General features: G+C 39.8%; 42 protein-coding genes, 1 tRNA gene, 3 pseudogenes and 1 other annotated feature (1 of these 47 running past the window's edge). Of the genes and pseudogenes, 33 read left to right on the top strand and 13 right to left on the bottom strand.

Annotated elements, in window-relative coordinates; all coding sequences use genetic code 11:
* Positions 1–126: 126 nt before the first annotated feature.
* The 3 genes and pseudogenes from FTU58_RS08980 to galE form a co-directional block, all read left to right on the top strand.
* Positions 127–831 (top strand): annotated as a pseudogene (locus tag FTU58_RS08980) (UDP binding domain-containing protein); the annotation flags it as partial.
* Positions 831–2552, top strand: a complete 1722-nt coding sequence (gene pgi, locus FTU58_RS08985) for a glucose-6-phosphate isomerase (protein WP_373886007.1) — start codon at positions 831–833, stop codon at positions 2550–2552. The pseudogene FTU58_RS08980 and the gene pgi, both read left to right, overlap by 1 nt.
* Positions 2545–3567 carry a UDP-glucose 4-epimerase GalE gene (gene galE, locus FTU58_RS08990; protein ID WP_180062347.1) on the top strand — a complete coding sequence of 341 codons (1023 nt, stop codon included), beginning with the start codon at positions 2545–2547 and terminating at the stop codon, positions 3565–3567. Before pgi ends, galE begins: the two co-directional genes overlap by 8 nt.
* 90 nt (positions 3568–3657) lie before the next feature.
* Here galE and FTU58_RS08995 read toward each other — a convergent pair whose 3' ends face one another.
* Positions 3658–5028 (bottom strand): phosphomannomutase CpsG, encoded by a 1371-nt coding sequence (locus FTU58_RS08995; protein WP_180062348.1) that lies wholly within the window; start codon positions 5026–5028, stop codon positions 3658–3660.
* A 214-nt stretch (positions 5029–5242) separates the two neighbouring features.
* On the opposite strand from FTU58_RS08995, the gene FTU58_RS09000 reads away from it, so the two are divergent.
* Complete coding sequence (locus tag FTU58_RS09000) at positions 5243–6481, top strand: hypothetical protein (RefSeq protein ID WP_180062349.1); 1239 nt, start codon at positions 5243–5245, stop codon at positions 6479–6481.
* A gap of 347 nt (positions 6482–6828) precedes the next feature.
* The gene (locus FTU58_RS09005; RefSeq protein WP_180038326.1) at positions 6829–10176 is read left to right on the top strand and encodes a DEAD/DEAH box helicase; all 3348 of its coding nucleotides are present in this window, start codon (positions 6829–6831) and stop codon (positions 10174–10176) included.
* A gap of 17 nt (positions 10177–10193) precedes the next feature.
* On the opposite strand, the gene FTU58_RS09010 is transcribed toward FTU58_RS09005, so the two are convergent.
* The 3 genes and pseudogenes from FTU58_RS09010 to FTU58_RS09020 form a co-directional block, all read right to left on the bottom strand.
* A complete protein-coding gene (locus FTU58_RS09010; protein WP_004970273.1) occupies positions 10194–11483 on the bottom strand; it encodes a type II toxin-antitoxin system HipA family toxin in 1290 nt (429 codons plus the stop codon).
* On the bottom strand, positions 11480–11797 hold the full coding sequence (locus FTU58_RS09015) for a helix-turn-helix domain-containing protein (protein ID WP_004883943.1): 318 nt from the start codon (positions 11795–11797) through the stop codon (positions 11480–11482). The genes FTU58_RS09010 and FTU58_RS09015 overlap by 4 nt, the downstream gene beginning before the upstream one ends.
* 286 nt (positions 11798–12083) lie before the next feature.
* Positions 12084–12692 (bottom strand): annotated as a pseudogene (locus FTU58_RS09020) (type II toxin-antitoxin system HipA family toxin); the annotation flags it as partial.
* Positions 12693–12861: 169 nt separating this feature from the next.
* Between FTU58_RS09020 and FTU58_RS09025 the strand changes: the two are divergent.
* The 11 genes from FTU58_RS09025 (at position 12862) to FTU58_RS09075 (ending at position 29941) form a co-directional block, all read left to right on the top strand.
* Positions 12862–13992 (top strand): phytanoyl-CoA dioxygenase family protein, encoded by a 1131-nt coding sequence (locus tag FTU58_RS09025; RefSeq protein WP_180062351.1) that lies wholly within the window; start codon positions 12862–12864, stop codon positions 13990–13992.
* A 209-nt stretch (positions 13993–14201) separates the two neighbouring features.
* Positions 14202–15029, top strand: a complete 828-nt coding sequence (locus FTU58_RS09030) for an ABC transporter permease (RefSeq protein ID WP_180062352.1) — start codon at positions 14202–14204, stop codon at positions 15027–15029.
* Positions 15026–15688 (top strand): ABC transporter ATP-binding protein, encoded by a 663-nt coding sequence (locus FTU58_RS09035; RefSeq protein WP_180062353.1) that lies wholly within the window; start codon positions 15026–15028, stop codon positions 15686–15688. The genes FTU58_RS09030 and FTU58_RS09035 overlap by 4 nt, the downstream gene beginning before the upstream one ends.
* On the top strand, positions 15678–16775 hold the full coding sequence (locus tag FTU58_RS09040) for a capsule biosynthesis protein (protein WP_180062354.1): 1098 nt from the start codon (positions 15678–15680) through the stop codon (positions 16773–16775). Before FTU58_RS09035 ends, FTU58_RS09040 begins: the two co-directional genes overlap by 11 nt.
* Before the next feature lie 3 nt (positions 16776–16778).
* Positions 16779–18455, top strand: coding sequence for a polysaccharide biosynthesis/export family protein (locus FTU58_RS09045; RefSeq protein ID WP_180062355.1), 1677 nt, complete (start codon positions 16779–16781; stop codon positions 18453–18455).
* 29 nt (positions 18456–18484) lie between these two features.
* Entirely contained in the window at positions 18485–19630 is a 1146-nt protein-coding gene (gene wecB, locus FTU58_RS09050; RefSeq protein WP_180062356.1) for a non-hydrolyzing UDP-N-acetylglucosamine 2-epimerase, read from the top strand.
* Between the two features lie 19 nt (positions 19631–19649).
* Positions 19650–20888, top strand: a complete 1239-nt coding sequence (wecC, locus tag FTU58_RS09055) for a UDP-N-acetyl-D-mannosamine dehydrogenase (protein ID WP_180062357.1) — start codon at positions 19650–19652, stop codon at positions 20886–20888.
* Positions 20889–20966: 78 nt separating this feature from the next.
* A complete protein-coding gene (locus FTU58_RS09060) occupies positions 20967–25211 on the top strand; it encodes a glycosyltransferase (protein WP_180062358.1) in 4245 nt (1414 codons plus the stop codon).
* Positions 25212–25290: 79 nt separating this feature from the next.
* Complete coding sequence (locus tag FTU58_RS09065; protein ID WP_180062359.1) at positions 25291–27252, top strand: heparinase II/III family protein; 1962 nt, start codon at positions 25291–25293, stop codon at positions 27250–27252.
* Positions 27253–27314: 62 nt separating this feature from the next.
* Complete coding sequence (locus tag FTU58_RS09070; RefSeq protein WP_180062360.1) at positions 27315–28172, top strand: glycosyltransferase; 858 nt, start codon at positions 27315–27317, stop codon at positions 28170–28172.
* A 164-nt stretch (positions 28173–28336) separates the two neighbouring features.
* Complete coding sequence (locus tag FTU58_RS09075; protein ID WP_180062361.1) at positions 28337–29941, top strand: hypothetical protein; 1605 nt, start codon at positions 28337–28339, stop codon at positions 29939–29941.
* Positions 29942–29962: 21 nt separating this feature from the next.
* Here the strand turns inward: FTU58_RS09075 and FTU58_RS09080 are convergent, their stop codons facing one another.
* Both FTU58_RS09080 and FTU58_RS09085 read right to left on the bottom strand, forming a co-directional pair.
* Entirely contained in the window at positions 29963–30913 is a 951-nt protein-coding gene (locus tag FTU58_RS09080) for a galactosyltransferase-related protein (RefSeq protein WP_373886008.1), read from the bottom strand.
* An 8-nt stretch (positions 30914–30921) separates the two neighbouring features.
* Positions 30922–31920: a glycosyltransferase gene (locus FTU58_RS09085; protein WP_180062362.1), complete on the bottom strand. Its 999-nt coding sequence runs from the start codon at positions 31918–31920 to the stop codon at positions 30922–30924.
* Between the two features lie 95 nt (positions 31921–32015).
* Between FTU58_RS09085 and FTU58_RS09090 the strand changes: the two genes are divergently transcribed.
* The 3 genes and pseudogenes from FTU58_RS09090 (at position 32016) to FTU58_RS09100 (ending at position 36720) form a co-directional block, all read left to right on the top strand.
* Complete coding sequence (locus FTU58_RS09090) at positions 32016–34025, top strand: capsular polysaccharide biosynthesis protein (protein WP_180062363.1); 2010 nt, start codon at positions 32016–32018, stop codon at positions 34023–34025.
* Positions 34010–35269 (top strand): capsule biosynthesis protein, encoded by a 1260-nt coding sequence (locus FTU58_RS09095; protein ID WP_180062364.1) that lies wholly within the window; start codon positions 34010–34012, stop codon positions 35267–35269. The genes FTU58_RS09090 and FTU58_RS09095 overlap by 16 nt, the downstream gene beginning before the upstream one ends.
* 216 nt (positions 35270–35485) lie before the next feature.
* Positions 35486–36720: pseudogene (locus tag FTU58_RS09100) on the top strand (IS3 family transposase).
* Positions 35758–35874 (top strand) — a sequence feature (AL1L pseudoknot). Its footprint overlaps the pseudogene before it by 117 nt.
* 341 nt (positions 36721–37061) lie before the next feature.
* Here the strand turns inward: FTU58_RS09100 and FTU58_RS09105 are convergent.
* Positions 37062–37137, bottom strand: a tRNA-Gly gene (locus FTU58_RS09105).
* A gap of 233 nt (positions 37138–37370) precedes the next feature.
* Here FTU58_RS09105 and FTU58_RS09110 point away from each other — a divergent pair.
* The 5 genes from FTU58_RS09110 to FTU58_RS09130 all read left to right on the top strand — a co-directional run bounded on the left by FTU58_RS09110 (position 37371) and on the right by FTU58_RS09130 (position 40357).
* A complete protein-coding gene (locus FTU58_RS09110; protein WP_179996443.1) occupies positions 37371–37682 on the top strand; it encodes a BolA family transcriptional regulator in 312 nt (103 codons plus the stop codon).
* Between the two features lie 13 nt (positions 37683–37695).
* Positions 37696–38088: a SirB2 family protein gene (locus FTU58_RS09115; RefSeq protein ID WP_004970245.1), complete on the top strand. Its 393-nt coding sequence runs from the start codon at positions 37696–37698 to the stop codon at positions 38086–38088.
* A 189-nt stretch (positions 38089–38277) separates the two neighbouring features.
* A complete protein-coding gene (locus FTU58_RS09120) occupies positions 38278–39114 on the top strand; it encodes a ParA family protein (protein ID WP_180062365.1) in 837 nt (278 codons plus the stop codon).
* A gap of 15 nt (positions 39115–39129) precedes the next feature.
* Positions 39130–39525 carry a hypothetical protein gene (locus FTU58_RS09125; RefSeq protein WP_180062366.1) on the top strand — a complete coding sequence of 132 codons (396 nt, stop codon included), beginning with the start codon at positions 39130–39132 and terminating at the stop codon, positions 39523–39525.
* A gap of 241 nt (positions 39526–39766) precedes the next feature.
* A complete protein-coding gene (locus FTU58_RS09130; protein ID WP_131261281.1) occupies positions 39767–40357 on the top strand; it encodes a LysE family translocator in 591 nt (196 codons plus the stop codon).
* Positions 40358–40453: 96 nt separating this feature from the next.
* Here FTU58_RS09130 and FTU58_RS09135 read toward each other — a convergent pair whose 3' ends face one another.
* Positions 40454–41089 (bottom strand): DedA family protein, encoded by a 636-nt coding sequence (locus tag FTU58_RS09135; RefSeq protein WP_180062367.1) that lies wholly within the window; start codon positions 41087–41089, stop codon positions 40454–40456.
* 231 nt (positions 41090–41320) lie between these two features.
* On the opposite strand from FTU58_RS09135, the gene FTU58_RS09140 reads away from it, so the two are divergent.
* The 4 genes from FTU58_RS09140 (at position 41321) to guaA (ending at position 44396) form a co-directional block, all read left to right on the top strand.
* Positions 41321–41605 carry a DoxX family protein gene (locus FTU58_RS09140; protein WP_180062368.1) on the top strand — a complete coding sequence of 95 codons (285 nt, stop codon included), beginning with the start codon at positions 41321–41323 and terminating at the stop codon, positions 41603–41605.
* Positions 41606–41672: 67 nt separating this feature from the next.
* Positions 41673–42419: an IS5-like element ISAba31 family transposase gene (locus tag FTU58_RS09145; RefSeq protein WP_180061032.1), complete on the top strand. Its 747-nt coding sequence runs from the start codon at positions 41673–41675 to the stop codon at positions 42417–42419.
* Positions 42420–42438: 19 nt separating this feature from the next.
* Positions 42439–42603, top strand: a complete 165-nt coding sequence (locus FTU58_RS09150) for a hypothetical protein (RefSeq protein WP_373886009.1) — start codon at positions 42439–42441, stop codon at positions 42601–42603.
* Positions 42604–42827: 224 nt separating this feature from the next.
* Complete coding sequence (gene guaA / locus FTU58_RS09155) at positions 42828–44396, top strand: glutamine-hydrolyzing GMP synthase (protein ID WP_180062369.1); 1569 nt, start codon at positions 42828–42830, stop codon at positions 44394–44396.
* Between the two features lie 232 nt (positions 44397–44628).
* Here guaA and FTU58_RS09160 read toward each other — a convergent pair whose 3' ends face one another.
* Positions 44629–45921, bottom strand: coding sequence for a GGDEF domain-containing protein (locus FTU58_RS09160; RefSeq protein ID WP_180062370.1), 1293 nt, complete (start codon positions 45919–45921; stop codon positions 44629–44631).
* Between the two features lie 246 nt (positions 45922–46167).
* Between FTU58_RS09160 and FTU58_RS09165 the strand changes: the two genes are divergently transcribed.
* The 3 genes from FTU58_RS09165 to FTU58_RS09175 all read left to right on the top strand — a co-directional run bounded on the left by FTU58_RS09165 (position 46168) and on the right by FTU58_RS09175 (position 48323).
* Positions 46168–47115 (top strand): pirin family protein, encoded by a 948-nt coding sequence (locus FTU58_RS09165; RefSeq protein WP_180062371.1) that lies wholly within the window; start codon positions 46168–46170, stop codon positions 47113–47115.
* Positions 47116–47147: 32 nt separating this feature from the next.
* Complete coding sequence (locus FTU58_RS09170) at positions 47148–47546, top strand: OsmC family protein (protein ID WP_004970227.1); 399 nt, start codon at positions 47148–47150, stop codon at positions 47544–47546.
* A gap of 123 nt (positions 47547–47669) precedes the next feature.
* Entirely contained in the window at positions 47670–48323 is a 654-nt protein-coding gene (locus tag FTU58_RS09175; RefSeq protein ID WP_004970224.1) for a glutathione S-transferase family protein, read from the top strand.
* A gap of 95 nt (positions 48324–48418) precedes the next feature.
* Here the strand turns inward: FTU58_RS09175 and FTU58_RS09180 are convergent, their stop codons facing one another.
* Both FTU58_RS09180 and argS read right to left on the bottom strand, forming a co-directional pair.
* Complete coding sequence (locus tag FTU58_RS09180; protein WP_004970222.1) at positions 48419–49027, bottom strand: SPOR domain-containing protein; 609 nt, start codon at positions 49025–49027, stop codon at positions 48419–48421.
* A 34-nt stretch (positions 49028–49061) separates the two neighbouring features.
* Entirely contained in the window at positions 49062–50852 is a 1791-nt protein-coding gene (argS, locus tag FTU58_RS09185) for an arginine--tRNA ligase (RefSeq protein WP_104852866.1), read from the bottom strand.
* A gap of 195 nt (positions 50853–51047) precedes the next feature.
* On the opposite strand from argS, the gene FTU58_RS09190 reads away from it, so the two are divergent.
* Both FTU58_RS09190 and FTU58_RS09195 read left to right on the top strand, forming a co-directional pair.
* Positions 51048–51329, top strand: a complete 282-nt coding sequence (locus FTU58_RS09190) for a DUF2798 domain-containing protein (protein ID WP_004970219.1) — start codon at positions 51048–51050, stop codon at positions 51327–51329.
* Between the two features lie 170 nt (positions 51330–51499).
* The gene (locus FTU58_RS09195) at positions 51500–53200 is read left to right on the top strand and encodes an NAD-dependent malic enzyme (protein ID WP_004970216.1); all 1701 of its coding nucleotides are present in this window, start codon (positions 51500–51502) and stop codon (positions 53198–53200) included.
* A 125-nt stretch (positions 53201–53325) separates the two neighbouring features.
* Here FTU58_RS09195 and FTU58_RS09200 read toward each other — a convergent pair whose 3' ends face one another.
* Together FTU58_RS09200 and FTU58_RS09205 are read right to left on the bottom strand one after the other, a co-directional pair.
* Entirely contained in the window at positions 53326–54093 is a 768-nt protein-coding gene (locus FTU58_RS09200) for a hypothetical protein (RefSeq protein ID WP_096902222.1), read from the bottom strand.
* Between the two features lie 536 nt (positions 54094–54629).
* Positions 54630–57671, bottom strand: the 3' portion of a protein-coding gene (locus FTU58_RS09205) for a PAS domain-containing hybrid sensor histidine kinase/response regulator (protein ID WP_180062372.1). Its footprint extends 450 nt past the window's final position; only the last 3042 of its 3492 coding nucleotides appear in the window; its start codon lies beyond the right edge, outside the window; it ends in the stop codon at positions 54630–54632.

The following is a 57671-nucleotide window of genomic DNA, read 5'->3' on the forward strand; positions in this document are numbered from 1 at the left end:
GAGATTCATGCACGTGTAGCAGTCCTCAACAGATTTACGGAATTAGGTCGACCAGTTACCCAAGTTACGCCTTAAATTTGGCTCAATTAGGGGCGCTTTGCATTTCAAATCTTTGTGCAACAAAGCCCAGAATTTACCAAACTGAGTATTTCCGGCATGTTGGCGACTCGTATCAGTTATATCAATGACTTGGCGGTGGTGGCAGAAAAACTGGGGATTGATATTGAGCATGTGCGGCAGGGTATGGCGGCAGATAGCCGTATTGGTGCGTCCTATATGTACCCTGGTGCGGGTTTTGGTGGTGAAAACTTTAGTCATGATATTCAGACTCTGGCCAGTACCGTATCGACCACAGGGGTGAAAAGTCAGCTGTTGGCGCAGGTCTGGGACATCAACGAACAGCAAAAAGAACTCTTGTTTAGAAAGCTGTGGAATTATTATCAGGGCGATTTACGCGGCAAAACTGTGGCAATTTGGGGCGCAGCCTTTAAAGAAAACACGGTACGGATACAGCATTCTCCGATTCATGTAATGTTGCCTGCGTTGTGGGCGCAGGGTGTGACGGTCAAATTGCACGACCCACAAGCCTTGCCTGAAATTGTGGCACAGTATGGTCAGCGCGATGATCTGATTTTATGTACAGACCAATATCAAGCCGTCGAAGGTGCATCGGCATTATGTGTGCTGACCGCGTGGAAACAATATTGGAGTTTGGATTATCCGACTTTGTTGCAGCAGATGCAGCATCCGCTGATTTTGGATGGTCGCAATATTTATGATCCTGAATTTGTGAAGGCACAAGGTTTTGCTTATATGGGAGTCGGTCGCTAATGATTCGTAGCACAATGCCACAGACGCAAAGCTCGATTTCCCCAAATGACGATGTCTTGCCGCAGTTACAACAATTGCAGCATCAGTTTCAGCAGCTGCATTTAAATCAGCTGTTTGCTCAAGATCCACAGCGTTTTCAGCGTTTCTCGGTGGCTTTGGACAGTGTGCTGTTTGACTATAGCAAGCATCGGATTGATGCCAAGGTGTTGCAGACCCTGGTTCAGTTTGCACAGCAGAGTCAGCTTGCTGAGTGGATTGGACGTTTATTTTCAACAGCAACAGGCTCAGAGAAAATCAACTATACCGAACAGCGCGATGCGATGCATTGGGCCTTGCGTTTGCCTGCGCCTAGCACAGCAGCAAGCGCTTCCGAACAGAGCGATGCCTACGCTGCATTGACTGAGCAAGTCCATACCCAGCTTGAGCGTATGTATGCCTTGGTGGAAAAAATTCATGCAGGCCAATACCGTGGTGCCACTGGTGAAGTGATTCAGGATGTGGTCAATATTGGTGTCGGTGGCTCAGATTTAGGCCCATTGATGGTGACCCAAGCCTTATCTGATTTTAAAGTGGCAACTGAAAAACCACTGAATGTACATTTTGTGTCCACCATGGATGGCAGCCAGCTATCTGAATTGCTGCATCGTCTGCGTCCTGAAACTACTTTATTTATTATTTCGTCCAAGTCTTTTGGCACCATTGATACCTTATCCAATGCGCAAACGGTGAAACAATGGCTAGAAAAGGCCTTGGGTACACATGCGCAAATTCTGAAACATCACTTTATTGGGGTATCCACCAAAGCAGATAAAATGACCGCTTGGGGCATTTGTCCTGAAAATCAGCTCTTGCTTTGGGATTGGGTCGGTGGTCGCTATTCGCTATGGTCGTGTATTGGCTTACCGATTGCCCTGACCATTGGCGTTGCGGGTTTTCAGCGGTTTTTAGCAGGTGCACATGCGGTTGATCAGCATTTTCAAACGGCTGCATTTGATCAGAACATCCCAGTGCTGATGGGCTTGCTGGGGGTATGGAATAATAATTTCCTGAATATTCAGACTCATGCGGTCTTGCCTTATGATGGACGTTTAAAATACTTCGCTTCGTATTTACAGCAATTAGAAATGGAATCGAATGGCAAGTCGATTCAGCGTAATGGCGAGGCGGTTAGCTTGGATACTTGCCCGATTGTTTGGGGTGAGGTTGGGCCGAATGCACAGCATGCGTTCTATCAATTGTTGCATCAAGGGACGCATGCGGTCAGCTGTGATTTTATTGCCCCTGTGCAGCGTTATAATGCCAATCAATTTACCTATGCTGAAAATGCCGAGGCTTTGGTAGAGCAGCATCATTTAGCCTTGTCCAACTGTTTGGCGCAGTCGCGGCTTTTGGCCTTTGGCAATCAGGCTTTAGATCAGCAGGAATTAGATGGCTTAGCGGCATATAAGCAGTACAGTGGTAATCAGCCAAGTAGCAGTATTTTATTGCAAGAACTCAATCCGTATAGCTTGGGCATGTTGATTGCTCTATATGAACATAAAGTCTTTGTGCAATCGGTGCTGTGGAATATCAATCCTTTTGACCAATGGGGCGTAGAAAAAGGTAAGGAAATTGCCAATCAGCTTTTGCCTATTTTAAATGGGCAGCAACAGGATTTATCGGCACTCGATGCATCGACTCAAGGTTTATTAAAAATTTTATTAGGAAAAATAGATGGCTAATGTATTAGTAACAGGCGGTGCTGGCTATATTGGTTCACATACCTGTGTTGAGTTGCTGAATGCAGGGCACAGCGTGGTGGTGCTAGATAATTTGTCCAATAGCTCGGCAGAGTCATTGGCGCGGGTGCAGCAACTGACGGGCAAAACCTTACAGTTTATTCAGGGTGATATTCGTGATGCTGCTGCTTTGGATGCTGTGTTTGCTGCACATCAAATTGATGCAGTGATTCATTTTGCAGGACTTAAAGCAGTGGGAGAAAGCCAACAAATTCCACTGAGCTATTTTGACAATAATATTGCGGGTTCAATTAGCTTGATGCAGGCGATGCAACGCGCGCATGTGTTTAAACTGGTGTTTAGTTCATCGGCTACAGTATATGATGAAGCCAATATTTCGCCCTTGCATGAAGAGATGCCAACGGGCATGCCAAGCAATAACTATGGCTATACCAAACTGATTGTGGAACAGCTCTTACAAAAAGCAGCCGCAGCAGATCCTCGTTGGTCGATTGCCTTATTGCGTTATTTTAATCCTGTGGGGGCACATAAAAGTGGCTGCATAGGTGAAGACCCACAAGGTATTCCAAATAATTTAATGCCTTATGTCACCCAAGTGGCGGTGGGACGTCGTGAAAAACTGTCAATTTTTGGGCAGGATTATGCCACACCCGATGGTACTGGTGTGCGCGATTATATTCATGTGGTCGATTTGGCCAGCGCGCATTTATGTGCTTTGAATAACCGTTTGACTGCCCAGGGTTGCCGTGCTTGGAATATTGGTACGGGTAATGGAATTTCGGTGCTGCAAGTGAAGAATACTTTTGAACAGGTCAATGGTGTGCAGATTCCATTTGAGTTTGCACCACGTCGTGAAGGCGATGTGGCGACCTCTTTTGCAGATAATAGCCGCGCCTTGCAAGAACTGGGCTGGACACCACAATATGGTCTAGAAGATATGTTGGCTGATAGTTGGAACTGGCAAAAGCAGAATCCGAATGGTTATCGTCAAGATTAATCATCCTATAGACTCAGCCACAAAGTTTAGGGCATAAAAAATGGGAGTCAGTTTTGACTCCCATTGTTTATATTATTTTGATTTTTCAGATTAGGCTTGAATCAATTGTGTCAACTCATCCACATAGTCCTGCATTGGGCATGGGTTTTGATCACGACGGCTTTCAATATTTAAGCGCAATAAAGGTTCGGTATTTGACGCACGCACATTAAAACGCCATGTACCAAAGTCAAGACTCACACCATCTGTTTGGTCAATTGCTGGGTTTTGGCTAGCATAATGCTCAAAGATTTTTTGGATCGTGACTTGAGTATCGGCCACTTTAAAGTTAATTTCCCCCGAACATGGGAACTTAGCAATCATTTCTTCGACCAGACTCGATAGCGATTGTCCTGTTTCAGACAACACAGAAAGCACCAATAACCAAGGAATCATGCCGCTGTCACAATAGGCAAAATCACGAAAATAGTGGTGTGCGCTCATTTCACCGCCGTAAACAGCATTGTGCTCACGCATCACATCTTTAATAAAGGCATGCCCAGATTTAGATTGAATCGCTTCACCTTGATATTGTGCGACCACATCGAAGGTATTCCAGACCAAGCGCGGGTCATGCACAATTTTTTCGCCTGCTTGTTTGAGCAAAAACGCCTGTGCCAATAAGCCGACAATATAATAGCCTTCAATAAACTGGCCTTTTTCATCGAATAAGAAACAGCGATCAAAGTCACCATCCCACGCAATGCCCATGTCGGCTTGATACTCTAATACGGCATTGCGGGTACTGTCACGGTTTTCCACTAAAATTGGGTTGGGGATACCATTGGGGAAGGTGCCATCGGCATCATTGTGAATTTTGACCAACTCTACAGGGATATTCAGGGCTTTGAATTTTTGCTCAATCGCATCGACCACATGTCCTGCAGCGCCATTGCCTGCATTCATGACCAGTTTCATTGGGCGAATTTTGCTAGGCTCGATATAAGTCATTAAATGGTCAATAAATTGAGGCAAAATATTGTAGCTTTGAGTGCTGCCTTTGTGCTCAACTGGGGTAAATTCGCCCGATTCTGCCAAAGCCTGAATGTCTTTTAGGCCAGTATCGGCACTAATCGGACGTGCATTTTCACGTACCAGTTTCATGCCGTTGTAGTCCATGGGGTTATGGCTGGCAGTTACTTCAATGCCACCTTGCACGTCTAAATGAAAGGCTGCGAAATAGACTTCTTCTGTGCCTGTCATGCCCAAATCGAGCACATTGACCCCTGCATCATTTAAACCACGAATGGTGGCTTGCTTTAAGCCTTCGCTGCTAAGGCGAATATCGCAGCCAATTACAACGGTTTTAGGTTGGTAAATTTGTCCGTAAGCACGACCAATTTTATAGGCAATCTCTTCATTGAGTTCTGTGCCCAATTTTCCGCGAATGTCATAGGCTTTAAAACAGGTGAGTGCGCTCATGTATTGTCCTAAATATTTGGAAAAATCGTATTGCTGCCTATGATAATCGAACTGTGTGTAATGTGCTGTATAGAATGGAAGATCAATTGCTTGAAGATGTTTCAGGTCAAAGACTATGGATGAGAAAAGATGTGGTGATGGGCAAGGGTGTTTTTTCTTGAGTAAGAAGTTGGTTAAAATACGGCTCAGACTTATGTGTTCGATATGATTGAAGATGGAATTACAGAAAAGTACTTTAGAGCCAGAGCAGAAACTTTCTGCGCCACAGAAAAAATTTCAGAAACTATGCCAAAAAATTGAGCAGGAACAGCTACGTTTGAATGAATGGCAGACCGCACAAGCCGATATTCAGGCACGTGCCAGCCGTGAAATTTTACCGACTTATGCGCAATTGCGTGAAGTTATATTTCAGCAAATTCAACAATTGCTTCAGCAAAAACAGCAAAAAATGACGGCAGCCCAGCAAACTAAGCTGGATCAAAAAATTGAGCAACTCAGTTTACAACTTTTGGATTCGCAGCAGATGTCTACCGAACAAGTTCAGTTTTTAACAGAATTGCTGAACAGTTATGGGCATCATATTGAATTGCTAGACACAGATGATGTGGATTTAAGATCTGAAGCTAAAACAGCAACAGAGTCAGAAGACGAAAATGTTGAACAATGTGAACAAAATAGTTTTGAATATGATGAGTCTGAACAAGAGCGCTTGGCACAGCTCAAGCTAGAAAGTTTGAAGCATTTTCTTTGTGAAGAATATGACCTAGATTTAGATTTTTTTGATTTTCAGCATGATCCATTAGATTTAGATGACTTTATAAAAAAATTTGAACAAAAAATGCAAGAACAAGAGGAGCTGGATTTTTTAAGTCAGTTGAGTAGTGCGCAAAAAGCTTTTGCCGAACAGCAAATTGCCCGTGAAAAAGCCAAAGCAGCAAAAAAACAGCAACAGCGTGAAGAAGCCAAGAAACTAGCAAATCAGTCCATTAAAGCGATTTACTTAAAAATTACAGCGTGGATTCACCCAGATCGTGAGCAAGATGAGCAGAAAAAACAAGAAAAAACCGTATTGATGCAGCAAGCCAATCAGGCTTATGAAGCCAATGATTTATTGACATTGTTAAATTTGCAAATTCAGTTGGGTCAGCAGCATAATTTGTCTTTCGCCAATCAACAATTAAAAGCGTATAACCTGCTTTTAGAAGAACAGTTAGAAACTTTGCAAATGCAAGTAGATGACATTATTTACTCTTTTAATTGGAGTCAGTTTTTATATTCTAACCGTAAAATTAAAGTGCAGGATTTGTATCGAAAATATGAGCAAGACTATCGACATGTTCAACAAAAATTAGCTCGAGCGCAAGAGATACTGGAAAAATATCAAGACCTTAAACAATTAAAGCAATTGATGCGCAGTCAATATGTGTGGGAAATGCATGCTGTGATGATGTAGACATATTGAGGTTTGGGTCTGGAATAAGGTGAAGCTTGGGCTTGCAATAGCGATATTAGCAGTGATGACAAAGATTCATTGATTAGCAAGTCTTTGTAATATATTTTGACGTGTAGCAGTGCTGAATAGATTGACAGAATTAGGTAAACTAAATTCCTAAGTTTTCACTTAAATTTGAATGGCTTAGAGAGGTTTGGCTTTGAATGTTTATGCAAAAAGTAGTCTTTATTTACAATATTCCTTTTGAGTGAATCCAAGTTATGCTCAGGTTGGGCCGTTCGGCTACTATTCTGAATTGACACCTTTGTCCGTTATAATTGTATAAACATTTTTAGTGTCTGGTAATTATGTCCTCATTGATCAATTTTCTATCTCGCTTTAGTACAGCAACTCTTCAGCGCAGTCTTAGCTATGCTAAACGCATTGATAGGGAAACGATTGAGTTCTTTGAGGAAAAAGACGGGGTTACGATGTATGCCCAAATTGAAGGGACAGATTATTACGATACTGCAATTACCTATAATCCCCAAAAAGACCGTTTAATCGATGACGACTGCACTTGTCCGGTTGGATATAACTGTAAACATGCTGCTGCTTTAGCGCGGTTATTCTTTCAGGAATATCGCCAGGAATTTCAGCAGCGTTATGCTGACTCTCAATCCCCGCAGGGAATCGCAAAACGCCTACGGGGGGATGATCAGGCACAGCGCTGGTTGAATGATTTTAAACGGTATTTACAACAGACTGAACCAGAGCAATCTGTCAAAACAAACAATTATTTAATTTACCTGTTAGATCAGTCTGTCAGCTTAAAGAAATTGACAGTTGATGTTCAGAAGGCCAGACGCAATAAAAACGGCTCAATTGCGGGGGAAAGTTATTATACCCAATATGAAAATATCACCAGAAAGCATCTGACTTTACCTGAACAAAAACGACAATTATTTAACCAGATTTATTATTATGCCAAAATAAACAGTGACGAACGTTTTTATCAAAGCAATCTTGATATCTCCGGAATTTTATTGGAGCATTTCAAATCTTTTATTCAAAGTGGCGATGTGTACTGGCAAAAAAAGAGCCATACTGCACTTCAATGGTCAGAACAAGGCTATCACATCGAACTGATCTGGCAACAAGGTGTAAACAAACAGACAGAGCATTTAAATATTGAATTGGTCAATGGTGATATTCGACTCGATTTAAAATCAAATCCACATATCCAAATTCTCGCTAGCCAGCCACCGTGTTATGTGGATATTCAACAGAACACGGTGGGCCAGTTATATGGTGAATATACGGCAAATCTTCTGTACCATTTTTTACAGATGCCTGATCTTCCATCTATGCTCTTGCCAGAGTTTGAGAAACTGACTCATCAATATTCAGACGTGAAAAATCTGCCTCAGCCCGAGTCTATTCAGCATATTGATGTCCTTGAGGGTAGTCCCCAGCCAATTTTACGCTTCGGTGTTTTAGATAAATTTGATTGGAAATGGGAAGAATCTGTTTGTGCTGAAATTGAATTCTCCTATGCAGGCGGGCGAATTAAAGCAGGTACATCAGGTGACAGTTTCATTGGTGAGCAGCATGACAAAATGGTGCGACAGCTTCGGGACTTAGTTCAGGAACAACAGTCAATCCAGCGTTTACAGCTATTGGTCGAATCACTGAAGTGGGTGAAAGATCTTAGTTATGACCAGCAATTAAAACTGGATAAACAACGTCTCGATTCTATGGTTTTTGCTTTCTATGGAGACTGGATCAAACAGCTGATGCCCATCAATCAAATTGAGTTGATGGGCTGGCAGATAGAGCATCTGGAAAACAGCCCCTTTAACCTGCAATATGTTGAAAATTTAAATATTTCTATCACTGAATCTGAAGGCCAGCAGGACTGGTTCAATATCGGGGCGACGGTTCAAGACAGTGCAGGCAATTCTTATAATTTACTTGATGCGCTCGTAGCTTTGGTGCGAGTAAATCCTGATTTACTTGATCCGCGGACTTTTATTCATCTGCATGACAGTCAAATTTTCACCGTGAAAACTGCAGTTGATCAACCTGATTTGGCGCTATCCGCTAGGGATATTAAGCCGGTATTATTGCATCTGCAGAGCATTTTACAGCAAGAAGAGCGCAGTATTGATCGCTATGATGCGAGTCAATTATTAGAATTGCAGCATAATCTTGGGATGACATGGCAGGTCAGTGATCGCCTGCAGAAATTTGTACATAAATTCAAACAAGGCTATCAGCAACAACTGCCGACACCACAAGGTTTTCAGGGGGAGTTGCGTCTATACCAGCAGCAGGGCTTAGGCTGGTTACAGTTTTTAAGGGAAACCCAGCATGGCGGGATTCTGGCAGATGATATGGGCTTGGGGAAAACAGCACAAACTTTAGCCCATTTACTCATGGAAAAGCAGGCTGGATATTTGCAGGATAGTCCCGCCTTAATTGTTGCACCCACATCGCTGATGCATAACTGGTTCAAAGAAGCGGAGAAATTTACCCCAGAGCTCAAGGTATTGCTGCTACAGGGGCCCGATCGCCATCAGTATTTTGAGCAGATTCCGCACTATGATATTGTGTTAACCACCTATCCGCTTCTGGCGAGAGATGAAGAGCAACTAAAGCAATATGAATATCATCAACTCATTTTGGATGAGGCGCAGAATATCAAAAATCCGCGCGCCAAAGCTGCACAGGTAGTACGGCAATTAACAGCGCGACATCGTCTATGTCTAACCGGTACACCTATGGAAAATCATTTGGGTGAGCTGTGGGCACTATTTTATTTCCTGATGCCAGGATTTTTATATTCACAAGAAATTTTTAATAAAAAGTACCGTCATCCGATTGAAAAGCGCGGTGATGAGCAGTTAAGACAAAAGTTGGTCAACCGGATTAAGCCCTTCATTTTACGTCGCTTGAAAACTGACGTAGCCAAAGAGTTGCCAGAAAAAACCACGATTGAAGTCAATATTGATATGAATGACCAGCAATCCAAGTTATATGAGGCTGTTCGTGCCACGATGCAGGCAAGCATTCAGAAAATTGTGGCAGAAAAAGGCTTTAAACGTAGTCAAATTCAAATTTTAGATGCCTTACTGAAGCTACGTCAGGTGTGCTGCCATCCTAGCTTACTAAAGCTGGATTCAGTGAAAATTGGGCAGGCGCATTCTGCCAAACTTGAACAGTTGATGGATATGGTCGTTCCAATGGTGGAAGAGGGGCGAAAAATTCTTATCTTCTCTCAGTTTACCTCAATGTTGGAACTGATTGAACAACAGTTCCATCACGCAGAAATTGGCTATGTGAAGCTGACTGGAAAGACCAAAAAGCGAGATGAAGTCATTACAGCGTTTCAGTCTGGACAAGTGCCGGTATTTTTAATCAGTCTGAAAGCAGGAGGGGTCGGTTTGAATCTAACTGCCGCAGATACGGTCATTCACTATGATCCATGGTGGAACCCTGCTGCTGAAGATCAAGCTTCAGATCGTGCATGGCGGATTGGACAGGACAAGCCGGTATTTGTCTATAAGCTGATTACTAATAAAAGCATAGAAGAAAAAATTCTTGCCTTACAGCAAAATAAAGCAGAACTGGCACACTCTATTCTAAGTACAGATCATGAAGGCGAAGCGAAACTGACGGAAAATGACGTGATGAACTTGTTTGAGAAATTTTAGTTTGGTTTCAGATTACCCTAATCATCTGTAAGTATCTGAAAGTCCGGATGCAATTTTTTCCAATGTTCTCTTAATTTTTCTTTATGAACAGAAATCATAGGTAAGTCTAGTAATAGAACTGGCCATACCGACCGTGCTTTGTCCATGATCGCGTGAAGTTGTTTTTCAATAACACGCCATGGAACACCGACTTTTTCAGCCCATTGTTCAAAGTGTTTCATCTCAGCTAAATACCAATCTTTATTTTTGGCAAGATTTAAGGCGAAATGACGCTCATTTTCAATATATACACTTGTCATCAATATATCGTATGCAGGGGATAATCTTGGCGTTGTTTTATCGTGATAAATCATACTCCAGTTCTTTAAGTGTGCATCTCCATTGGCGAGTAAAATATTGACGAGTAAACGGCTGGCAAATTGCTGAATATCAAAAATTTTGTTATCTGAATAGTGATAAATGATCTTACCGATCTGCTCATAATTTGTGGTGCTGTATTTCTGGTGTGGATATGAACCAAAGATCTGAGCAAAATCTTCAATATGAATAAGCTCTGTAGTATTAGCAGTACTCTGCCTATCGAATCTCTTAATTGCAAAAGCATATTGCTCTTGGGGTAGATTTAATGGTGGAAGGTCTTGTAAGAGTGCCATATCTACCAAACGAATCTCTGGGATATCTATTCCGACCATTTTGGCAAGGATCATCATAGAGTATTCATTCAGCGGAACAAAAGCATGTCTGGTAGAAGGAGTTTTGACAATCCAATCACCGAGTAGGCTAGATTCCGTTGCCTGTGCTAATGTAAAACGCCCATCTTTGGCTTTCATGGAAAACTTCATTTGGACGCCAGCCAAGGAAAACTTATTATTTGTCCGAATCTCTTGTTTTAATATCTGATCTGGATTCGAGATCTGAAGCTTAAATTTTATTCCATCTGGGATTTCTTCTGGATCTACTGGGGTTGCAATCAGTGCCCCAGGTAAGTCATGACCTAAAGCTGCCAATAACTGAAATTCATTGTCTATATGTATTTTGAGGCTTTGTGCTATGAGTTCGCGTAATGCACCTTCTGGTAGCAGATTTGATAGCAAGGGGTGTAAGCGCTGATGTGTAACATAGGTCTTTTCTAAAATCTTATCCGCTTGAGGATATAAAGGGGAAGTAAGCAAGCTCAAGGTCGGACGTTGCTGATCCAAGTGAAAAGAATCTGTGAAAACCAGAATATTTTTTCCGCTCTGAAATCCTGCCAAGTATCCAACGACAACATGATGTAATGTTAATTTCAGGACTGCAACAGTATTCATGGTTCCTCTCCTCCGAGAAGACCTTTCCATGGGTTAGACATTAAGTCATCTTGATCTTCAATAGTGACTTTAATTTCATCATTCAATAATTGTCTAATCAAATGAACCTTATCATCTGGGATGAGCATCAGTTGAGCATTTAGTCCTGCCGCAATAATTTCTAAGGTATCTAATCGAGGATTGCCTTGACTTTCCAGTTTTTGGTACTGCTGTCTTGAAATGCCTGTACGTGATTGCATATCAACTTGCTTTAAACCCAATAGGGTTCGTCTTTTTTTGACTTGCTGTAGTAAAGACTTATTTAGTGTAGACATATTTATTGCTTTTTGGTGGTATAAGAAGCATATTAGTTGCTTTTTTATTAAGAAGCAATGACAGAAATTATTAACAGGCTCCGCGGCATCAATATTTAGGATCTAGGCAAGCTGATCTTGTTTAACATAAGCCACTTAGTAGTAGCTAATACTATCTTTTGTTTTGGAGTTTTTTTTATCTTGTATGATTGATACTCTGGAGCATCATCTACACGGTTTTTTGTTCACAGTTTTGAAAGAGCACTTTTGAACCGTACTGGGTTTGTCAGAGACTTTTTTATTTAAGTTAGGTCACCTGACCTAACGTGTTAATCTTATCATAGTACATTGCTTCAAACTCAAAAGGCGAAACATAACCCCCACCTGGCCCTTCAAAGAAAGTAACATCATAGGCAGGGGAAAGTTTCCATTGCCCATTTTGGGACATCAGAAATGAAAAGTTTTTGCAATGATCATCTCGATTATTGAAGACTACATTGAAAACAGCTCGCTTGAATGCAATTGCTTTTTCGCGAACATCATTGGTGCAAAAGTGTGCAGCGCGAAGAAAGTTACTGTAGTCTAAACTCCCTGGTGATTTAAAATCAGCTCCGGTGAAGGCCGCTAAACTTTGCATAGGGATACACATGCCATCGTGGCGGTCAAATCTCTTTGATGCAAATGCGGTTAATCCATTCGGAAGAGTAAAATATTGAGTATCAGGGGTGTCAATATCACAATGACGCAAACATTCTGCATAAACAGCTTCAATTGCACAAACTTCAGGATGCTCTTGCTGAGCGGGAAATTTGATCAGCCAAGCTTCATGTTGATGTGAGCTAACTGTTGAGAATTCGTTGGGGTCAGGATCACGATAGATGAGCGCTTTTGGCCTTGCACCTTGTGGAGATCCACCCGGAGCGGGAAAGGAAACTCGAATTTCACACACCGAACTTGATAAAAGACGGTTTTATAGGATGGTTGGCTAAGCTAGAAAATGATTGGATAGAAGTTTTACCGAGCGAGTTTGTTTTTGGTTATAATTTTTTCAAATATTGATCCAATACAGAACAGGGTTACTTCAATTGAACTTCTTTAAAAAAAATGTCTTTGAAAATATTAAAAAACTGGATCAGCAAAAACAAATAGCTGCAGCTCAGGAGTTGGGCAAGATATTGGTTCAATCTCCAGGAAAATTTATATGCGACAGTATGGCCTTGATGACACAGTCCAAATCCTTCGAATCTAATTCTATATTAGGGAATTCCAAATTAAATCAACTTGGTTTACACCGTTTCCGGGTTCAGTTTGCCGCAAAAATGGCAGTACAACGTAGATTGAAGTTATCAAAGTTCATTCAGCCGGAAGATGTCGAAAGTTTTCAAAAAAATGGCTTTATATTCAGGGAAAACTTTTTGGCTGCAGATGAGTTTGCTCAATTAAAACAAGAATTATTGACGACTCCGCTGGAAACCCGGGAAACCTTGCAAGGGGATACGGTCACTCGCCGTATGGCATTAGATGGAAAAACCTTGAAGCATATGCCCGTGACCAAACAATTCCTACATTCAGATGAATGGCGAAACCTGCTGAATTACGTTGCCAGTTTTAAAGTTCAGCCCATCTCTTATCTACAAGTCATATTTTCACATGTCAGAAAGGCCAAAGCAGATCCTCAAACGAATTTACATAGTGATACTTTTCACTCCAGTGCAAAAGCTTGGTTATTTTTAGAAGATGTTGCTGAAGACGAGGGGCCTTTCGTCTATGTACCAGGGTCGCATCATTTAAGTCCTGAACGATTGGCTTGGGAACAGCAGAAGTCTGAGACGATGACGGCAAAAACTGATGCAATGACTCGTAGGGGCTCTTTCCGAGTGTCAGAAGAAGAAGTACTCCAATTGGGCTATGCCAAAGCAAAATCTTTCTCTGTCAAAGCTAATACTTTAGTTATTGCAGATACTTATGGTTTTCATGCCAGAGGAAAAAGTCTCAGACCCTCGATGAGAATCGAACTATGGGCTTATGCACGTCGAAATCCATTTGTGCCCTGGTTAGGGGGCGATCCTCTTTCCTTGCCCTTTTTAAGATCAAATTTAGTGCCCTTATATTGGTCAGGTTTGGACTTTCTGGAAAAAAAATATCAACGAAATAATCCTTGGAAGAAAGTGGGTAAAAAAAGCGCGACCGATCCTGCGGTTTTGACCAGTAAATAAAAAAATTCTTGAGTCAGTTTGCTGAATATATATCTTTAATGAAATGCAAAACTCTGTATATCATAAAGGTATTCATTTCAGCATCTGTAGATTATGCCGGATACCACTTAAGTTGCCTCAGACAGATTTACAGGAGTTTAGCTTTCTTCTCTTTATTGATCGCTGTATGATATCGAAAATTTTATACAGTAAATTTATAAGTCATCGCAATGGAACCACAACATCAGATGCCATTAAGAAAACTCCCACGACTGAAAGCGCGTGGTGGTTTGCAGGTTATGTATGCATCGATACGCGCATTAATACTTCGGGAGTTGCAAACCCGTTTTGGTCAGTATCGTTTAGGTTATCTCTGGGTGTTTCTTGAACCACTTTTGACTATTGGGATTCTTGTTTTATTATTTGGTACAATTCGAGAGCGTGCTGCCCCCGGGGTTGATTTCTTAGTTTTTTTAATTAATGGAATTATCCCTTTTTTTATGTTCCGTACTGGTGTAACTCTTGGTATGAGTGCTGTTGAATCCAATAAAGGCTTATTTAGTTATCGCGCAGTTAAACCTATTGATGCATTGATTGCCCGCAATATTCTTGAGTTTTTATTAAAATTTACCGCTTATATTGCCTTTAGTGCTTCATTTATTTGGTTTGGCATTGAGATCAGTTTTGAGGCGATTCCTCAGTTACTCAGTTATTGGTTGCTCTTATTTATTTTTATGTTTGCTGTTAGCTTGGTGTTTTTAGTTATTGTAGACTTTTCTAAAGAAGTAGGGAGATTTTTATCCCCAGTATTTTTAGTCCTTTACTTGCTTTCAGGGATTCTATATTCCATCCATATTATTCCAGTGGAATATCGCGAATATTTACTTTATAACCCACTGATTCATATCTTTGAGTTAATGCGTCATGCTGTTGCACCGAATTATGCCTTGGTCTCGGGAATTAGTTTGAGTTATTTTTTAATATGGATGATCATTACCTTGTTTATTGGTTTGTTGTTGTATAAACGCTTTGAACGCCGTATGGTGAAAACCAAATGATTGAATTAAAAAATCTCACTAAGTCGTATCCCACACCAAAAGGCAAACACTATGTGTTTAAAGACTTAAATGCAGTCTTGCCAGAAAATAAAAGTGTCGCATTATTAGGTAAAAATGGTGCAGGAAAAAGTACCTTACTGCGTGTGATTGGTGGGATTGATTATGCCGATGAAGGACAGGTTATTACTGATAAATCAATTTCTTGGCCGGTTGCACTTGCAGGTGGATTTCAAGGCAGTTTAACCGCACGCCAAAACATTCGCTTTGTGGCAAGGTTGTATGTGAGCTCAGAAGAAGAAGTTGAATGCGTCGTACGTTTCGTTGAAGAGTTTGCTGAAATTGGTAAATACTTTGATATGCCCATGAAAAGTTACTCGAGTGGTATGCGTAGCCGTATTGGTTTTGGCTTAAGCATGGCTTTTAATTTTGACTATTATTTACTGGATGAAGCGGGTGCGGTAGGGGATGCTTCTTTTCGGAAAAAAAGCCAGGCTCTACTTGATGAACTCAAAGAAAACTCGAATATCATTATGGTTTCCCATAATTTAAAAGATTTGACTCGTAATTGTGATGTTGCTTTTTTAGTCAGAGATGGCAAAGCAGAATATTTTGAAGATGTAAAAGAAGCGGTAGAGGTCTATAAAGCGTATGCAAGCTAAAATCAATAAGCGACTTTGGGTCGTCTACTTCTGCTGTGTTCTGCTACCAGTATTTATTATTGTGATGTACTTACTAATCTTTGCAAAAGAGCGTTATCAGTCTTCATCGGTGATTTTAGTCAAACAGGTTGCGGATACCCAAGTCGCAGATGCCTCTGGTTTAGGTGCACTCTTTGGGGTGTCGAATACTAGTCGCGAAGATTCTCAGATTTTAAAAGAATATATAGCCTCACGAGACATGATCGAAGGCTTGGATAAGCAGCTCAACCTGCGTAAAGAATTTTCCTCTGTACATGATCCTGTCTTTGCGCTCTCAAAAGATGCATCGATTGAAGAGCTTGTAGAATACTTTAATAAAATGATTAAAGTGGAATTAGATGAGCAAACCATGATGCTGTATGTCCGTGCACAAGGTTTTTCACCTGAATTTTCTCTGAAATTGAATAATGAATTGCTTAAACAAAGTGATGCATTTATTAACCAGATTTCTCAAACGATTGCACAAGAACAACAAGTCTTTGCTGAAAAACAATATCAAGAAGCAACTATACAGTTAGATGAAGCTCGTCAAGCTGTCCTGCAATATCAAAATGAAAATGAAATTTTTGATCCAGAGTTACAGGCAAAAGCCGTTGCAACCTTAATTTCTGGTTTGCAAAGCAGTTTGGCACAGCTTAAAACGGAAGAAAGAACATTGCTCAGTTATTTAACTCCTGAAGCACCTCAAGTGGTTGCGCTGCGCAGTCAAATTGAATCTGTACAAAAGCAGATTGATAGTGAAAGTGACAAACTGACTTCTCCAAATAACTTAAAACTGAATAAAAATGTGGCAGATTTTGAAGCGTTAAAACAGCAAGTGCTATTTGCAACGGATTTATACAAAATTTCCTTAGCATCTCTAGAAAAAGCACGCTTAGAGGCATCACGTAAACTTAAAAAACTGGTGGTGATTGCAGGACCGCGTTTGGCAGAGGACTCGCTTTATCCTCGTAAGGTATATATCAGTATTACGTCATTTATCTTATTGAATATTATTTTTGGTATTGGTTTGCTGATCCATTCCATTATCCGTGAGCACAGAGAATAAATTATGAAAAAAATTGCGTTGTTATCAGTTTTATCATTGGCCTGTGCGACGGCAAGTCATGCATTTGATCAAGGTTTATTGCCTGCAGAAGTGTCAAATGCTATGAGTGCTAATTTTGGACAGACACCGAATATTACACCTCTTTCCACTCAATCTGTGGTCGAGTTATCGCCTAGTACTTCGATGAAGTACCAAAGTGCCAATAAAATGTTTGGTTCGCAGCTGTTTAAGGGTGCTTTTGCCTCAACTGCAGGATCAACCTTCAATAGTAGTTATCAAATAAATCCGGGCGATAATATTAATTTACGCCTATGGGGTGCCTATCAGTTTAACGGCACTCAAACCGTCGATCCACAAGGCAATATTTTTATTCCGAATGTTGGACCGGTCAAAGTAGCAGGTGTTCGGAATGGCAGTCTACAGTCGGTGGTTGAAGCGCAGGTACGACGTATTTATGTCTCCAATGTGGGCGTGTATGCAGCCCTTGAGCAAGCTCAACCGGTAAAAGTGATGGTTACAGGCTTTGTCAATCAGCCTGGTAATTATGGTGGCGTAGCAAATGATAGCGTCATTGCTTACTTGGACCGTGCGGGTGGGGTGGATCCAGAGCGTGGCAGTTATATTGATATTAAAGTCATGCGAAATGGCCAAACAATTCAGCAGGTCGACTTATATGAATTCCTGTTACAAGGTCAAATTCGCCCTTTCTCTTTTCGAGATGGGGATGTGATTGTTGTAGGACAGCGCACCCATACCTTTAATGTTTCTGGTGAAGTCTATAACCAGCATGATTTTGAGTTTAATTCACCTGCGGTTAGCTTGGCACAGGCATTGGCATTTGCCAAGCTTAAGCCAGGGGCAACCAATGTCAGTATTCAGCGTCGGCAAGGTGCAGAGTATAGAAGTGAATATTACTCACTGAACCAAGCGCATAATGTGATGGTGGAAGATGGAGATCTTGTCACCGTTACAGCTGACCGCTATGCAGGTACCATTCAAGTGCGTGTTGATGGTGCACATAATGGTGCCCACGCTATTGTACTGCCTTATGGCGCCAAACTGAGTGATGTATTAACGCAGCTACAACCGAATGCTTTAGCGGAAGTGGAATCTTTGCAATTATTCCGTCCTTCTGTGGCCAAGCGGCAAAAAGAGATGTTGAATATTGCCTTGGATAAGCTGGAAGAAACCACATTTAATGCACGTTCAAGCACGCAGGAAGAAGCAGCTTTGCGTTTACGTGATGCAGAGTTGGTAAAGCAGTTTATTGTGAAAGCGCGTCAGGTAGAGCCTAAAGGGCAAGTGGTACTCAACCCAGATACTTTTGCCGATGTGATATTGGAACAGGGTGATATTCTATATATTCCTGAAAAAACATCTGTGGTCATGGTACATGGTGAAGTGGCGTTTCCAAATGGCATTGAATATAAAAATGGCTTAAGTGCTAAAGAATATATTGAGCAGGTCGGCGGCTTTAGCCAGAAATCAAATAAGTCCAAAGTGATTGTGATTCGACAAAATGGTAAAGCTGAACTGGTACGTAAAGGTGAAAAAATTAAACAAGGTGATGAGATTTTAGTCTTGCCTAAAGCGCAGACTAAGGGCATTGAGTTAACACGTGGTATTACGCAAGTTTTATATCAAATCGCGGTAGCTGCGAAAGTTGCACTAGATTTATAAGTCTTTAAATAGGGTAAGTTGGAAGTGTTATGTTAAAAATCCTTTTAGTTTTCGGTACTAGACCGGAAGCCATTAAAATGGCACCTTTAGTCAAGCGGTTACAGAAGGAAGAAAAAATAATTACAAAAGTCTGTGTAACTGCCCAGCACCGTGAAATGTTGGATTCTGTTTTAGAGTTGTTTGAGATTAAGCCTGACTATGATTTAAATATCATGAAGCCTGGCCAAAGCCTGACTCAAATGACATCAAATATGTTATTAGGACTAGAACCTGTATTTGATGACTTTAAACCAGGTTTGATTTTAGTACATGGCGATACAAGTACAACCTTATGTGCTTCTTTGGCAGCATACTACCAGCGTATAGCTGTAGGACATGTCGAGGCTGGATTAAGAACCTATCAGTTATATTCTCCCTGGCCTGAAGAGGGTAACCGTCAGTTAACGGGAGTGATTGCAGACATGCATTTTGCCCCGACTTCAACTGCAGCCCAGTATTTAACACAGGAATGTGTTCAAAAGGAAAATATCTTTATTACAGGTAATACTGTTATTGATGCGCTACATATCATTAAAGCGAAAGTTGCAGAAGACATTACCATTAATGCCACTATGCAAGAAAAATTTAAAGATTTAGATTTTTCAAAAAAACGTGTATTAATTACTGGCCATAGACGAGAAAACTTCGGTGAAGGTTTTGAAAATATTTGTATGGCTTTGCAAGTTTTATCTAAACAATTCCCAGATGTAGAATTTGTTTATCCAGTCCATTTAAATCCACAAGTCAGAGAACCAGTAAATCGTCTATTAAGTGATTTAGACAATGTTAAATTAATAGAACCATTGGACTACCTCCCATTTGTATGGCTTATGCTCAACAGTCATTTAATTCTAACTGACTCCGGGGGTATTCAAGAAGAGGCCCCATCTTTGGGATTACCTGTATTGGTAATGCGAGATACAACAGAAAGACCAGAAGCAGTGCAGGCAGGTACTGTCAAGTTGGTGGGCACCCATGTCGAAAACATTGTTAGAAGTGTTTCAACCTTACTTACCAATGAAACAGTCTATGCCACTATGTCACAAGCACATAATCCATATGGCGATGGCACCTCATGTGATCAGATTGTTCATGCTATTAAAGCAAGATTTGCACAATATTTTTACGTTAATTAATCAAGTATTTTAGTATCTTATGAAAATTTCAGTTAGCGGTTTAGGTTATATCGGTCTTCCTACAGCAACCATGTTTGCTCATTACGGAGCACATGTTATTGGTTTAGATGTCAATCAACATGCAATTGATACCATTAACCAGGGTAAAATTCATATTGTAGAACCTGGTTTAGAAGAGATTGTAAAAGATGTCGTGGCACAAGGGCGTTTAAAAGCCTCACTGACAGCAGAACCCGCAGATGCCTTTTTAATTGCAGTACCAACACCATTTAAAGGTGACGACCATACACCAGATTTAAGCTATATTGAATCTGCTGCGAAAACGATTGCACCAGTTTTAACCAAGGGTAATGTGGTGATTTTAGAGTCGACTTCACCTGTAGGAGCAACGGAGCAAATGGTCGAGTGGTTGGCTGCTGCACGTCCAGATTTAAAGTTCCCAGCCTCAGCGCAGGATACTGACTTTGATATCTATGTGGCATATTGTCCAGAGCGTGTCTTGCCGGGTCAGGTTATTCGTGAATTAGTTGAAAATGACCGTACCATTGGCGGTTTGACCCCAGAATGTGCTAAAAAAGCAGCTGAGGTATATAAAGTTTTTGTTAAGGGTGAATTGGTACAAACCAATGCACGTACAGCAGAAATGACCAAACTCACTGAAAATGCTTTCCGCGATGTCAATATTGCATTTGCCAATGAGTTATCACTTATTTCTGATCGTTTAGGAATTAATGTGTGGGAGTTGATTGCTCTTGCTAACCGTCATCCACGTGTCAATATTTTAAACCCAGGCGCAGGGGTAGGTGGTCATTGTATTGCTGTTGATCCATGGTTTATTGTTAATAAAACCCCTGATCTTGCTCGTATGGTTGCGACAGCTCGTGAAGTGAATGACTACAAACCTAAATGGGTTGTATCTAAGATTGAAGAAGCCGTTGCAAAACTGGGTGATCTTGGTCGTAAGCCTAAAGTTGCTTTGCTTGGTCTTGCATTTAAACCTGATATTGATGATTTACGTGAAAGCCCTGCGGTTGAGATTGCAATTGAAATGGGTAAAAATCAAAACATTGAATTGTTATTAGTTGAGCCAAATATTCATGCGCTTCCTGCAAAAATTACAGTGGGCCAATTGGTTAAAATGACCACTGCTCAAGCAGAAGCAGATATTTTGGTTATATTGGTCAACCATACTGAATTTACTGATCTGAATATTGTTGAACAACATCATAAAATTTTAAATTTTGTCTCAAATAAATGATGTGCTGAGAATAAGCTACAGTCAGCTGTAGCTTATTCTGGTTTTATGAATTTAATTAAAATCTGACTGAGTGTAGCCATGAGTATTGAAAAACTTTTAGAACAGTTAAGAAGTTTGGATGAACAACAACAACAAGAATTTTTAAGCCGCATTCAGGATTTGGTTGATGTTCGTTATGTTGATAAGTCAAAAGTTGCAGAACTACAAAAAGAAATGAATCTGCTGATTAAGGAAAATAATCTGGTGCGTCAGCAGGCATTGGTTAAGTTTTCACGTAAAGAACACCAAACCATTGCATATCAGTTAGGTAAGAATTTAATAGATGTCTTTAATGGTAAAAAGCCAATCACTTCTTTACCTGTATGGAGTTTACAACTTTTTGTTGAAGCGATTGCTAGAAAAGATCAGGCACAGTTAAGTAATTTACAGAAAAAAGTACAATTTTTATCTGAATACAGTGATGTGTTCACCGCGCCAAGTTTAAAGAAAGGTCTAGCCTTTGCTTTTGAAAGAGTTGCATATAAACTGAAAAATGGTGACCCAAAGGGTATAGATGTAGATGGTGAATACCAAGAGGTTGTGAATAAAAATGCGATTGGACTCGCTCAAACTCAATCAATTGCAAAAAAACAACGACCAGAAGATCAAAATGCGCTTATTGCGCAGCAGAAAAAAGTCATTAAGCAAGTTATTCAACAAGAATTAAAAGAAACTGTAAAAACCTCCATAGATACATTGAAAATTGCTTGTATTATGGATGAATTTACCTATTTTTGTTTTTCACCTGAAGCCCAATTATTACAGATTTCACCAGAGCATTGGCTTGAAGAAATAAGAGATTTTTCGCCCGATATTCTATTTATAGAATCCGCATGGCAGGGTAAAGATGGCTTATGGAAAAGTAAAGTCAGTCAAAATTCTACAGAAGTAATGAATTTAATTAAGTTCTGTAAATTAAATAGTATTAAAACAATGTTCTGGAATAAAGAAGATCCAGTACATTTTGGTACTTTTGTTGATGTTGCAAAACAGGTAGATGTTGTTTTTACAACAGATATTGATTGTATTGGTCGTTATAAGGCGCATGTTGGACACGATCGTGTATATCTCATGCCATTTGCTGCACAGCCCAAAACGCACAACCCCATTGAAAAATATGAGCGCAAAGATGCCTTTAACTTTGCGGGTTCATTTTATTTAAAATATCCGGAAAGACAGCGTGATTTTGTTAACTTAACAGCGGTTGCAACTAAATTCCGTGATTTGGAAATTTATGACCGAAACTTCAATAATCCGCATCCACATTACACGTTCCCAGAGCAGTACCAAAAGTATATTTTAGGTCGCCTTGAGCCACATGAGATTGATAAGGCTTATAAAGGCTATGTATATGGTATTAACATGAATACCATTAAACAGTCGCAATCTATGTTTGCTCGGCGTGTATTTGAAATGTTGGCTTCAAATACGATTGTACTGAGTAACTACTCTCGTGGGGTGCGTAATTTCTTTGGTGATTTGGTTTTATGTTCAGACAATCCAACAGAGTTGGAACGTCAATTAAATCGAATTGCACATGATAAGGATTTAGTTGATAAATTTAAGTTGTTAGGCTTAAGAAAAGTTTTATCTGAGCATACCTATGAGGATCGACTTGGTTATATTGCCAATAAACTCAAAATAAAAGTAACAAATAAAGAAAATTGCGTTGCTGTATTTGCTTTTGCAGAAAATGATGAGCAGCTCAAGGCAATTATCGATAATTTTGTAGCTCAAACATATGAGCATAAAAAATTATTTATTTACAACCCCAACTCACTAGAGATTGAAACATCAAGTGAGGTTCATAGTTTCAATCATCTAAATCAGATTGATGTTTTAATACAAGAACATGAAATTACACATTTGGCATTCTTCAATCCAACACATCTTTATACCAAAGATTATCTGTTTGATATGATGCTGAACTTTAGATATTTGAAATATACAGATATTCAATGTGTGACGAAAGATGCGCATTATGCTTTTGATCATAAACTGAGTTTAATTTCTGGAAAGGAATATCTTGAAGTTCAACATGTTGTACTTGATCGTTCAGTTTTGAAAATAGTAGATGCAGATGTTTCATTACTGATTGAAAGCTTTGTTGATAATGTAAATGGTCGCCAGCCTATTCCTGCAATGGCTGTGGATCGTTTTAGCTTTATTGCAGGTGGCAAAGCTTGCGATGCAGAAGTGATCAAACATGTTATGGTGGATATGCAGGATTTGGATACAGGTGTTGAGTTAAAGCAAAATTTATTGCCTTATGCAGAAAATATCAGTGCAATGAATCCAAATGAGGGTGAAGTTCAATCTTTTGAAGTGGATTATTTAGCTAAAACTGTAGTAAGCCCATATACAGCTATCCGTGTAGATTGTTCAGAAAATCACTTTAAGGTACATTCAAAACTGGCAAAAGATGAATATAAATATCTTACATTGCTTAAGCATATTAAAAAGATCAGTGAAAATATTAGCCTGTTAGTAAATGCGGACACGAAAGCAGATGTTCAATTTGCAATTGAATTTTATGATGTAAAAGCCAATAAGATTGGATTTGAAATGTTTGAAATCAATCGAATGTATCAAGTTCAATTACCAGCCAATACCAAGCATTTTAATGTGTCATTAAGAATGAAAGGTTCTGGCTCAGTTAATCTACAAGAGGTTATTTACACGATTCATCCACAAACTAAAAAACAGGTGAATGATTCAAGTTTAGTTACTTTAGATGCTGAGGTTTTTAAAAACCAATTAGTCAAAGGCTCTTCAAGTCAGATTCAATTTGCAGGTAATCAAGGGCAATTGGTAATTAAAACGACATTGCCACCTGCAAAACATGCTTATATGTATATGAAGAAAGTCTATACACGTGAAGAGTTGAATTTGGTTCTGAATAGTGAGTTTGAGCTATTTGCAAAAACCACTGCAGAAGATGTCAGAATTGTATTTGAATTTCAGGATGCTAATCATCAAAAGATTTCGCACTCTATGAATCCAATTCTAGGTGGGCATGCATTGGCGATTCCAATGGAATGTGTATATGTTCGTATTGGTCTAAAAGTTGTAGGAAGTGGTGTTACTGAAATTGAACGTTTAAGTTTGGGTGTGGTTAAAAACCCAGTCAATAATTTTATTCCAAAATCAACAACTTTGGTTGTTGCAAAGCAGTATCCTGCTTATGATGATTTATATAAGTATGGATTCTTGCATGCACGTGTAAAAGCCTATAAAAAAGCGAATCAGTTGGTCGATGTGTTTAAGCTTACAAACGATGCAGCTAAATTTGGTTTTTCCGAGTTTGAAGGTGTTGATGTTCTTTCATATGACCATGAGATGTTAGATAAGTTACTTGCATCCGGTATCTATAAAAAAGTATGCCTACATTTAATGGATAATAAAATGTGGGAAGTTGTACGTAAATATCAAGATACTGTGCAAGTTTTGATTTGGGTGCATGGAGCTGAGATTAGATCTTGGTCTAGACGTGCTTATGAAGCAGCACGATTAGGTGAGGTAGAAGCCACACGTCAGCATCGTTTAGGCTTACAAAGAAAAGCATTTTGGGTAAATTTAATCAAAAATGAATTACATGCAAATACCCAGTTTATTTTCGTATCTAAATACTTTTTAAATGAAAGTGAAGAAGATTTAGGTATTCGATTCCCTGCTAATCAAACGCATATTATCCATAACTTTATTGATACAACCTTATTTAATTATGTGCCTAAAGATGCGAGTCAACGGTTCAAAGTTTTATCTATAAGACCTTATGCAAATTTAGGCTATGCAAATGATTTAACAGTAAAAACGATATTAGAGCTCTCAAAGCATGCAGACTTTAATAAATTTAGTTTTACAATCTGTGGTGATGGTGAGTTATTTGATGAGACAACCGCACCACTCAAACAATTCTCAAATGTAAAGTTGCTTAAAGGCTTTTTAACACAGCATCAAATTGCCGAGCTACATAAAGAGCATGGTGTATTCTTGGTGCCTACTCGTATTGATAGTCAGGGTGTGTCTAGAGACGAAGCAATGAGTTCTGGGCTAGTGGTAATTACCAATAATGTTTCTGCAGTACCTGAGTTTGTAGACAATGACTGTGGTATTTTGGTGCCGTCTGAGGATAGTATTGCTATGGCAAATGCTTTAATTGGGTTAGCCTATTCTGCCAACAAGTTTAATAAGTTAAGTGAAAAGGCACGAAATAGAGTTTTAAGCCAGAGTGCTTATAGTGAAACGCTAGCTAAAGAGCTAAACCTTGTTTCAGTAAATTAAGTTATATATTGTTTTAACATGCTCTTGAGTTGTATCGAACTCAGGAGCATTTATTTATTAAGTTTGGAAATTATAATTTATGTTGACTAAAGATCTTTATTTTTCAGAGATTAATGTTTTATTAAAGGTGGAAGTTAATCGTATAGGTAATCAAATTTCTGTTAATGTTGAAAACAAAAATAACAATAATTTATATTATGCTTGTTGCTTTATTGCAAATGATATATTGATTAAGAAAGTTAATTATAGTAGAAGTAAAGAATTCGATTTATCCTTGCGGAAGAGTATAAATCTTAAAATAAAGATATATGTTAAAGATAAAATTAAAGGAACAAGAGTCAGTAAAGTAATAAAGTTAGGGTTTTTATTTATAGAGTCTGAATATTTTAAATTGTGTTGTAAGCAGATGAGCTCTAAATTGAATTTGGAAGCTGGTCAAGACTTTTGTGAGAATAAATTAATTAAATTCAGTAATTTTGAAAAAGTAAAATTGATTGACAATATTTTTAGTATGGATCCATTTTTAAGTAATACATGGCGATGGAAAATTCAACAATTGGCATTTGTACCATATGTGATAGGTTATTTTGAAAGTAAAAAAAATCAAAATAATGAGTTGTTGTTGAATTTATTGAATTTTATAAAGCTATGGAAGGACTATAGTGTAAGTAAGGAGGGTGAAAATGATCGTATGGTATGGCATGATCACGGGACTAGTTTAAGACTGAAAAATATAGTTTTGAGTTTCTGTGTTTTTTGTAAATATAACGTGATTTCATTTAATGATGATAATTACTTGTTTTTACAGGAGGTTGTAAAGCAGCATATAGATATATTAATGAATGAGGATTTCTATTCTAAATTTACTAACCATGGATTTGATCAATCTTTGTTTCTTTATTATGCATCATTGGAATTTGAGCATGTAATTCCAAATATGAAAATCGTAAAAGAATTGGCATTAGAGAGAATTGTGAGGGAAATTAATTTTGCTTTTGGAAGTGATGGGGGGCATAAAGAAAATAGTCCTGCTTATTTGAATTTTGGTATTAAGCAATGTTTAATGATAATGGAAATGACAGACAGTTTTCAGGAAGATAATGGTGAAAGGCTAAAAAACCTTAAAACTCTTTTAGAAAAAGCCGTCAAAGTATTAACTTTTGTAACAAAACCGAATGGATTTTTACCACAGATAGGAGATACATCTAAGTATAAAGTTGTTGATATTTTTAATAATTATAAGCCTATAAATTATCAAGAGTTTAAGTACAATATTACCCAGGGTAAATTTGGAGTTGAACCAACTAATAAGGTGTTGATCTTAGAGGAGTCAGGCTATGCATTTTATAGAAGTACATGGTCTGCTGATGAGTTTGGAAAAGCTATATATTTAAGTTTTAAAGCTTGTTATAGCAGTAATTACCATCGTCATGATGATGATTTATCGATAACTTTATATGCTTATGGTCAGGATTGGTTAGTTGATGGTGGAATTTACAAGTATAAAGAAAATGATATAAATCGCCGCTATATTAGGTCTCATTTGTCACACAATTTATTAAGTCCAAATAATGTAGCGGCAAATAGGAATTATAGGAAACCTCATAAAGTTGAATTAATGGATTTGGCAAAAAAATCCATTGATAAATTCCATGTTGTAGGGATGACTGACATGTATGATGGGTTTAAAGTAAGCCGTGAAATTGAAGTAAATAATGGTGCCATTTTGTTAAAAGATAGGTGTAAAAATACATTAAACAAAAACTTTTCCGCCACATCTAGATTTTTCTTCCCTTTCTCTATGTCTGTTTTCATTGAAGGAGGCATTGTCACAGTTGTAGGTCTACATAAAAAAATGATTTTAGAGTTTGAGTGTGAAGAAAGTTTAAATTTAAGTGTTTATGAGGCTAGTAGTGGTTCAGAGAAAGGTTGGTTGTCTGAACAGACTGGAAAATTGATACCAACAAAAATATTGGAGGTAACAAGTAATAGTAAAAAGATGAATGTTTTAAATATTTTAGTTAAGATTTATTTTGTTTAATTTGAATTTTGATAATATAGCTGTATTTTTTATTTCTTGGGTGTGATTTATGGAGGTTGTTTGTGTTTATTGCTGTTACGCGTTTTAGTTTATTTAGACCTGATTCTAATGCATGGATTTTAACTAAAAATGCTAAAGATGAAGAATCTATTAAAAAATATATACAAAAATTGTATGATGAAAAAAGACTGAATTTTAGAATCGCATTTTTAAAAGAAGTTACCTTGCCATTGTTGGAGAAATCCACGCAAGGTTATAAGTTTCTTCATATAATAGAATGTTCTAGCAATCTACCTAGAAAATACATGCAAATTTTGCAAGAAATAGAGCAAGAATATCATTTTGTTAAACTAAACATACATCCAGTTTATGGTTGTGAGAACGTTTTACTGCCGCATCAAATTGCTTTAGATTTTTTTAAGGAAGATTTTTCTGATCAAGATCAGGCAATCGGTATGTTTACTCTTGATGATGATGACTGTGTATCACTGAATTATTTCAAGATCATGAGTAAATATTTAAACAATAGATTTTATGGATTTGCTATCTCTTTAGGGTTGGGGGTAGTTGGTATATTTGATGGTGATTATAAGATTAAGAATATAACTGAAAGTTATTATCCTAAAGTAAATATTGGATTGATGCGTGTTGGAATGTATAGGAGTCAAACAAATAATATAGTTTTTCCAAAAATGGGTTCTCATTCTAAATCTGATAAATATTTGCCTACTATTTTAGACTCAAGGCAGGTGTCTTACTTTTGGTCAAAGCATCCAAATCAAGATACAAAAAATTTGAGTAATTATGATGCAAGTGTTACCCGTCTTTTGAATTCTAATAAACTTAGTGATGAAGTAATTAAAGAGAGCTTTGGTGATGATTTTATCTATAATTTGATGAAAATTAATAATTATCGTTAAGTTTTTATTTGAGATTAATTGCATACTTTGTCTGATAGAGGCTATATCGTGGTCTCTATTTTTTATTGATGCTTGATCTATTGATTATTATATTTTTAATGTCGTTGTTTCTTTTTGGGAGTATGCTATATTTGATTCTGACTTTTTGTTTAAGAAAAATTCAGATGAAAGCGTCTTTACAAGCATCGGGAGTCTTTTGTTTCCATTCTTATTCGAACAAAAAAGCTTCAAATGTTCACTTCAATGGAGTAGCCTATGTTGGAAGTGATATCATTATAGGTGAAACCTCATTTATTGAATATTTGAAAGATAATCGTGATTTAAGTTTATCGGAAGGTCGCTTTACTGCTGTTTACTCAACTGATGAGCAACAAGATAATTGGATTGCCTGTACAGATGATTGTGGTCAAGGTTTGATTTTCTATTACAGTAATGGTCAGGAATGGGCAATTTCTAACTCATTTCTTTACTTAGCAGAATTTTTACATAGAAAAAGAGTAGTACTTAATTTTAATTTTAGTACAGTACTAGGGTTTTCTGCATTTCATAGTACAACCGAACAGTTAATTTCGCACTCTACACTGGTTAAAGAAATTAAACTTTTGAAAATGGATGAGTACATAAATATTATAGATAACGTTTTTCATATTAAAAGAAAAAATCAGAAAAACGTAACTAGTTATTTTGATCAAATGGTTTTTTATAGAAATAAATGGGCAAGCAGGTTAGATGCTTTATATAATAGATTTTCAGATAACTTTAGTTGTGACATAACTGGCGGTTATGATTCCAGAACTATTTTTGGTCTACTGTATTCTTCAGGTGTTGATTTATCCAGAATCAATATGAGAAGTAATCGGTTGTTGCAAGATGACTTTGTGGTTGCTAAAGAATTGTCCAATTATTATGGATTTAACTTAAACACTAGTTCATTTAAACATAAAGTAGCGTATTCTACTGAGACAGCATTCGAGTTATGGAAATATGGGAATTTGGGTATTTATTTTCCAATATATTTTTCAGTTAATGACTATGTTCAAACATCTAATATACAAATGCATGGCGCTGGTGGAGGTGGTCTAAGAGGAACTGTTGGTGACTCTTCGTCAGCTCAAATCGCTAATCGATTAGCGAACAAAATAAAAGATAAATTTTCATCAGAGTTGATTGAAAGTTTTAAACGGGAGTTTATCAAAGGAGCAAAAGAAGCTGGTTTTGATAAGCACGATAAACTTAATCATAATTATTATAATTATTATAGATCGCGCTATCATTTTGGTAGAAACCAGTTTAGAAGTTTATATTCTAATTTAATCACACCACTTGCATCGATGGAGTTGTATGCTTTAAAAAATTTACTTTCAGAAAATGATTTTAATACTAGAGTTTATAGCGATTTGATGCTTTTGTGTGATCAAAAACTTCCCACATTTGACTTTGATGACAAAAACAGAAATTTCTCAAGAAGTCAGATTGAAAGTTCTGTCTTTTATAATAAAAAAATACCTGTTGAAAAACATAATATTAATGTATATGCATCAGGCTTGGATAGCAGTAAAGAAGAAGCTGTGAATCATGTTTCTTCTAATGAAATTTTATGTTCAGAATTAAATAAATGGCGTCATCTCCTTTTAGAAATGGGCTTTGTTACAAAGCTTGAATTAAATAACTTGTTGAATGATATTAGTATTGAAAAAAATATTACTAAAAATCTAAAAACTGCGAGTTATCTTTTGGCTTTAGCAGAAATACGTTCACTTTGTGTTTAACATAAACTGGATTTTCTTTTATTACCTAAGATAGTGCCCCTTAAGCTCCGCCCAAAGTACTGCATACTTTGGGCTATTTTTTTCTTCAATCACTTGATTAAAAAAAGAATTTAATAAAGTTAACTTTTTAAAATTGACTTCTTTTTCTATGAGTAATTTATATTTATTCATAAATAAATTTTTATTTAATTCGCGTTTTTTATAATAGCCTTCTTCTTTATCTTTCTGATGAAACTTGTGCAAAAAATAAATAGGCTGAATCAAACTGTCTAAAAAAGGTTTGGCCAAAACAGCACGTAAGCCCACACTCATTAATGGTGCTAAATACGGCTCATCGACTAAAATATCGGTGGAATATTCGATTAAACCTTTATGATGAAATAATCGTAACATAAAATCAAAATCTTCATAGCCATGCCCAACAAACTGCTCATCAAAACCCCCAATCTCACGCACACTGGTAGTATCGGAAATAACAATAGAAGAAGGAAAAGCGAGGTGCAAAATTAAATCACGGCGAAAATCAAAATATTGCTCGATAAATTCTTGAGCTGATTGCTTATAAATTAGTTTGCTACCTTGCTTAGAGAGATATAAACATGGAAACATCGAGATCTGTTTAGGGTGATTGAGAGTCTGTTGGTAGGCTAAATCTACTAAATTAAGATCAGGCACAATATCAATGTCCAAGAACATTACATACTTTGTTTTTACAGTAGCAATAGCGGCATTTCTAAGTGTGGATAAACTACTGGCTTCGGCATCGACCAAACATACATGCATATTGGCATGTTTGGCGATTAAACGCTGTAAACACTTGACCCAGAACTGTGGTGCTGCATTACAACCAAAAATGAGCTGCACAGATTGACCTGCAAACATATGCACAAAACGTTTAACACGACGATACAAATCCCAACTACGGCGATGGAAATCAAGCGGAATAACAATCGATAAATCAGGTGTGTGCACGTTTAATCTCAGCTTGCCAAATAAGGATGATCTATATTACAGGTTTGTAAGATCGATTTCAGCCAGGTCTTTGCAGTATAATGCTGCTGTACATGGGTATGGGCATAGGCGACCATCTCTTGCTGCTCGGCAGTATAACCGGACTGTAACTGAGAAAACAGCGCTTGTGCCGCTTCGAAATCATCCACCTGAATACACATGTCTTGAAATAAATGATCAATGGCCTGACTTGGATTAGAAATCACCAAACGACCGCAGGCCATCACCTCAATCAAACGTCGTGAAAACATGGTCGGAGAATCAGTAATGGTATTCACATTTAACACTTGCTGATAACGACGATAGGTCGCGGCTGTTTCTGGATAAGGCACTGGCGGATAATAATTCACATCGCCATCATAATAGGGAAACTGATATTCCATCGTGGGGTGGGTATGCCGATTAAACAGATCTAAACCATAAGGTGCGGCCGCTAAAAAAATTTCATCCTGCCATTGGGTGCGCTGATCATGCATATTGCGTTGATAAGTGCCCATAAACACACTGCGTTTTAATGGGGCTTCTGAAGTTGAAAAATGCATCTGCGGCTGAATAAAAAACGGCGCAACCGCAACCTGACTATTGGGTGCATCGACCTGATAACGTGGCACACTAATGGCATCGGTAGTGAAAATATAATCGAATAATTTGGCAGACTCTATAAACTGATCATAGTGATAAGGGTCTTCCTTGTTCCAAAAAATAGTTGGAATATTATGGTCTTTACACCAATAAACTAATTTTTTCAAAGCATTATTATTGCGTTGGGGATGATTGGGATAATGAGCAACTTTATGCCGCCAGACATCATTGTTTCCACGCCAGGCCGATTCTACAAGTAAGAAGTCAATTTTTTGGCTTAAACGGTACCAAAAGGGCTTTTGACTTAATAGCTCTATATCCGATTCTGGTTTTAATGTATTGTAGGTGAAATCATCTAGAATACTGAGTATACGTAATTTCTTCATAGAATGATCTACTACCTGAAGTTGCTATATGTGTTATTTGGGTGGTGTATTCTACAATGTGTTTCATATTTATTTATAGCTTATAAATCTATCTTATGCGTTATTTTGGCTCCAAAAATTTAGAAAAATTGATGCAAGTATATCCAGTTGACTTTCGGTATGAGAGTTTTAGCTGTGGATGGGGTCGTAAAAAAAGCTTCTTTAAAGCTCAAGCCTTAGCCAAACAAAAAGGTCTGAAAGCGCTATGCTTGGAGGACGGTTTTGTCCGTTCTCTAGGTCTTGGTAAAGATGGTTATCCACCTCTGTCGCTTGTTGTTGATGAAACCGGTATTTATTTTGATGCCTTGCAGCCTTCAGATCTAGAAAACCTCATTTTAAAAGATGAGAGTCTTAAAGATAATCTTCGTGCCCAGCATGCCATCGACCAAATTTTAAAATTTGGAATCACCAAATATAATCAAAAATTCCAAACTCTAGATTCAGAAAAGTTTAACCAGAAAACTAAACATATTCTGGTGGTTGATCAAACCTTTGGAGATCAATCCATCAAGTACGCAGGTGCTACGCCAGAAACCTTTAAAACCATGCTGGCACAAGCCTGTATTGACCACCCAGACGCGACTATATGGGTAAAAACCCATCCAGATGTACTGGCCGGGAAAGCTCAAGCTCATTTTACACCAGAGGATTTCAATCATCCAAATATCCGGTTGCTCACGGAGCACTATAATCCTGTCGAGCTGCTGCAGCAGATGGACGAAGTGTATGTGGTGAGTTCTCAGCTTGGTTTTGAAGCACTGTTATGTGGAAAAAAAGTACATTGTTTCGGCGTGCCGTGGTATGCAGGCTGGGGTTTAACCAATGATGTTCATGCGCCTTTGGATATTCTGAATGGCCGCAGAAACCGGCAAAAAAGCTTGCAACACTTATTTGCCTGTGCCTATTTTCACTATGCACGCTATGTAAATCCAGTCACCGGACAGCGTTGTGAACTGGAAGATATTCTAGAGCTGCTTATTCCCAATATCCGGTTTCAACAGCGTCTAGCCGAATCCTATACAGCTTATGGATTTAGCCCATGGAAGAAAAAGTTTATCGTTGCTTATTTTGCTTTTCCCAAGCTTAATCTGAAATTTCAACGCTATTTCAAACCTGAAAAAACTGCTGATGTTCTGGCATGGGGCAAGAAAGCCAAACAGTTAAAAGATTTGAACTATAAACAGGTGACGACTGTTGAAGATGGCTTTATTCGTTCTGTGGGCTTGGGTGCGAAGCTGATTCGTCCATGCTCTCTGGTTTTTGATGATATCGGGATTTATTATGATGCCACGCAGTCATCGCGTATTGAGCAGCTACTTAATCAGATAGAATTGGATTCTTCGCAAATACAGCGCGCACAGCGTTTGCAAAAAATGTTGATAGATCTTAATATTTCAAAATACAATGTAGGCGAAGCAAGACAATTAAAACGTCCTCAGCATCAGCGGGTTTTATTGGTGGTGGGGCAGGTTGAAGATGATATGTCGATTCAGCTCGGCGGAATGGGTATTAAGACCAATCTGGAGTTACTGAAACAAGTGCGAGAAAATCATCCGGACAGTTATATTATTTATAAGCCACATCCAGATGTGCAAACGGGGCTACGTGTAGGGAAAATTCCCGACCAAGACATGTTGACCTATGCTAACCAGATTGAATTGAACACCTCTATTTTAGAATGTTTTGAAATTTGTGATGAGGTTCATACCATAACCTCACTTAGTGGATTTGAGGCTTTGATTCGAGGCTTAAAAGTTTATTGTTATGGTTTACCATTTTATGCAGGTTGGGGCTTGACACAAGACTTGTATACCTCACAAAGACGCAATAATAAAAATGTGACATTGGAAACTTTGTTATATGTAACTCTTGTAGAATATCCAACATATAATTTACCACATACTCAGGCGTCGGGTATTCCACTGGTTCGCCCCGAGGATGTGATCGCTTATATCAAAAGTCAATTAGATCAACCGGTAGCTCATGATCATAAGTATAAGCGTGTATTATTATATTTATATAACAAGTTAAAAAATAGGTTAATTTCTTTATGTCAGTTCATGTGAATCGTTTATTGCTTTCTGAACGGGTTCTGTTATTACAGGGGCCGATGGGAAACTTTTTTAATCGTTTTTCTGCCTGGCTCAAAGATCATGACATTCAATGCTTGAAAGTGAATTTGAACGGTGGAGATCAATTTTTTTCGCGTTCTTTTGAATACAACTTTGATTTTACCGGCACGTATGCCGATTTTTCGGCTTGGATTGAAAACTTGCTTTTGTCTCAAGAGATTGATGCAGTGGTCTGTTTTGGAGACTGCCGCAAGTATCATCAAGCTGCAAAAAAAGTTGCCTTAAAGCATCGAATTAACTTTTTTGCTTTTGAAGAAGGCTATATTCGGCCGAACTATATTACGTTTGAGGAAGATGGGGTAAATTTCTTTTCCAACTTCTTATCGCATTTAAAATTAAAAACAAAAAAACCTAAAAATACCCAAGTGAAAAAAGTATCTGAAGTCAATAATAGTTATCGTTCAATGCTGATCAGTGTTATGGTCTATTATATATTTATGCTGCTTTTCTCTTGGAAATACCCGCATTATAAACATCATCGGCAGATGAGTATCTGGTCAGAAATTTATTATTGGGTCTGGTCGGGTGTGCGACGGATTAAAAATTCTTTCGTAGAAGAAAAACGCTTTAATGTATTTATGCAGGCTTATAAAAAACGTTATTTTGTTTTTGCACTACAAGTACATAATGACTTTCAGATTCGAACCCATTCTGATTTAAAGTGCATGAAAAAGTATATTGAAATGGTCATTCAGGACTTTGCACAACATGCAGATCCATATCATCATTTGGTGCTCAAACATCATCCGATGGATCGTGGCTATCGTAATTATGCCTCTTATATTCGTAAGCTAGCAAAGTCTCACGATGTTGAAGGGCGTGTTCACTATTTTTGTGATATTCATTTGCCTACATTATTAAAAAATAGTCTGGGTTTTGTTACAGTAAACAGTACGACAGGCATTCAGGCTTTATATCACCATATTCCTGTCAAGGTATTGGGGTATGCACTTTATAATTTACCTAAATTGACCAACCAACGTCCATTGGCTAAATTCTGGAGAAATCCAGGCAAGGTCGATCAGGTGTATTTCAACTATTTCCGTGAAGAGCTAATTAATTATTCCCAATTGAATGGGGCTTTTTATGGTGATTCTCCTTGGATGGGTGATTATGATTTATCACATATCGAGGTAGATGTTGAAATGCAACAAGCCAATAATCCTGTTTCTATCTGATTAATTGTATTAGTTCACACTGGATCATACATTCCTCTTGATAAAGAGAAAGTTATCCGTTTTGATAGTGATTTTTGGTGGTGTTTCAAAATGTATGCTGCTCATTTTAACACCACTATACAAAACTATGATTAATGTAAAAGAAACTCAGATTAAAAGCTGCTATTGAACCGTACCGGGTTTGTCGGAGAGTCAATATTCTGAGAGACTATCCCGATGACAAAATTAAAATATACCCCTGAAATCAGAGAAAGAGCGGTTCAATTACTAATTGAATCTGAAAAAGATTATCCATCGAATTGGGCAGCAGTTTCCGCAATTGCTCCTAAAATTGGCTGTACTCCTGAAACACTACGTGTTTGGTATCAAAAATACTTAGAACAAAATCCCGCCAAACTACAACAGGTATCTGACCAAGAAAAAATGAAGCAAATGGAACGTGAAATTAAAGAATTAAAACGTGCCAATGAAATTCTACGTAAAGCAGCCGCTTTTTTCGCCCAGGCGGAGCTCGACCGCCCACACAAATAATGGTGGATTTCATCCATAACAATAAAGACTTATATGGTGTTGATGCGATTTGTAGAATTTTACCGATCGCGGCTTCGACCTATTATCGGGCTTTAGATCTCGTTGATAACCCAGAACATCGAGCGAAACGTGCTCTGCATGATTTACATCATGCTGAACAAATTAAACGAATTTGGAAAGAAAGTTCAGGTCGATATGGTGTGCGTAAAGTCTGGCAACAATTAAAACGTGAAGGCTATGTGATTGCACGTTGTACTGTGGTTCGATTGATGCAAAAGCTAGGTATACAAGGTGTTTGGCGTGGTAAGAACAAACAAACTACCCGCAGCCGAGATGACCAAAAACGGGCAGATGATTTAGTGAAACGTAATTTTAATGCTGATCATCCTGCCCCTTGCGAAGCAGTGCTTCTCAGGTGGGTGACTTTACGTATATTCAAACTCATTCAGGCTGGTGGGTCTATACCGCCTTTATTATTGCTGTATTTTCACGAGCAATTGTTGGATGGAAAGTATCTACACGGATGAATACAGATATGGTGCTCGATGCATTGGAGCAAGCATTGCACGATCGAGGTATGCCTAAGAATGTGATTCATCATTCAGATAGAGGTGTTCAATATCTTTCGATTCGCTATACCAATCGTTTAGAAGCTGCAAATTTACGAGCATCAGTCGGTACAACTGGTGATTCATACGATAATGCTTTGGCTGAAACGGTGAATGGCTTATACAAAACAGAGGTGATTGAATATCTAAAAGCAGATTGGCAAGGTTTAGCAGATGTACAACTTGCGACACTAAACTGGGTAGATTGGTTCAAATAAAAAGCGTGTACACAGTGCACTGGGTTATGTATCGCCTTTTGAGTTTGAAGCAATGTACTATGATAAGATTAATCCGTTAGGTCAGGTGGCCTAACTTAAATAAAAAAGTCTCCGACAAACCCGGTACGGTTCAGTTTTATTGTGTGATCAAATTTGGTCACGATCCTAATCGATCTTGAAAAATATTGAATTGAAAATAATAGAAGTCTAATGACATAGAGATTTTCGGTGGAATATTTTTTTAGGCAGTTTTAGAAAGGGGTTCTTATCTTTTTGATTTATTGAAGGCACCATTTGGTCACCATTTGGTCACCAATTTTGATATAGCACTTTTGTAAACTTACTTTTTTTAGAATAAAGATCTCTTATGAAGAAAAATATTGAATAAAACAACAATAAAAAAGCCCCAGTCATTCAACTGAGGCTTTTAGAATCTGGAGCGGGAAACGAGACTCGAACTCGCGACCCCAACCTTGGCAAGGTTGTGCTCTACCAACTGAGCTATTCCCGCATGCGGTGTATAATACATGATGCAAAAATAGGGTCAATCATTTTTTGCATATCGTTGTACTGACTGAATAAATAAACAACATTTTTAGAAAAAACAGCAGTCATCAGCCTAAATTTCATAACGAAAAGTGGTGCGAATCGTAAATCGAAGAATCCTCACGGCAAGATGCTGCGAATCACACAGAACACGTTATACTTCAGAGAGCTTTTAAAACCATTCGGGGAAATACAAGCATGAGCTTAGAACAACAGTTGCTAGAACGCTTAGCCGTTTTCAATCCAAGCCATTTAGAGGTAGTGAATGAATCTGCAGGACATGGCGGTTATTTCCCGGGTAAAGAGTCGCATTTTAAAGTGGTGATGGTGAGTGAAGATTTTCAGGGGCTACGCGCTGTACAACGCCATCAAAAAATTTATGCTGCTGTAGGTGACTTACTTGCGCCAAATAAAATTCATGCATTGGCGATTCATGCCTTTGTTGCATCTGAATGGCAGGGACAAGACACCAGCAGCCCAGAATGCGCCCACGCACCAAAAACATCGTAATGGAATGAAATAAATGGAAAATTTAGGAATGCTGAATACCATTCACGTTGCTGCAGCGGCTTTATTATTTTTGGTGCTGTTTGTACGTGCCATGACTTTGTTTAAGGGCACACAAAATAACTCGCCTAATCCTAAAGCGTGGACAGTCTTTGTGGCATTGCAACATTCAGCACTGACGTTGATTGTAGTGACAGGTGTCATTGCTTTGTTTTTAAAAGACTTTCAAGTCGAAACATGGTTTTATGCCAAAATTATTTTATTTTTGGTGATGCTGTCATCTTTAATCAAAGCGTATAAAAAAGATGACAGTATTTTGTTGATTCAACGCCGTGTCGGTTGGGGCTTAGCTTTAGTCGCATTTTTTGCCATTTTAGGTTTGGTGATGTTAAAGCCAAGCTTCGGCTAAGTCAGCAGGTCTTATTGTAGATGTTGCTCGTGGCTGCAAACTCACGGGCATTGAATATATGTAAATATCGGCAAAAGATTGGCTACATATTTGAGCACTGGCGAATTGTTAGACATAATTCGGCAAGAATATTTACAGCTCAGTTAAACTGAAATGATGTCACAACAAAAATTGAAAAGAGGGGCGGCAATGCGCACACGTGTGGTGTTTAATCAGAAAGGTGGTGTTGGAAAATCCAGTATTACCGTCAATTTGGCTGCAATCAGTGCGCATCAGGGTTTAAAAACATTGGTGATTGACCTCGACCCGCAAGCCAACTCCAGCCAATATTTATTGGGTGATGATGCCACTTATTCTGCCGACAAGCCTGCGCTTGAACCCAACATCGAAAATTACTTTGAAGAAGTGTTGGGTGCAAATCAATCCAAAGGCTTATTGGGCAATGCTTTAGGCTCAATTTTAAAAAACCGCAGCAAAGGTTTAGAAGCCTATGTGCATCAATCGCCATTTAAAAATTTGGATGTGATCCCTGCGAGTCCGCAATTGGGCGGTTTGGCACACGCACTTGAATCGAAACATAAAATTTACAAACTGCGCGATGCCTTGCAACAATTGTCCGATCAATATGACCGCGTGTTTATTGATACCCCGCCTGCATTTAACTTCTTTACCTTGTCGGCATTAATTGCTGCAGATCGGGTGCTCATTCCTTTTGACTGTGATGTATTTTCTAAACGTGCCTTACAAAGCTTGATTGAAAATGTTTTGGAAACCCAAGATGATCATAATCCGCATCTGGAAATTGAAGGGATTGTGGTGAATCAGTTTCAGGCGCAGGCCAAGTTGCCGCGTGAAGTGGTTCAGCAACTCAAAGATGAGGGCTTGCCTGTCTTGAACAGCATGTTGCCGCCTTCAGTGCTGATGAAAGAATCGCATCATAAAAATTTGCCATTAATTCATTTGGCAACAGATCATAAATTGACGCAGGCCTATCAATCGTTGTTCAATGAAATTGAGCAAGTGTGATACACAGAGGTGAACATGAAAACATTTGCAATCGGTTTTTTGGCGGTCAGTAGTGTGTTGTTAGGTGCGTGTGCGACTACAGTCAAGCCGACTTATGTGTCACCTACGCATTATCAGGCCTTGAATTGCCAGCAATTACAAAGTGAATATAACCGCATTCAACAATATATTGAAAGCGGTGTTGAAGCACCGAAACGTACAGGTGTTGGTGTGGGTATCGGTTTAGGCGGTGGTTGGGGCAGCCGTGGCGGTTGGGGCGTTGCACCGAGTGTTTCTGTCAATATGGGACAGTCATCCAATACCAAAAGAACAGAATTGGCACGTCTTTTAGGTGAGCAAGAAGCCATTGTGCAAGCAGCAAAATTTAAAGCTTGCCCGATTATTGTCAAACTCAAACCCGCAACATCTTAAATTTTAGGGTTTACGAATATTTCGTCCGTGGTGCTGTCATTTTTGCAGCACCATTGCTTAAAAAATGTAGCAAGATAATTCAAGATTGATTTCAATCTAATATTTTAAAAACAAAAACTTAATTTTATTTTCTGTTCTATTTATACCCTTGGGTCAGTCCTGCCAGATAGAAAAACTTGTCATTTTCAATGGCTTTCATATAAGGTGTGCTCCTATTTTTGATTTGCATGCTCTGGTGTTTATGATTGAAAGTTGGCTCTTTGTCCTAGCAATGATTGCGGTCTTGATGATTCCTGGCCCGACCAATGCGCTATTGGCAAGCTCAGCCCACCAACAAGGCATTGCCAAAACCAGTCTGCTGATTCCCGCAGAGTTTTTTGGTTATATGTATGCCATTAGTCTGTGGGCGTTATTCATTCATTTGAGTGCGCCAATTTGGCCTTATTTGATTGATATTCTGCATGTTTTAAGTGCGGGCTATGTATTTTGGATGGCTTTTCATTTATGGAAGCAGTCACATTTAGAACAACATTGTCAAAAGCACTCTGCCATTCGCCCTGCACAATTATTTTTTTCGACTTTTAAAAACCCGAAAGCCTTGTTATTTGCGGCAGGTATTTTGCCTACAGAAACATGGGATAACCCGACCAACTTTGCCATGGTCTATGTCTTATTTGGTCTGATTTTATTGCCAACAGCGTTATTTTGGATGTCTTTTGGGCGAGCAGTTTTGGCGCGAGAAACCAATAAAGTGACGGCAGATTTGTTATATAAAGGCTCGGCTTTGCTGTTGGTGGTGTGTATGCTGCCAGTGGTAGCACGTTTTTTCTAAAGATTTAGAGATTTTTGGTGAGTTGAGCAATCATCTCACCTGTTTTGAATGTATGAGGGCAGCGCTGTAACAGGCATGCCCAAAGAATTACACAACTTAAGCAGGTTTTTTCTTGAGTTTTTGGCGAATAAAACCAATCACTCCAGGCAAGACACTTAAAATAATAATGCCGAAAATTAAATGGGTGAAATTGTCTTTCACAATTGGCATATTGCCAAATAAATAACCAAGTGTAATAAACGACGCGATCCAGCAAAAAGCGCCAATTACGTTATAGGTTAGGAAGTATTTATAATTCATGCTGCCTGCACCCGCCACAAAGGGCGCAAAGGTACGCGCAAAAGGCACAAAACGCGCAAAAATAATGGTTTTTCCGCCGTGTCGCTCAAAAAACTTCTGGGTTTCGATCAAATGTTTTTTATTGATAAAACGTGATTCCAGTTCAAAAACCCGTGGACCAATATATTTACCAATGTGGTAATTCAGGGTGTCACCGAGTACCGCAGCAGTAAACAATAAAATACCCAAAATCCACGGATCCATTATCCCTGTCGATGCAGCCAGTGCGCCTGCTGCAAACAGTAAACTATCGCCAGGTAAAAACGGCATGACCACCAAGCCCGTTTCTACAAAAATAATCAGGAATAAAATAGCGTAAATCCATACCCCATATTGGGTGATGAATTCGAGCAAATGTTCATCGACGTGTAATATAAAATCAATCAGTTCCATGGGAAAAAACAAGCGAAAGTGTGCTCAAATCCTAGCAGTCCACAGGCGGAAAGTCAGTATGAAAAGGTAAATAATTTTCACAGTGATTTTAGGGATGCTAGACCAGCCACATCGGTTCTTTTTCGTTGCATAGATGCAACAACATGTCTTTTAAATGCGTATTTATCCTGAATTTTGAAAAAACTAAGATGTATTTGTCTTCAAGAATGAATCAAAAATATAGGTGATCTGATGTTTAATCCAAATGTTGTGTTAAAAAGTGTGGTCGAAAAAGCAAGTGTGCAAGCCATTGTAAGTTTATTTGCACGTGCTTTTTTAGCGTATTTATTTATTGTATCTGGTTGGGGAAAAATTGCAGGCTATGATGCAACAGTGGGCTATATGCAAGCTATGGGTGTTTCAGGTTCATTGCTACCTTTGGTGATTTTGCTAGAACTTGGTGGTGGTTTGGCAATTCTATTCGGTTTACAAGCACGTGTCGTGGGTTTGGGTTTAGGTGTTTTTAGGGTGTGTTGACACTTTTAGCTTAAAAAAATAGCGAAGTAGTAAAATCAAATCGCCAAACCCAATTTTACTATTCGCTATGCCTCGTACCATGCTGACAGATCAACACTGGCAAAAGTTGAAAGTTATTCTGCGTAATTTATCCATTCACCACAACTCAAATTTACGCAATTTTATTGAAGCTATTCTCTATAGAATTAGGACAGGTTGTCCGTGGCGAGATATTCCTTCTTGTTTTGGTCATTCAAACTCTATTTTCAAACGTTTTAATCGTTGGTCAAGCAGCGGTAAGTTACTTAGATTATTCAAATTACTAGCCTCATGCCCCGATATGGAGTGGATTTTTATTGATGGCTCTCATGTACGTGCTCATCAACATTCTGCCGGCATAGCGAATCAATCTATTTCTAAAAGTGCAGGAGGAAACTCCTCAAAAATACATTTGATTGTTGATGCACATGGCAATCCTATTGATTTCATGATTACCGATGGAACCACACATGATGTTAAAGTTGCACCTGATTTAATATCAACATTAGATTTAAAAGAGACAAACGTGGTATGTGCAGATAAAGGCTATGATTCAGAACCACTGCGTGAACAGATCAGGAAAACAGGGACTAAAGCGAATATACCAAAGAAAACGAATAGCCAATCGAACAATGACCATATGGACTGGTATTTATATAAAATCAGGCATTTAGTTGAAAATATGTTTTGTAGATTAAAGCAATTTAGAGGAATAGCTACCCGATATGACAAGCTCAAAAGAAATTATCAAAGTTCTGTTGCCTTAGCCTGTATATTTTTATGGCTACCGTTATAGGGTTAATTATGAACAGTAAGTGTCAACAGACCCTAGTCTTTTAACTGCATTTTTATTCCATGCTGCACCAGAAGATGCGCTGAATTTTATGAAAAATATTGGTTTGGCTGGCGGTTTCTTCTACATCATGCTTTACGGTGCAGGCAAAATAAGTCTAGACCATCTTTTGGAAGCAAAAAAGTAAGTCATTGATTTCCACATCAGCTCAACAATTTAAGCAATCTTCAAGAAGGTTGCTTTTTTTATGCCATAGAAAATGCATAGTCTTTTAAAACTTAGAGTATGTGGTCACTGCAATATCACGAAGAAAAATAGCCATTTTTAGGATTGTCTGAATAGTGTGCGCAAGGCGTGGAAAAATGCTAGAATAGCGCGCTTAATTCGTTTGCCTTTCTATAGTTGTTTGTCATGACTACCAATACTCAAATTACTGAAGATCGTATCCTGATTCTGGATTTCGGTTCGCAATATAGCCAGCTGATCGCACGTCGTGTTCGTGAAGCGGGCGTATATTCTGAAATGTATGCCTACGATATGTCGGAAGAAGACATTCGTGCATTTAATCCAAACGGTATTATCTTATCGGGTGGACCTGAAAGTGTTCACCAAGCGGGTAGTCCACGCGCACCTGAAATTGTATTTAACTTAGGCGTACCTGTACTGGGTATCTGCTATGGTTTACAAACCATGTCAGAACAACTGGGCGGTAAAGTTGAAGCGGGTTCAGTACATGAATTCGGTTATGCCGAAGTCGATATTTTGGTACGTGACAAACTGATTGGTAACTTGCAAGACCGTGAAAACCAATTGCACGTTTGGATGAGCCATGGCGATAAAGTGGCACGCATTCCAGAAGGCTTCCAAATTACGGCTAGCACACCAAGCTGCCCTGTGGCGATGATTTCTGATGAAACACGCCGTTTCTATGGGATTCAGTTCCACCCAGAAGTGACACACACTGCAAAAGGTGCAGAGTTATTGTCTAACTTCGTCCATCAAATTTGTGGATGTCGCGGTTTATGGACACCAGAACACATCATCGACCTGCGCGTAGAGCAATTACGTCAGCAAATTGGCGATGAAAAAGTATTGCTTGGTTTGTCGGGCGGTGTGGATTCTTCTGTGGTTGCGGCATTGTTGCATAAAGCCATTGGCGATCAATTAACGTGTGTATTTGTAGACAATGGTTTGTTGCGCTTGAACGAAGGCGATCAAGTAATGCAAATGTTTGCAGAAAACATGGGTATTCGCGTGATTCGTGCCGACGCTGAACAGCGTTTCTTGGGTGCATTGGCTGGCGAAGTTGATCCAGAGAAAAAACGTAAAATCATTGGTCGTGAATTTATTGAAGTTTTTGCCGAAGAAGCACGTAAGCTGGATGGCGTGAAATTCTTGGCACAAGGTACGATTTACCCAGACGTGATTGAATCTGCAGCCAGCAAACAAGGCAAAGCGCATGTGATTAAATCACACCACAACGTGGGTGGTTTACCAGAAGATTTAGCCTTTGAATTGGTTGAACCTTTACGTGATTTATTTAAAGATGAAGTGCGTAAACTCGGCACGACTCTAGGCTTGCCACACAGCATGATTTACCGTCATCCATTCCCAGGTCCAGGTTTGGGCGTGCGTATTTTGGGTGAAGTGAAAAAAGAATATGCAGACATTTTACGTTTAGCCGATGACATTTTCATGCAGGAACTGCGTGCAAGTGGTTGGTATGACAAAACAGCACAAGCGTTTGCGGTATTCCAGCCTGTGAAATCTGTTGGTGTCGTCGGCGATGGTCGTCGTTATGCATGGGTAATTGCACTTCGTGCTGTAGAAACAGTGGACTTTATGACTGCACGTTTCGCACACTTGCCGTATGATTTGGTTGACCGTATTTCAACGCGCATCATGAATGAAATTGCAGACGTTTCACGTGTGGTTTATGACGTATCATCTAAACCACCTGCAACAATTGAATGGGAGTAATTCAGGGATTTCACGAAGCACTGCTTCGTGCCTGAATTACGCCAAGCGCTATGCGCGCGGCAGTCGGGGTTTCAAGCAGCACTGCTGCTTGCCAGTTTTACGCCATGAGCCTATTTTAAAACACCGCTATTTAAAATGGGCGCAAGATGCGCGCAGCAGCTAGGGTTTTTTAAACATACTCTAGCCAAAAACCCAAAAAATGAGCACGTAATGTGCTCATTTTTTTATATCTTTAGATCATCCAAGATTTAACTTCTTTTTTTAAAATCGGTTCGGGTGGCTCAGACATTCCCACATCATAACTGATCACGCAGTTACGTCCGCTTTGTTTGGCTTGGTAAAGTGCGAGGTCGGCTTCTTTAATCAACAGCTGTAAGTCAGTTTGTTGTGGTTTTAAACTCGATACGCCAATAGAAACAGTGAAATTAAAACATTTTTTATCAATGCACATTTCATGCTGAGCAATTTTTTGTCTTAAGCGCTCCGAAATCATCAATGCTTCATCTAAGCTGGTTTCACTAAGCAGAGCGATAAACTCTTCACCGCCAAAGCGTGCCAAAATATCCTTGCGGCGCATTTCTTTACGGGCAATGTCTGCAATATTTTGTAAGACTCGATCTCCAATATCGTGCCCATAGGTATCGTTAATTTGTTTAAAAAAGTCGACATCAAACATCAACAAGCAGACCGATTCAGATTTAGGCCATGCATGAATTTTGTGTTCTGCCATGTGTACAAACTGACGTCGGTTATTGAGTTGGGTCAGTTCATCGGTATGGGCCAAGGCTTGCAAGGTATGAAAATTCCAGTCATCCAGCAAACTGCGTAAAAAGTGATGGCGGGCATTTAGGGTATTGATCCAGCTGATATACAAACTCAACAAACATACAGGGATATACACCACCATAAAAACTAAGGCATCCTGCAAGTTGGTGAGGGAAATCACCCCAAAAAACATGAGTACGCTCATGACCAATGAATTATAGACCGCAGGGCGGAAACGCACTTGAATACACAGATTGGCCATGAGTACAAAAATGACCGAGGCATACACATAAGTGGAAATCCAAGGGCTTTGTGATTGCGACAGGATATAGAACCAAATACCGCAGCACAGTGTGGCGCTGACCGGTAAAATTAAATCCAGCAGGCGAATATCTTTGATCAATTTAAAGCAGAAATAATTGCCAATCAGCGCCAATACAACAGCACTGAGACGGAGTGTGGCCGAGAGCGTAGTGACATCTGGAATGATGAAATAATCGATAAAGAAATACAGCAGGAACGTCATTTGCCCAATGTAATTGACTTGGCGTAAATAACGACGCTGATGTAAATTTTGGTGTTGATAAAAATGTGTTTCAAATTGTGGTGGAAGTTGCGCAGCAGGGTGCTGCAATGCTTTTTCAATTGCTTGTCGGTTTTCAAGATCACACTCAGTTGTTTTTAAAAGTTTTTCTGAGGCTTCCTGATTGCTTAAAATCTTCGAACGGGTCTGTTCCCCCATTCGAGCTTTTACAGACATAGCGATATTTACTCAAATTGACAACTTATAGTTAGGATTATGCGCAAAATGCAGAAAAAATAACCTCCCTAAATTTGGGTATTTTCTCTATTTTTTTTAAATTTTGGTCAAAATTATGCCATATATTTTAAGGTGTAGTTCAAGTTTGGACCATAAAAATCAGAACAACAAATTTCATCTTGCTCTTCGTTAGTGATTTAGCATATTTAATAGTCAAGGAGTTTACAGAAATATAAGAGGTATAGGATGAGCAACAGCAATTATACCGAGCTTTCCAATTCAGACGATTGTGATAAGTACGTCAAGCAATTTATACAGGAATTTCCACTGCGTAGTGCTGAAATTGGGCAGGGAACTTTAATTAAACGTGCTTTACCGAGTCGGCATAAACGCATGATTGGGGCATGGTGTTTTCTAGATCACGCAGGCCCTGTTAATTTTCCACAAGGTGAAGGCTTAGATGTTGGTCCGCATCCGCATATAGGTTTGCAAACATTCACCTGGATGATTGAAGGCAGCATTATGCATACCGACAGTTTGGGTACTAAGCAATTGATTCGTCCCAAACAGGTTAATTTAATGACCGCGGGTTATGGTATTTCACATACCGAAGTTGCTCCCGACACCGAAACACACATGCATACAGCGCAACTGTGGATTGCTTTACCTGATGATCAGCGCAATATGGCGCCACGTTTTGATCATTACCCTGACTTGCCTGTGGTTTTGCTAGATGGAGTGGAACTTACCATCTTAGTTGGTGAATTTTTAAATACCACTTCACCAGTATTAGTACATAGTGAGTTGCTAGGGGTAGATATTTATAGTGAAACCAGCACGACAACCCGTTTGCCGCTGAATCCTAAATTTGAATATGGTTTGATGATGCTGGAAGGCACAGCCACTGTGCATGGGCATGAATTAAACGCTGAAAATATGCTGGTGCTTGAACTGGGCTTAACCGAAATTCAGCTAGATTTACATGCGGGTGCGCGTCTGTTGCTATTGGGCGGTTTACCTTTTGAGTCGCCAATTTTGTTGTGGTGGAATCTCGTCGGTCGTACCCAAGAGGAACTCAGCATTGCACGTGAGCAATGGGTCAATCATGATCCTCGTTTTGGCACAATACCAGACTACGATGGACCACGTTTAGAAGCGCCGACTTTCCCCGCAAAAATGCGTGCATCAAAATAAATGATGGAATATCAATCTATAGGGAGCATCTTATGGCCAAGATTGGCACAGCACAGGTACGCAGTTTAGACACGGCATGGCAAGGTCAGATCCAAAGTGGTCAGCACCAATGGAAGGTAGATGAGCCTGAAAAGTTAGGTGGTCAAGATGCAGGTCCTGCACCTTATGATCTGTTATGTAGCAGTTTGGTCGCTTGCACCATGATTACCTTGCGTATGTATGCACAGCATAAGGGTTTGGATTTTGGCAAAATTCAGGTCGAGGCGGACTTCTTTACCAATCAGGAAGGGCAGGAGTGGATTGAACGCCGTGTGCAAACTGAAGCAGCGTTAGATGCAGAATTACAGCAAAAAGTACTGAATATCTGTCAAAAAACACCTGTGACGAAAACCTTGTTACGCAGTGTGGAAATTCGTACTGAATTGGGTTAAACCTAGAGTTGAATCCGTCTCTTATAAAAAGGTATGCAGGACATGCCTTTTTATAATGTTGCGTGAAACAGAAGATATAACAATCACTTAAAACAGATGTAATAAAAACAAAATAGGACGTTTATGATTACTTTACACCACCTTGATCAATCCCGCTCTTTCCGCATTTTGTGGGCGCTCGAAGAGCTGGGTTTGGACTATGAAATCAAGTTTTACCACCGTCAGCCCAATTTAAGTGCGCCCAATGAATTGAAGCTGATTCACCCATTGGGTAAAGCACCAATTTTGACGGATGCAGAGCAGACCATTGCAGAATCTGCAGTCATTTTGGAGTACTTGCAGCAGCATTATGATACGCAAAGGCAGTTTAAACCGCAGCAGGCTTCAGCACAGCAAGCATATCAATACTGGATGCATTATGCCGAAGGCTCGCTAATGCCATTGTTAGTGATGCAATTGGTGATGACCAATGTGCCGCAGCATGTGCCATGGTTAGTTCGACCAATGGCGCAAAAAATTACTGCAGGTGTTAAAGCAGGGTTTATTCAGCCTCGTTTAAAAGATCATATTGCTTATTTAGAAGATTATTTGGGCAAACATGATTATTTTGCAGGGGATTTTTCTTTTGCCGATATTCAAATGGGTTTCCCGCTCCAAGCATTGCAAAGCCGTACCGGGCATCATTATCCACAGATTGCGGCTTATTTGGCACGCGTGGAACAGCGTCCTGCATTTCAGCGTGCACGCGAACGTGAGCAGCAGTTAATGCAAATCTAGCGATGATTTTTGTGAGTACATCGTTCTATAGACCTAAAAAAAGATGCCGAGGCATCTTTTTTTAATTGATTTTGGTCGATTGATAACAATGAGGCTTAGCGTTTCACGACAATTGAATCAATTCCACTATGCTGCAAAGTTTGCTGAGCAATCACTGCAGCATCGGCTGAATCATAAGGGCCTGAAATCACCCGATACCAAGTTTCACCACCTTCTACACTTTTCACTACATCTGCCGATAAACCATTCAAAATAATTTCGGCACGACGTGCATCTGCAGCATCTGGGTCGGTATAGCTACGCACTTGTAGAATATAGCTGGCTTGTACCACAGGGGCAGGCATTTCTGTCAGACCAACATTGGCTTCGCTGGCCGCTGGCGCCTCTACAGCAGCAGGCGCTTCAACAATGACTACGGTATTCTGTTGCTGTGTTTCAGGCACCGCTTGCTCAGGAATTGGGGTAACCTGTTGCTGTGGCAGCAAATCATAAAAACGATAGTCTTTGTTGGTATCTTCCTGATAATGCTCAGAATTGATTTGCCCTTTAGGCTGTACAGGTGCCCACGGTTTCCATAGCATTAAGGCTACAGCAAAACACAACACGATTAAAATCACCACGAGTGTGCCTAACCACGTTGGAATTAGTGGTTTTTTGGGCTTATTCGGTCGTTCAGATACACCGCGTTGCGTTTTTCCAAACACGTGGACTTCCTCTTGTTATGCTTTTATTTGGCTTTTACATTGTTTCTGGTGCAGAGACACCTAATAATTCTAAACCATTACGCAAGACTTGTTGTACGTTTACTGAAAGCAATAAGCGTGCTTGAGTCAAGGCTGCATCATCATTCAGAACTTTATGCTCATTGTACCAACCGTGGAACAATGCTGCTAATTCTTTCAAATAGTTACCTACCTGATGCGGTTCGTGGCTGTTGGCAGCACGTACTAAAATTTCAGGATACGCAGCCAGTTTGGCTAAAATTTCAGTTTCAGCATCTAGCTCAAGTTTAGCGGCAAACTGACGTGCAGTTGTCGCATTAAAATTCAATTGCGTAGCAGCAGCTTTTTCGAGCATACGACAAATACGTGCATGAGCATATTGAATATAGTAGACCGCATTGTCTTTACTTTGTGAAACGGCCAAATCTAGGTCAAAGTCAATGTGCTGTTCAGATTTGCGCATGACGTAATAGAAACGTGCAGCATCGTTGCCGACTTCTTTACGCAAATCACGCAAGGTCACGTACTGACCTGAACGGGATGACATTTGTACCATTTCACCACCACGCCATAAGCTCACGAACTGCACTAACAGTACCGTTAATTTTTTCGAGTCGTAGCCTAGTGCATCAATGGCCGCTTTCACACGTGAAATATAACCGTGGTGATCTGAACCCCAAATATCAATTAGGTCTGTGTAGCCACGTTGTAATTTATTCAGGTGATAAGCAATGTCTGAAGCAAAGTAAGTGGTTTGACCATTGCGGCGTTTCACCACACGGTCTTTTTCATCGCCAAATGCGGTCGATTTAAACCAGATATTGCCGTCTTGTTCGTATAGATAACCACGTTGATCTAGTGTTTGCAGAGCTTCATCAATTTTTTCAGTCAATGACGCTTCGCTAAACCATTGGTTAAAGGTGACACCAAACTCGCCCAAGTCATCTTTAATGTCGGCCAAAATAGCATTCAGCGCAGCCTGATGGAACACGCGGTAATCATCACCCAAGAGCGTTTGTGAATTGAAAATCAAACCATCAATGTGTTTTTCTTTGTCGCCCGACAAGACCACTTTGTTGCCATCGGCATCGAGTTCTGCCGCATATTGCACATCTTCAGGCACATTGTTATATACATCTGCAACAGGGCGTACATGGCGTTCACCATCCTGTTTTAAAATGCTTTGTGCGATGTCTTTAACGTAGTCACCCTGATACGCATTTTTGGGGAACACCAGCGTTTGACCTGCCAGTTCCAAATAACGCAAGTAAGTTGAAGTCGCCAAAATATCCATTTGACGGCCAGCATCATTGACATAGTATTCACGGTCAACTTTAGCACCTGTGGCTTCAAGTAAATTGGCAACTGTCATACCATAAGCAGCACCACGACCATGACCCACGTGTAGGCTTGAGGTTGGGTTAGCAGAAACGAACTCGACCTGAATGCGTTTTTCTGCATTGATTTGGCTGCGTCCAAATTGTTGTTTTTGTGCTTGAATTTGATCTAAAACACTAAAACGCTGGTCGGCATTTAAAAAGAAGTTAATAAAACCAGGGCCTGCAATCTCTGCTTTGCTGATGTCTGCAACTTCAGGCAGAGCAGCAAGAATTTTTTCGGCTAAATCGCGTGGCTTCATGCCTGCGGCTTTAGAGGCAATCATGGCAATATTTGATGCGAAATCACCGTGGCTGCGGTCTTTGGTACGGGTTAAATTACTCGTATTGTTCCAGTCAGATGGGAGTACACCTTCAGCTTGAAGGGATTGCACTGCATGATCGAGCGCTGCTTGTATTGCCGTATTCATATTTAGTCGAAAAATAGATGTGCAGAAAAACGCTAAATATAGCAAATTTCAGGGGCTTTAGGGGAGTGCAATTGTATGCTTTATCGAATTTCAGAGATTGTAGCTAAGCATGAACAAATTGCCTGAAAAATCATCCTTTAAGCAAGCAATTCATGGCATAGTATGCGGCATTCAGTGAGGCGAAAAGGCTAGAGCATGAAACAACGTGCAATGATTTTTGGCAATGTACCCAAATTACCCATGAAATGGGCCACGGTGGTAATGCCTTTCTTTTTATCATGTTTGATGAGTGGCATCATTTCGTTGATTAATATGATCCGAAATTTGGGCTGGATTGAGGGATTTTTTACCCTGTGGTTGCATAACTGGATGATTTCTTGGGCGTTTGCTTTTCCAGTCGTATTATGTGTGCTGCCTTTGGTGCGTAAGTTCACTGGCTTAATTGTAGATATGACGCCACTGCAACCACCCAAATAAATTAGGTTCGATGCCTATATAACATGGGCTATCAGAAATAAAAATCATTCAGATTTGGTTATCAAACTTCTAAATGCCCTATTTGCTGCAATTCGGGCTAAGCTAGTCAGATGTCAGATGGTGCATCTCAATCCATGCGCCATCAGCAACCGATTAGAATGAGATGAACAATGACAACCGCAAATTTGCAGCAGAAACGTCCTTTATATATTCCCTATGCGGGCAACGGCCTTTTAGAATTGCCTTTATTAAATAAAGGTTCTGCATTTTCAGAAGAAGAACGCACCCGTTTTAACTTGCATGGCTTAATTCCACATGCAATTGAAAATATTGAAGAACAAAGCCAGCGTTCGTATCAGCAATATTCTGCTTTTAGCGATGCCATCAACAAGCATATTTATTTGCGCAACATTCAGGACACCAATGAAACCCTGTTTTATCACCTGATTGAACAGCATTTGAGTGAAATGATGCCTATTATTTACACCCCAACTGTAGGCGAGGCATGTCAGCGTTTTTCCGATATTTACCGCCGTCATCGGGGTATTTTTATTTCCTATCCAGACCGTGCCCATATTGATGATATTGTACAAAACATCAATAAAAAGAATGTCAAAGTGATTGTGATTACCGATGGTGAGCGTATTTTAGGCTTGGGTGATCAGGGCATTGGCGGCATGGGTATTCCAATTGGAAAACTGTCTTTATATACAGCATGTGGCGGTATTAGTCCTGCCTATACCTTACCCATTACCTTAGATGTAGGCACCAATAACCCACAATTACTGAATGATCCGATCTATATGGGCTGGAATCAGCCACGTATTAGTGGTGAGGAATACTATCAATTTGTCGATCAGGTGATTGATGCGGTGAAACGCCGTTGGCCAAAGGCATTGATTCAGTTTGAAGATTTTGCTCAGAAAAATGCCATGCCGTTATTAAACAAATATCGTGATCAAATTTGTTGTTTTAATGATGATATTCAAGGCACGGCAGCCGTTTCTGTGGGCAGCTTAATTGCAGCATCACGGGCTGCAGGCAAACAACTGAAAGATCAAACCATTGCCTTCTTGGGCGCAGGTTCGGCAGGTTGTGGTATTGCCGAGCAAATTGTGGCGCAAATGGTGGTGGAAGGCTTAAGCGATGCTGAAGCACGTGCTCGTGTGTATATGGTGGATCGTTTTGGCTTATTCACCAGCAATCAGCCAAACTTGCTCGATTTCCAACGTAAATTGGCACAAAGTCCTGACCGTGTTGCACATTGGGGCAATCCTGAAGGTGTGATTTCTCTGTTGGACGTCATTCAAAACGCCAAGCCAACGGTATTGATTGGGGTTTCGGGGCAACCGGGTTTATTTACTGAAGAGGTGATTAAAACCTTGGCTGCCAATTGCGAGCGTCCAATTGTGTTGCCATTGTCAAACCCAACCTCACAAGTTGAAGCATTTCCTGCCGATATTTTGGAGTGGACTGAAGGCAAGGCCTTAATTGCAACAGGTAGCCCATTTGAGCCAGTGAACTATCAGGGCAAACTTTATAATATTTCCCAATGCAATAACTCGTATATTTTCCCAGGTATTGGCTTAGGGGTAATCGCTGCAGGGGCAACACGTGTGACAGACAGTATGTTAATTGCATCCAGTAATGCGCTGGCGGACTGCTCACCATTGTTGCAGGATCCAAATGCAGATTTATTGCCTGATTTAAATGAAATTCAGCAGGTGTCTAAATTTATTGCATTTAGAGTCGCAAAAGCAGCAATGGATGCAGGCGTTGCAGCTGTCATGAGTGATGAGGCATTACGAGAGGCAATTGAGGCTAATTTCTGGAAGCCTGAATATCGTGATTATAAACGTGTGACGTTTTAAGCAAAATTCATTCGTGTATTGTTAATGAAATAAGCCACAAGGCGTGCTATTGCACGCCTTGTTTTTATTTGGAATAGGATGGGGTTTGCGATGTGATTACTTGGAATTTAAGTCTTCAACTCACACTAAGCAATATAGTTCTGTTTTGGATTTAAATCGGCACAATTCAAAGGATTTAAGGCACATTGCAATTCATCAATTTGCTGCTCACTGACATAGCCTTGTCCAATCAGGTATTTTGCAACGTGGTCATCTCTCAGGCTTATAAACGCAGCATCGTACACGCCTAAATCGACAAATAAGGCTGCCGTTTCAAGACTGTTAAAACGGTCTAAATACACGTCATTGCCATACAGTAGAAAAATATGTTCAGTGGGTGCATGCGCATCGACTTTTAAGCGTTCTGCCAGCTCAAAAGGTGAGGTTTTAATGAACAGCAAATCGGACAATTCATCAAATTGAGCTGTATCGAGTTGTGCCTCATCTGTTTTGACTTTGCCTAACCATGCTTTAAAGACCAGTACCGCACCACCACGTAATAACATACTCCAAATATGCTGGCGGGTGCTTTGATCTAAGCCTTGCGCTTCTTGTTCCAAAACATCCAGTAATTGCTCCTCCTGTGCTGAAAGTTTGTTGAACAGACCTAAACCTTGTGGTTGATACGCCGCAGGGCGAAACACATCAAAATTGAGTTCTTCAAAGACTTGTAGGGCTAAGGGTACTGCGGTTTGATACAGGGTATTCAGCGCTTGTAGATGAGGAGCTTTGAGTTTGCTGTTTTGAAACAGACGATCCCAGTGAATTTCGGGCAATAGCGCATTTACGCCATATTGACGCTGTAGCTGCTGTGTTTGTTCTGCGAGCTGCTGTTCATGGTTCACGGTATTCATGAGATTCTTCCTAAAACGTGGAAACAGGTCGATCAACGCTTAATAGGGCAGGAAATTTGTTTGGATGTGGCTTGAAGATGAATGCGCTGATCATTTCTTGTACTTAGTTATGCGCGCAGATAGTCAATAGATGTATAAGACTAAAGTCTAATGTATTGCAATGTGCTCAGAAAAGCCTTTACAAACTCGGCAATTAAAGAAATTGTAAGCAAGTTTGGGTGTATTTGCTTACGATCTTGTCAGACTTTGCCATAGCGAATCTGACCATGATATTTAATGTGAATTGTAGCGCATCAAAAGGCAGTGTTTTTGAAAAGTTTGGTCAATTGGTGTGCTGCATCAGGTCAATCGCTGTCAATATTGACAGCAAATGTGTTGGATTTTCATTGTGGCCATATTTCGCTATGTAAAGTGAAGCTTGGTCATCAGACTAACAAATGTAACCAAACCAGAAAATGTAACAAGGTCGGTGCGTTCATCTCAGCTTTATCTCTGTGGGATGAGCGCCCCAAATTAGCCAAAGTTAGGTATGTGAATCAAGTCTCCGAAATTTTCAGACCCGATAACCAAGAACGTAGCGATGCTGGTTTTAATGGTTTTTTCAGCAAGACGATGTTGAGTTCTTTTAAGCGTTGCGGTAGTTCTGGATCAGAGTCAGCAGTAATTAACGCCACAGGTACATCGGCTTGACGATGTTCCAGAATAAAATCTAAACCGATTTTATCGTCATTTAAGTGCTGATCGACCAACCAAACTTGAATGTGCTCACGTTGAATCAACTCAATTGCTTGTTCAGGTTCGGTGGCTTTAAATACGTGATAGCCCCATTTACTCAGCAGGGTCGCCATGCCTTCCAAAATGGTTTCATCATTGTCTAAACACAAAATTTTATAGGCTTTGGTTTTCAACGGCACCACTTGCACAGGTGCAGCCACTACTTTTGGAGCTTCGACAATCGGCACTTCAATCATAAAGCACGAGCCTTTGCCCAATTCCGAATAGACATGCACAGGGTAGTTCAGCAAACTGGTCATACGCTGCACAATCGCTAACCCAAGACCTAGACCTTGCTCACCCCAAGGCGACGTATGTCCGCAACGCTCAAATTCCTGAAACAGTTTAATACGTTGTTCTTCGGCAATACCCGGACCTGTATCCCACACCCCAATTCTAATATGTTGTGGATGTTCTGCAGAACGTAACACGCCCACGACCACACGCCCTTTGGCGGTATAGCGCAGCGCATTGCTGACAAAGTTTTGAATAATACGACGAATCCATTGTGGGTCGGTATCAATCCAGAACTGTACGTCATGCACACGGAATTCAATGCCACGTTGTGCCGCAATGGATTTAAATTGCAGGCTTAAATCGCTGAGTAAGTCATGCAGTGGATAAGCCTGACGTTTCGGCTGAATCGTACCGCCTTCCAAACGGGCAATATCCAACAAGGCCGAGAGCATACTTTCTGCACCATGCAGGGCACGATCCAGTTGTTGCAGGGTTTTACGGTCTTCATCGGACTGAATACTTTGCTCTAAAGCCGTACTGAATAAGCGCGCTGCATGCATTGGCTGTAATAAGTCATGACTGGCAGCGGCAATAAAGCGGCTTTTGGACATATTGGCTTTGTCGGCTTGTTCACGTGCCAATTGCTGTTCTGCCAAAGCATCGGCCAATTGTTGTGTGCGATCTTGTACCCGTGCTTCAAGTACGGCTTCGTTTTCACGGAAAGCGGTAATATCGGCAAAGGTGGTCACGAAACCACCGCCTTCAATTGGATTACCACGCATTTGAATTACACGACCATCTTTACGGATGCGTTCAAACTCGTGTGCACTGCCCATTTTCATCCAGTGAATACGTTTACGCACGTGTTCTTCAATTGAGCCCGGACCACATTCACCACGTTCTGCGTTATAGCGAATCAAATCGGCAATTGGGCACCCGACATAGACAATATCTTTAGGATAATCAAATAGTTTGAGATATTGATTATTCCATGCTACCAAACACATATTTTCATCTACCACACTCACGCCTTGGGTCATGTGGTCAATCATGGTCATGATTAGGTTTTGGTTAAAGCGTTGCCATTGTGAGGCTTGGTCAAGAATATTCGCAACTTGCCCTAAAGCGAGTCCGTTATTGACCATGGCAGTGGTGAGCAAAGTACGCGCAGATGCTGCACCAATGGTGCCTGCCAAATATTGTTCGGTAAAACGCCACCACATGCCGTTGGCATTGGCATTTTCATTCAGCACCACATTATTTTGCTGACTAAACTGCTCAAAGGCTTGTCGGGTTGGAGATTCGCCTGTAATGCGTTTTGCCAGTGTGATTAAATCGCCTACTTTTAAACGCGCTACATCCTGATGTGAATAGCTGACCTCGTTGCTCATGTTCTGAGTTGGCAAAGGCTTGGTTTCATAATAAAAGAAACTTTCGGCCTGAATCTGTTCTGCCACACTTGGGCGGAAAATACGTGACACCCAAACATATAACAAAATATTTAAACCGAGCGCCCAAACCACCCCATGTGTGAGCGGGGCAAAAGATTCAAAGCCAAGCAAGGCTTCAGGGCGTAACCAGTTGATGCCCAAAGGCCCAAGCAGTAAAAACTCACGGGTAAAGTCGCTGAACTGACTTGGCAGGCTGCGTAAAATGGTCGGAAGCAGCAGGGTATAGGCCCACATCGCAAAACCAACAATTAAACCTGCATAAACGCCCTGTTTACTGCCACCGCGCCAATACAAACCACCAATCAGGGCAGGGGAGAACTGCGCCACTGCACTAAAGGCCAACAAGCCAAACACAGAAAGTTGATCAATATCGTTAAAGAAGTTGAAGAACAGGAAGCCGAGTAGCATTACCGCTAAAATACAAATGCGTCGGGTGAATTTCAGTACCAAAGGCAAGCGCTTGTCATGGCGTGAGAAAATGCCCATGCGCCACAAGGCAGGCATGATCAGGTCATTACTCAGCATGATCGACAGTGCTACTGAAGATACCAATAGCATACCTGTTGAGGCGGAGAATCCTCCCAAGAACGCCAACAGCGTCAACCAGTCTTGGTTATAACTGAGTGGCAAAGACAAAACCGCTACATCTGGGATGGCTAAATATTGCGGAGCTGCGTGCAAAGCCCAACTGGCAATTGGAACAATCGCGATGGTGGTTAAAATCAGATAAACGGCAAACCAGCGACGCGCGCCACGAATATGTTTTTCATCGCGCAGTTCGACCACGGCAACGTGGAACTGACGTGGCAAGCAAATAATTGCTAATGCCGCCAATAAGGTTTGCACCCAAAAGGTTTCAGGTACGCCAAATAGCTGTACTTCATGGAAGGTAATTGAAACATCATTGGCAATTTGATGAATATTGTCGGGCGCTTCAAATACAAAGAAGAAAGCCACAGCCAGCAAAGCAAATAGTTTGACAAAGGACTCAAAGGCAACCGCGAGCATTAAGCCGCCGTGTTGTTCGGTATTGGCAATTTGTCGAGTACCAAACAGCATCGCCAAAATAGCCAATAAACCTGTCAGGAATAACACCGCATTGGTGGTACTTTCAAC

This window comes from Acinetobacter sp. YH12120, from assembly GCF_013418795.1.
GTDB classification, from domain to species: Bacteria; Pseudomonadota; Gammaproteobacteria; order Pseudomonadales; family Moraxellaceae; genus Acinetobacter; species Acinetobacter towneri.

Bases quoted from the DNA above. Each gene is read 5' to 3' on its own strand.
- pgi (WP_373886007.1), top strand. From the start codon at position 831: ATGATTCGTAGCACAATGCCACAGACGCAAAGCTCGATTTCCCCAAAT.
- galE (WP_180062347.1), top strand. From the start codon at position 2,545: ATGGCTAATGTATTAGTAACAGGCGGTGCTGGCTATATTGGTTCACAT.
- FTU58_RS08995 (WP_180062348.1), bottom strand. From the start codon at position 5,028: ATGAGCGCACTCACCTGTTTTAAAGCCTATGACATTCGCGGAAAATTG.
- FTU58_RS09000 (WP_180062349.1), top strand. From the start codon at position 5,243: ATGGAATTACAGAAAAGTACTTTAGAGCCAGAGCAGAAACTTTCTGCG.
- FTU58_RS09005 (WP_180038326.1), top strand. From the start codon at position 6,829: ATGTCCTCATTGATCAATTTTCTATCTCGCTTTAGTACAGCAACTCTT.
- FTU58_RS09010 (WP_004970273.1), bottom strand. From the start codon at position 11,483: ATGAATACTGTTGCAGTCCTGAAATTAACATTACATCATGTTGTCGTT.
- FTU58_RS09015 (WP_004883943.1), bottom strand. From the start codon at position 11,797: ATGTCTACACTAAATAAGTCTTTACTACAGCAAGTCAAAAAAAGACGA.
- FTU58_RS09030 (WP_180062352.1), top strand. From the start codon at position 14,202: ATGGAACCACAACATCAGATGCCATTAAGAAAACTCCCACGACTGAAA.
- FTU58_RS09035 (WP_180062353.1), top strand. From the start codon at position 15,026: ATGATTGAATTAAAAAATCTCACTAAGTCGTATCCCACACCAAAAGGC.
- FTU58_RS09040 (WP_180062354.1), top strand. From the start codon at position 15,678: ATGCAAGCTAAAATCAATAAGCGACTTTGGGTCGTCTACTTCTGCTGT.
- FTU58_RS09045 (WP_180062355.1), top strand. From the start codon at position 16,779: ATGAAAAAAATTGCGTTGTTATCAGTTTTATCATTGGCCTGTGCGACG.
- wecB (WP_180062356.1), top strand. From the start codon at position 18,485: ATGTTAAAAATCCTTTTAGTTTTCGGTACTAGACCGGAAGCCATTAAA.
- wecC (WP_180062357.1), top strand. From the start codon at position 19,650: ATGAAAATTTCAGTTAGCGGTTTAGGTTATATCGGTCTTCCTACAGCA.
- FTU58_RS09060 (WP_180062358.1), top strand. From the start codon at position 20,967: ATGAGTATTGAAAAACTTTTAGAACAGTTAAGAAGTTTGGATGAACAA.
- FTU58_RS09065 (WP_180062359.1), top strand. From the start codon at position 25,291: ATGTTGACTAAAGATCTTTATTTTTCAGAGATTAATGTTTTATTAAAG.
- FTU58_RS09075 (WP_180062361.1), top strand. From the start codon at position 28,337: ATGAAAGCGTCTTTACAAGCATCGGGAGTCTTTTGTTTCCATTCTTAT.
- FTU58_RS09085 (WP_180062362.1), bottom strand. From the start codon at position 31,920: ATGAAGAAATTACGTATACTCAGTATTCTAGATGATTTCACCTACAAT.
- FTU58_RS09090 (WP_180062363.1), top strand. From the start codon at position 32,016: ATGCGTTATTTTGGCTCCAAAAATTTAGAAAAATTGATGCAAGTATAT.
- FTU58_RS09095 (WP_180062364.1), top strand. From the start codon at position 34,010: ATGTCAGTTCATGTGAATCGTTTATTGCTTTCTGAACGGGTTCTGTTA.
- FTU58_RS09110 (WP_179996443.1), top strand. From the start codon at position 37,371: ATGAGCTTAGAACAACAGTTGCTAGAACGCTTAGCCGTTTTCAATCCA.
- FTU58_RS09115 (WP_004970245.1), top strand. From the start codon at position 37,696: ATGGAAAATTTAGGAATGCTGAATACCATTCACGTTGCTGCAGCGGCT.
- FTU58_RS09120 (WP_180062365.1), top strand. From the start codon at position 38,278: ATGCGCACACGTGTGGTGTTTAATCAGAAAGGTGGTGTTGGAAAATCC.
- FTU58_RS09125 (WP_180062366.1), top strand. From the start codon at position 39,130: ATGAAAACATTTGCAATCGGTTTTTTGGCGGTCAGTAGTGTGTTGTTA.
- FTU58_RS09130 (WP_131261281.1), top strand. From the start codon at position 39,767: ATGATTGAAAGTTGGCTCTTTGTCCTAGCAATGATTGCGGTCTTGATG.
- FTU58_RS09135 (WP_180062367.1), bottom strand. From the start codon at position 41,089: ATGGAACTGATTGATTTTATATTACACGTCGATGAACATTTGCTCGAA.
- FTU58_RS09140 (WP_180062368.1), top strand. From the start codon at position 41,321: ATGTTTAATCCAAATGTTGTGTTAAAAAGTGTGGTCGAAAAAGCAAGT.
- FTU58_RS09145 (WP_180061032.1), top strand. From the start codon at position 41,673: ATGCCTCGTACCATGCTGACAGATCAACACTGGCAAAAGTTGAAAGTT.
- guaA (WP_180062369.1), top strand. From the start codon at position 42,828: ATGACTACCAATACTCAAATTACTGAAGATCGTATCCTGATTCTGGAT.
- FTU58_RS09160 (WP_180062370.1), bottom strand. From the start codon at position 45,921: ATGTCTGTAAAAGCTCGAATGGGGGAACAGACCCGTTCGAAGATTTTA.
- FTU58_RS09165 (WP_180062371.1), top strand. From the start codon at position 46,168: ATGAGCAACAGCAATTATACCGAGCTTTCCAATTCAGACGATTGTGAT.
- FTU58_RS09170 (WP_004970227.1), top strand. From the start codon at position 47,148: ATGGCCAAGATTGGCACAGCACAGGTACGCAGTTTAGACACGGCATGG.
- FTU58_RS09175 (WP_004970224.1), top strand. From the start codon at position 47,670: ATGATTACTTTACACCACCTTGATCAATCCCGCTCTTTCCGCATTTTG.
- argS (WP_104852866.1), bottom strand. From the start codon at position 50,852: ATGAATACGGCAATACAAGCAGCGCTCGATCATGCAGTGCAATCCCTT.
- FTU58_RS09190 (WP_004970219.1), top strand. From the start codon at position 51,048: ATGAAACAACGTGCAATGATTTTTGGCAATGTACCCAAATTACCCATG.
- FTU58_RS09195 (WP_004970216.1), top strand. From the start codon at position 51,500: ATGACAACCGCAAATTTGCAGCAGAAACGTCCTTTATATATTCCCTAT.
- FTU58_RS09200 (WP_096902222.1), bottom strand. From the start codon at position 54,093: ATGAATACCGTGAACCATGAACAGCAGCTCGCAGAACAAACACAGCAG.